Here is a 45,669-nt window from a genome sequence, read left to right on the forward strand (position 1 = left end):
AAGGTGACTGACAGTGAGAAGCAATCTTTGCTGACTCACTTGAAAAGCAGTCACAAGGCGAAAGTGGAAGAACCACGCAAGATCACGCTGCAGCGTAAAACCACCAGCACCCTGCGTGTTGCTGGCAGCAAAAGCATCAGCGTTGAAGTACGCAAGAAAAAAGTATTCGTGCAGCGCAGCCCGGAAGAAATCGAGGCCGAGCGCAAGCGCGAGCTTGATGAACGTCGCGCCGTAGAAAATGCTGCTCGTCAGAAGGCTGAAGAAGAAGCCAAGCGCCGCGCCGAAGAAGAAGCGCGTAATCAGCCTTCAGCGCCAGCACCTGCTGCCTCTGAAGCCGTAGCTGCGCCAGCTCCGGTTGCCCAGCCTGTTCAGGAAGCACCTGCTGCACCTGCTCCGGCACCGGTTGCCGAAGTGCGCAAGCGTGATGAACAGCGTCGCCCGGACAAACCGCGCAGCGATGATCGCAACGCTCGTGGTGGTGATGGCGATCGCAAGAACGCCCCGCATCGCGCCTCTGTTAAAGAGAAAGCGCCAGCGCCACGCGTTGCACCGCGTACCACTGACGAAGAAAGCGATGGCTTCCGTCGTGGTGGTCGTGGCAAGGCCAAGCTGAAGAAGCGTAACGCTCACGGCTTCCAGAGCCCAACCGGTCCTCTGGTTCGTGACGTGAAAATCGGTGAGACCATCTCTGTCGGCGACCTGGCACAACAAATGTCGGTCAAGGCAGCTGAGATCATCAAGTTCATGTTCAAGCTGGGCACCCCAGCCACCATCAACCAGGTTCTGGATCAGGAAACTGCCCAACTGGTTGCTGAAGAACTGGGCCACAAAGTGACTCTGGTCAGCGACACCGCCCTGGAAGATTCCCTGGCAGAATCGCTGAAGTTCGAAGGTGAGACGTTCTCCCGTGCTCCGGTTGTGACCGTAATGGGCCACGTTGACCACGGTAAGACTTCCCTGCTCGACTATATCCGTCGTGCCAAGGTTGCTGCTGGCGAAGCCGGTGGTATTACCCAGCACATCGGTGCTTACCACGTTGAAACCGAACGCGGCATGGTCACGTTCCTCGACACCCCGGGTCACGCTGCGTTTACCGCAATGCGTGCTCGTGGTGCCAAGGCGACTGACATCGTGATTCTGGTCGTTGCTGCTGACGACGGCGTGATGCCACAGACCATCGAAGCCGTGCAACACGCCAAGGCTGCCGGTGTTCCGCTGGTGGTTGCAGTGAACAAGATCGACAAGCCGGGCGCTGACCTGGACCGCATCCGCAGTGAACTGTCGGTTCACGGCGTGACGTCCGAAGAGTGGGGCGGTGAAACACCGTTCGTTTCGGTCTCCGCGAAGATGGGTACCGGTGTTGACGAGCTGCTCGAAGCGGTACTGCTGCAGGCTGAAGTTCTGGAACTGACTGCAACTCCGTCGGCTCCTGGCCGTGGTGTTGTTGTTGAATCGCGTCTCGACAAGGGCCGCGGTCCAGTTGCTACTGTTCTGGTTCAGGACGGTACGCTGCGTCAGGGCGACATGGTCCTGGTCGGTTCGAACTATGGCCGCGTTCGCGCCATGCTCGACGAGAACGGCAAGCCAATCAAGGAAGCAGGTCCATCCATTCCGGTCGAGATTCTCGGCCTGGACGGTACACCGGACGCTGGCGACGAGATGAGCGTAGTGGCTGACGAGAAGAAAGCCCGTGAAGTGGCTCTGTTCCGTCAAGGCAAGTTCCGCGAAGTCAAACTGGCCCGTGCTCACGCTGGCAAGCTGGAGAACATCTTCGAGAACATGGGCCAGGAAGAGAAGAAGACGCTCAATATCGTCCTCAAATCTGACGTCCGTGGTTCCCTGGAAGCTCTGCAGGGCGCATTGAACGGCCTGGGTAACGACGAAGTGCAAGTGCGCGTAGTCGGCGGCGGTGTCGGTGGTATCACCGAGAGCGACGCTAACCTGGCGCTGGCTTCCAACGCTGTACTGTTCGGTTTCAACGTGCGTGCCGATGCTGGCGCTCGCAAGATCGTCGAGCAGGAAGGTCTGGATATGCGTTACTACAACGTGATCTACGACATCATCGAAGACGTCAAGAAAGCCCTTACCGGTATGCTTGGCAGCGATGTTCGGGAAAATATCCTGGGTATTGCCGAAGTACGTGACGTGTTCCGTTCGCCGAAGTTTGGCGCGATCGCTGGTTGCATGGTCATCGAAGGCGTTGTCTTCCGTAACCGTCCGATTCGCGTACTGCGTGAAGACATCGTTATCTTCGAAGGCGAGCTGGAATCCCTGCGTCGCTTCAAGGATGACGCTTCCGAAGTTCGTGCCGGCATGGAATGCGGTATCGGCGTCAAGAGCTACAACGACGTCAAAGTCGGTGACAAGATCGAAGTCTTCGAGAAGGTCCAAGTGGCTCGCAGCCTCTAAGTCGCGAGCTATAGGAGCCATGGCAGGTCTTCGCATGCAAATGCCGCAGACCCTGTCATGGGCTCAACACGCAACGCCCGGTCCGACATCTGTCAGGCCGGGCGTTTGCCGCTTTCAGACCGCGAGGGTTTCGCCCCCGGTCAGTATCAGGTAGCAAAACATGGCAAAAGAATATAGCCGTACCCAACGCATTGGCGATCAGATGCAGCGTGAGCTGGCTCAACTGATCCGTCGCGAAATCAAGGACCCGCGTGTCGGTCTGGTCACCATCACTGCGGTTGATGTAAGCCGCGACGTGGGTCACGCCAAGATTTTCATGACCGTCATGGGTCAGGACAGCGCAGAAGAAATTTCGCAGACCATCAAGGTGCTGAACTCCGCTGCAGGCTTCCTGCGGATGCAACTGGCCCGTGAAATGAAACTGCGCAGCGTGCCTCAGTTGCACTTCCACTACGACGAAAGCGTCGTGCGTGGTGCGCACCTGTCGGCCCTGATCGAACGTGCAGTTGCCGAAGACGGCCAGCATGCCGGTGACGCGCCGCAAAGCACCAAGCCAGCAAGCAACGAGGAATAAGGCGTGGCTCAGGTCAAGCGCATTCGTCGTAACGTCAGCGGGATCATCCTGCTCGACAAACCGCTGGGCTTCACTTCCAACGCGGCTTTGCAAAAGGTGCGTTGGTTGCTCAATGCCGAGAAAGCCGGCCACACCGGCAGCCTCGACCCTTTGGCCAGTGGCGTCCTGCCATTGTGCTTTGGTGAAGCCACCAAGTTCTCGCAATACCTGCTCGATTCAGACAAGTCCTACGAAACCCTGGCGCAGTTAGGTAAAACCACGACTACCGGCGATGCCGAAGGTGATGTTTTACAGACGCGTCCGGTGACCGTTGGTCGTGCCGATATCGAGGCGGTTTTGCCGGAATTTCGCGGTGAAATCAGTCAGATACCACCCATGTACTCTGCGCTCAAGCGTGATGGGCAGCCGCTCTACAAGCTCGCTCGTGCCGGGGAAGTAGTGGAGCGCGAACCGCGTTCTGTTACTATTGCGCGCCTGGAATTGCTCGAAAGTGACGCAGATACTGCACGCTTCTCGGTCGATTGCAGCAAAGGTACATATATACGTACCCTGGTAGAAGACATTGGTGAGAAACTGGGTTGCGGTGCTTATGTCGCGCAACTGCGTCGTACACAGGCCGGACCTTTCAGCTTGGCCCAGACGGTCACCCTGGAAGAGTTGGAGCAAGTGCACGCCGACGGCGGTAACGAAGCGGTTGATCGCTTCCTGATGCCATCGGACAGCGGTTTGCAGGACTGGCCGTTATTGCAGTTTTCGGAACACAGTTCGTTTTACTGGTTGCATGGTCAGCCAGTAAGAGCACCGGACGCGCCGCAGTTCGGCATGGTTCGGGTGCAGGATCACAATGGTCGCTTCATCGGTATCGGTGAAGTGAGCGAAGACGGGCGGATCGCGCCACGTCGTTTGATTCGGTCAGAATGACCGAACCTCGGGTCATGTGAATGATCCGGGAGAGGATGGCTGTTAACAGGCACGGTCATTCCTCATCTTTTAATACAAGGGTTTGCCCTTGGCCTGTTGAAACCGCTCTTCGGAATGGTTTCCTGATAAAAGGATTGCCCACATGGCACTCAGCGTTGAAGAAAAAGCTCAGATCGTAACCGACTACCAGCAAGCTGTTGGTGATACTGGTTCGCCAGAAGTGCAAGTTGCACTGCTGACCGCCAACATCAACAAACTGCAAGGCCACTTCAAGGCCAACGGTAAAGATCACCACTCGCGTCGTGGTCTGATCCGTATGGTAAACCAGCGTCGTAAGCTGCTGGATTACCTGAAAGGTAAGGACGTTAGCCGTTACAGCGCCCTGATCGGTCGTCTGGGTCTGCGTCGCTAATAACGACTCGGATAGAGGTTGGTTGTCTGTCGTTGTCTTACCGTTTTTCGGTAAGGCTGGCAGGCTCCCAGCCTCTAGTTGTATCTGGACAGTCGTGGGGCCGATTCCCCGCACCGCCCAAGAATTCGCAAGAAACCAGTTCCCCAAGAGCCACAAAGAAGGTAGGAAACCGTGAACCCGGTAATCAAGAAATTTCAATTCGGTCAATCGACCGTAACCCTCGAGACTGGCCGTATTGCCCGTCAAGCTTCAGGTGCTGTATTGGTCACCGTTGACGACGACGTCACCGTACTTGTGACTGTGGTCGGCGCCAAGACAGCAGACCCAAGCAAAGGCTTCTTCCCACTTTCCGTGCACTACCAGGAAAAAACCTACGCTGCAGGTAAAATCCCTGGTGGCTTCTTCAAGCGTGAAGGCCGTCCTTCCGAAAAAGAAACCCTGACTTCCCGTCTGATCGACCGTCCGATCCGTCCGCTCTTCCCGGAAGGCTTCATGAACGAAGTGCAGGTTGTCTGCACCGTCGTTTCCACCAGCAAGAAAACCGATCCGGACGTCGCTGCGATGATCGGTACTTCGGCTGCTCTGGCAATCTCCGGCATTCCTTTCGATGGCCCGATCGGCGCAGCTCGCGTTGCTTTCCACGAAAGCACCGGCTACCTGCTGAACCCGACCTACGAGCAACTCAAGGCTTCGAGCCTGGACATGGTTGTAGCCGGTACCGAAGAAGCCGTTCTGATGGTTGAATCGGAAGCCAAAGAGCTGACTGAAGACCAGATGCTGGGCGCAGTACTGTTCGCCCACGACGAATTCCAGTCGGTGATCAAGGCCGTTAAAGAACTGGCCGCCGAAGCTGCCAAGCCTACCTGGGCCTGGACGCCGAAGCCTGAAGCCACTTCGCTGCTGAGCGCTATCCGCGCTGAGTTCGGCGACGCGATTTCCCAGGCTTACACCATCACTGTAAAAGCTGACCGTTACGCGCGTCTGGGCGAGCTGAAAGATCAGATCGTTGCCAAACTCGCTGTAGAAGAAGGCAGCCCGACTGCCAGCGAAGTCAAAGCAGCTTTCGGTGAAATCGAATACCGCACCGTTCGTGAGAACATCGTTAACGGCAAGCCACGTATCGACGGTCGCGACACTCGCACTGTACGTCCGCTGAACATCGAAGTCGGTGTTCTGCCGAAGACTCACGGTTCGGCTCTGTTCACCCGTGGCGAAACTCAGGCACTGGTTGTTGCCACTCTGGGTACCGCACGTGACGCGCAGTTGCTCGATACCCTGGAAGGCGAGAAAAAAGACCCGTTCATGCTGCACTACAACTTCCCTCCGTTCTCGGTGGGCGAGTGTGGTCGCATGGGTGGTGCTGGTCGTCGTGAAATCGGTCACGGTCGTCTGGCGCGTCGTTCGGTTCAGGCCATGCTGCCTGCCGCTGACGTGTTCCCGTACACCATCCGTATCGTCTCGGAAATCACCGAGTCCAACGGTTCCAGCTCCATGGCTTCCGTTTGCGGTGCTTCCTTGGCGCTGATGGACGCTGGTGTACCGATGAAGGCACCTGTTGCCGGTATCGCCATGGGTCTGGTTAAAGAAGGCGAGAAGTTCGCCATCCTGACCGACATCCTGGGTGACGAAGACCACCTGGGCGACATGGACTTCAAAGTAGCCGGTACCGCCAAAGGTGTTACCGCGCTGCAGATGGACATCAAGATCAAAGGCATTACCGAAGAAATCATGGAAATCGCTCTGGGCCAAGCCCTGGAAGCGCGCCTGAATATCCTCGGCCAGATGAACCAGATCATTGGTCAGTCGCGTACCGAGCTGTCGGAAAACGCTCCGACCATGATCGCGATGAAAATCGACACCGACAAAATCCGTGATGTTATCGGTAAAGGCGGCGCGACCATCCGTGCAATCTGTGAAGAGACCAAAGCTTCGATCGATATCGAAGACGACGGCTCAATCAAGATCTTCGGCGAAACCAAGGAAGCAGCTGAAGCAGCACGTCAGCGCGTTCTGGGTATCACTGCTGAGGCCGAGATCGGCAAGATCTATGTGGGCAAGGTTGAGCGCATCGTCGACTTCGGCGCATTCGTCAACATCCTGCCTGGCAAGGACGGTCTGGTTCACATCTCCATGCTGAGCGATGCTCGCGTTGAGAAAGTGACTGACATCCTGAAAGAAGGCGAGGAAGTCGAAGTGCTGGTACTGGACGTCGACAACCGTGGCCGCATCAAGCTGTCGATCAAAGACGTTGCTGCTGCGAAAGCATCGGGCGTCTGATCTGTCGATCAGTAAGTAACAGAAAAGGGATCCTTCGGGATCCTTTTTTTATGTGTGTAATTAAGTAGTTACGGAACTTTCTTGTGAGGCGGGCAAAGCATGCATCTTGCACGCGAAAGTAGTGGTGAGCGGGCAATCTGCACGATTCCGAAATTCAGGAGTTTTTATAAGTGTCTGAATTTATTGGCTTTTAAGGCTGTTTCATTCTTGGCACAGCGCTTGCGATATATACCAGTAACCCTGCTGCCACTTGCTGGCGCAGTTTCTGAGAAAAACAGGAGTTACTCGTATGAAGAAGTTCGCTATTGCTGCTGCCACCGCTACTGCACTGACTCTGACTATGGCCAACGCTGCCTTCGCTCAGACCGCCGCTACCCCAATGGTTGTAGCTGCTAACACCACTACTCAAGAAGTGAAAGAAGATACTTCTGACACTTGGATCACCACTAAAGTCAAAGCTGACCTGCTGACTGAAAAAGGCATCCCAGGTTCGGACATCAAGGTTGAGACCAACAAAGGTGTGGTTTCCCTGTCCTCCATGGTCAAAGTGACCGAAGCTCAGAAAAACACTGCCGTCGCTATCACCAAGAAAATCAAAGGTGTTAAAGACGTATCGGCTGCAGGCCTGAAAGCTGAGTAATCAGACATTCATCGCTGAACGAGTAAAAGGATTGGCGGGTGACCTGGATGGGTAACCGCTGATTCTGGAAAGGTTCATGCGAAGGACTACAGGGATGTGGTCATTAAAAGCCCCGGCGGAAACGTCGGGGCTTTTTCTATGGTTCTAAAATACAGCTCTGCAATTTAAATCCATTACCTGTAGGAGATCGCTCAGTGTTCCTGACACAGCGCTGTCGCGCAGCAAATGGGGACCTGTAGGAGCGCGCTTGCCCGCGATGGGATCTGGTCAGGGAGCGCATTTTTCGCTGACGCACCGCAGGCCTGCAGAAAAAAGATTTAAATTCGAGCAGTTATTTTATGGTTGGTGAGAGCTGCCGAAGGCTGCGATGCATTCATCCTGATGCAACGTCATCGCAGCCTTCGGCAGCTCCTACAGGATTAGAGGGTGTTCCCTTCAATTCCCGCGCTTGCTGTCTATCCTGACCAGCCGACCACCTTCAAAGCGCAGGTACTGATACATGCCGTGGTCCGGCCCGTAGATCCATTCTTCAATCTTCACCTCTTCGGACTGGCGGTAATTACCGCTGAAGGTCTCCTTGGTGCCGATGACTTCCTGGCTGACGGGCATACCGCATTTCTGCTGCACCTCGAACGCACGGTCACCCGCGCTAATGAGTTGGCTGCCGCAGCGCAAAGTAGAAGCCTGAGCTGAAGCCGACAGTGCCGCCAGCACTGCGAAACATGAAATCAAATAAATGCGCATAGCGTTGGGTTACTCACTGTCCAGATGCAATGGACTGATCACGCTGCCATCTTTCTCTGCCTGACCAAGCCTGGCATCGACGAAATAGACGCGCTCGTCTTCAAGCTTTCCTTTGTCCACAAGGTAATCCTTGATACTGCTGGCACGATTCTGCCCGAGCTCTCGCAACAGTACCTCGTTGCCGCTCCAGAACTGAATAATCTCCGCGCGCATCTTGTTGGAGCGCTCTTCCTTGCCCAGATCCGCCCATTGCGCTGGCGGCTGCTTCTTCAGACGGGCGCGGTAAATGCCTTCCAGCATCGGCGATTTTTCATTGTCTGGCACATTAACCATTGCGGCTCTGGCCGGAACCTTGTCGCCGCGGCGCTGCAGGATCTTGTAGTACGTGTACTGGTATTCGCGTTCAAGACGCTGCTGGGCGAGGAACGGGCCATCGCTGCTTGCTGCGCTGGTACCTTCAATCTCAAGACGCAGGGTAGGGCGCTCATTGAGCGCTGCTGCGAGCTTATCCAGCGCTTTCTGAGTATCAGGGCTGAGGTCGGTGGCCCCCGGCGCAAATCTGATGCTGCTCAGGTCCTCCGAGCCTCCGCCACTGACCAACCCGCCAATGAAGTTGAACGGTGCTGCTGCCGCGCGTACCACCAGGTTACGCAGGGTCTGCCAGACAATCGGCATGACGCTGAACTGCGGGTTGTTCAAATCGCCTGATACCGGCAGCTCAATGGATATCCGTCCATTGACGTCTTTGAGCAGCGCAACGGCCAGACGCAGGGGAAGGTCCACGGCATCCGGGCTGTCAACCTTCTCGCCCAACTCCAATTGCTCGACCACTACCTTGTTTTCAGCCTTCAGCTGGCCTTTGGTGATCTTGTAATGCAGGTCCAGATTGAGTCGGCCTTTGCGGATGCGATACCCGGCGAACTTGCCCGAGTAAGGTGTCAGTGTGGTCAGCTCAACGCGTTTGAAGCTGGTGGCGATGTCCAGCGCAGACATCGGGTCAAACGGGTTCAGGCTGCCTTTGATGGTGACTGGCGCATAACGGTCAACCTTACCGTTCACGTTTACAGTGGCAGGATTGGACTGGCGATTATCCAGCGTGCCGATGCGTCCATTGAGTTGTTGAACGGCGGTGGCGAAGTTCGGTGTCAGGCTGAAGTCGGCAAAGTTGGCCGAGCCGTCATTGATATTCACCTCACCGATACGAATGCCCAGCGGCTTTTCCTTACGGGCTGAAGCGCTGGTTTTGGCGACTGGCTTTTTGTCTGCCGGTTGCGGGATCAGCAGGTCATCGATGTTGGTCGTCCGGTCGTTGTTGATCATGAAGCGAGCGTAAGGCTGCTCCAGATTGACCTTGGCAATGTTCAGACTGTCGCCGTGCTGGTAATTGAGGCCTTCCAGCGTGAGCTTTTGCCACTTGAGGAAGTCACGTTTTTTCTGTGTATCCAGCGTGTGCAACTGTTCGACTTGCGCCTTGCCATTGATGTTGAACGCCAGTGGCTCGGTGCTTTTAAGATTGACTGCCAGATCGCTACCCAGCATACCGCTGCGAAGTTCCAGCTGAATAAACGGGCTGATATAAGCCTGAGCAATACGTAGATCGATATCTTTAGCAGTGACCTGCAGCTTTGCGCTGACCGGGTTCAGATTTACGTCGCCCGCAGCGGTAAGCTTGCCCTGCTTGCCGACGCCGGTATCGAGCTTCAGGGTAAACGGTGATTTGTTCAGGCTGTCGAAGTTCTGCATGTCCAGATTGAGCGGACCCACGTCCAGAGCGACCGGTTCTTTCTGGCTACGGTCTGCAAGGTGAACCTGATAGTCACGCAGTTGCACGTCTTTGAGCAGTACTTGCCACGGCTTGGAAGGCGCAGCGGGTTTGGCAGTCGGTGGTTGAGCGTCGGCTGTAGCCGGTGCCGGTGCAGCCTTGTCGTCCACCGCAACTTTCTGTGCAGACGAGGCTGTTGATTTGGCAGCAGGTTTGGCGGGCTGGCTGGCGAATAGCTTTTGCCAGTCCAGTTGACCATCAGCCTCCAGCGCTGCCCAGGTTTCCAGTCGGGTGCTGCGGATCTTTCCGACAGTGACCAATTGTTTAGCCAGGTCGACGGAGCTCTCGGTTACGTCAAGCCGCTGCAAGCGCGCCAGTGGGCGTCCATCCGGAGCGTCAATGCTGAGCGGCGCAATGCTGAGCGCAGTATCAGTCAGCTTGAGTTCGGTTTCTTTCGAAAGATTGAGCGAATAGGCCGTGCTGAAATTGAGTACGCCGTCTTTCAATACCAGCGGCAGGGCGTCACGTACATAAGGCCACCAAAGCTTCATCTTGCTGTCAGTGACTTTCAAAGTGCCTTCGGAAGTAATTGGAATCAGGCTTATACGTCCGACCCAATCAATCTGGCCGCCATCCGGGCCTGCGGCGACCAGTGTCATATCCGCATTGTCTTCAGGCAATGTGCTGAGGTTTTTCAGCTCAAAATTCAGTTTGTCGTAAAGGAACTCAATCGGTTCGCTGGGGCGCATGTCTTGAAAACGCACGTAACCGTCGGCCAGTTTGATCTGGTCGATGCGCAGCGGGAAGGGCTTGCTGGCGGGTTCCTCGGCAGCAGCAGGGTCGCTCGGCGGCAGCTTGAATAGCTGAGTCAGGTTCAGCGCGCCGTCTTTATCGAATAACAGCTCTGTCTTGGGCTTGATCAACTCAATAGCCTGCAAGTGCAGGGCGCGGGTCCACAGACTATCGATCTGCAGATCGGCGTAAAGCTTTTCAAAACCAACCTGTTCTTTGCCCGGTGCGCCGATATTCAGGCCCCACAGGGTCAGTTCCAGGCTGTAGGGGTTGAATTCAATGCGCTCCAGGCGTGCCGGAACGGTGGAATAGTTCTCCAGTTGCTGGTTGGCAATGCGCAAACCAACACCGGGCAAAATCAGAAAGCCCAGAATGCTATAGAGTCCGAAAACGACCAGAAGGGTACCAATCGCGCGTATCAATCCTTTGGACATGTGAGGCGTCGTCTCTCTTTATCGGACTTTATGGGAGCTCCTTGGAGTATGGCATGCCAATCTGGTTCCGAAGGCACCGCCTCTCCATGTTGTGGGATATTTCCCTAAACTCTGTACGGCAATCAGAGATGCAAGATCAGGGTCTTCAGCGGTGGCTGATTGTCCATTGAAGGGAAGTCTGCAGCGGGCGGCATGACCTGCCAATCGCGGACCGGGCGCCCGATCTTGGTTGCGCAGCGCAATACCTGCTCGCGCCAATCATCCATGCTGACTTTTGCCAGATTGTTGCAGCAGATCAATACGCCATTGTCGGCGGTGGTCAGCAGCGCAGGCTTGAGCAGGCTTTGATAATCGCGCAGCAAGTCCACTGTGCCGAAAGCGCTTTTCGCCCATGCAGGTGGGTCGAGCAGCACCAGATCGTACTGACGCTGTTCAAGCTTCATGTAATCGGGCAGTTTGTGACCGCGTCGCTGAGTGATGGGCAAGCCTGCCAATTGACGGATCGCCGGAAAGTAATCGGATTGAATGAACGACATGCCAGGCAGTTGCGGATTAAGTGCACCGTTTTCACGACCCACTGCCAGGTTGCCTTCGGCGAAATCCAGATTACACACCTCACTGGCACCGCCCGCCGCAGCGCTCAGGCCAACACCACAGGTGTAAGCGAACAGGTTGAGTACGCTTTTGCCTTTACTGTGCTGCTTGACCCAGCCCCGGGTGTTTCGCAGGTCGAGAAACAACAGCGGATCCTGCCCGGCATGCCGCCCGCGCACACGGTAATTGAGACCCCATTCGTGGCCAATCAGGTCTTCCAGTGCTGCGGGTTCGGCCTTGTAGACGGCATCTTCGCGATCAATCCGCGAGTTGCCTTGGGAGCGGTCGTTGTAAACCAGCAGTAAATCCAGGCCAAGCCGGGCGTTTACGGCGGCATGCAGCTCAAGCAAGGCATCGCGCTCCAGACGTGTATGGAAGCTTTGCACCAGCAGTTGCGGGCCGTAACGGTCGAGGGTCAGACCGCTCGCGCCTTCCTGGCTGCCGTGGAACAGCCGGTAACAGTCCGTACCTTGCTGATGCAGCTCAGCAAGCAGCGGTTGACGGTTATCGAGGGCGACGCTGAGCGCCTGAATCAAGGAAGACATGCAAAGCGCCTAGGCAGGATGTAGGCGCGGCAGTTTATCAGGTCAGGCTGGTATCTACTGCGGTGTCGGCCTGTGAATCCATTCCTGTGGGAGCGGTGCTTGCCCGCGATGCATGTGTCGCAGTTCGAAGGCAGGCCGGGTTTTCGTTTATCGTCGGAAATGCCGCCCAGACCAAGCTCTGCTCCCAAAATTCGTATTCCAGGTCAGAGGTTTTGATTACCGCGCCAACGCCAGCGACACGCCCTGACCACCGCCGATACACAGCGTCGCAAGGCCCAGGATGTAGGCGCGACAGTTTCAGGTAAGGCCTGATTTCAGGTTGTGAATGCAATCCTTGTGGGAGCAGGGCTTGCCCGCGATGCATGTGTCGCAGTTCGAAGGCAGGCCGGGTTTTCGTTTATCGTCGGAAATGCCGCCCAGACCAAGCTCTGCTCCAAAAATTCGTATTCCAGGTCAGAGGTTTTGATTACCGCGCCAAAGCCAGCGCCACGCCCTGACCACCGCCAATACACAGCGTCGCCAGACCTTTTTTGGCATCGCGCTTGATCATCTCGTGCAGCAGAGTAACCAGCACCCGGCAGCCTGATGCGCCAATCGGGTGGCCCAAAGCAATGGCTCCGCCGTTGACGTTGACCTTCGCCATGTCCCAACCCAGCTCTTTACCGACAGACAACGCCTGCGCGGCGAAGGCTTCGTTGGCTTCGATCAGCTCCAGTTGCTCAATCGACCAACCGGCTTTATCCAGGCAGCGACGCGTCGCGCTGACCGGGCCGATGCCCATGATTGCAGGGTCAACACCGGCATTGGCATACCCGGCAATACGCGCCAGCACAGGCAAGCCCAACTCAGCCGCCTTGGACGCACTCATCAGGATCACAGCCGCTGCGCCATCGTTGAGCGAAGAGGCGTTACCGGCCGTTACCGAACCATCCTTCTTAAACGCCGGTTTGAGTTTGCCCAGTGTTTCAGCGGTGGTACCAGCACGCGGTTGCTCGTCGGTGGCGAAAGCTACAGGGTCGCCTTTGCGCTGCGGGATCAGAATCGGCGTGATCTCATCCACGAAGCGTCCGCTTTCAATCGCAGCAACGGCTTTCTGCTGGGAGGATGCAGCGAACGCATCCTGAGCTTCGCGGTTGATTTCGTACTTGTCAGCAAGATTTTCCGCCGTGATGCCCATGTGATAGTCGTTGAATGCATCCCACAAACCATCGCTGATCATGGTATCCACCAGCGTGCTGTGGCCCATGCGCAGACCGGTTCGTGCGCCCGGCATAACGTAGTTGGACAGGCTCATGTTTTCCTGGCCGCCTGCAATGATCACTTCGGCGTCGCCACAGCGAATGGCTTGAGTGGCCAGGTGCAGAGCCTTGAGGCCCGAGCCGCAGACTTTATTGAGGGTCATTGCCGGAACTGCAAACGGCAGGCCTGCCTTGATTGCTGCCTGACGCGCCGGGTTCTGACCGGCACCGGCCGTGAGCACCTGCCCCATGATGACTTCATCGACCTGCGCACCCTCAAGTCCGGTCTGCGCCAGGAGTTGGCGAATAACCGCTGCGCCCAGATCGACTGCGGAGACATTCGCCAGTGAACCCTGGAAACTTCCGACAGCGGTACGAGTGGCGGCAACGATAACGACGTCTTGCATGGCGCGGATCCTCATTCTTATTGGGTTTTACGTCAGGCACATAGCAGACGGCCTGATTCGTTTTGATCAGAAGACATGTTGGCACAGAAGGCGGGAGAGCTTCCAACCGAGAACTGGGCAGTCTTGGTTTTGGCGATCAGAGGCCCATCCGCCGCTGCGCCCGATGAATCGACCCGTTGCGAACAGCCCAGCGCAACACCGGCGCGCTGCGCTTTACGCTTGCGCGGATCATGCGGCGCTGGAGTGCGGTCTGCTGCACGTCCAACATCTCGCTTGCCCAGTCCGGTAGCAGATCAATACCCGCCTGCATCATCAGTGCGCCCATGGGTTTGGCCAGCAGGCTTGGTGCGGGTGCGTTGAGCAGGATGCGCAGCACTTCCCGGCTGCGCTCGTCGCACAGTAATTGAGGGCGTATCTGTTTCAGGTACTCGGCAACTGCCCGGGCAGTGCGGGGCACGTTCCGGGCGCCGAGACGCTCTGCGATCACGGCGGTTTCGTCGTAGTACTTATCCTGATCTGCCAATGAAAGTTCAGGATTCAGGTAGCGAAGGTGCGCCGCGAGGAAGTTGCTGACTTCGGCTACGTGCACCCATGTCAGCAAATCCGGGTCGCTTGCGGCATAAGGTCGGCCATCCGGCGCGGTGCCGGTGACTTGCAAATGGATGGTCCTGACTTTATCGATCAACCAGTTGGCGTCGTGGGTAGAGCCGAACGTCGTGCCCGAAATGAACTGTCCGGTGCGCCGCAACCGGCCGAGCATGTCCTGACGAAAGTTGGAGTGATCCCACACGCCCGCCAGCGCCAGTGGGTGCAAGGCCTGCAGCATCAGAGCGCTGATGCCGCCAATCAACATGGAGGGGAAGTCCCCGTGTACTCGCCAGCAGACGGCGTCTGGCCCGAACAGACCCGGATCGCCCTTGGGATTTTCCAGATCGAGTTGGCCGAGAGATAAGCCCGTCAGGCTCATGACCTGGGTTTCGATACGACTGCGGATGAATTCCATTAGGGCTCTTTAACAACGCTTTCAGGAGTGGGTACACGCGTCAGCAGGGTGTGGGGCCGAATTTATTCGGGAAGGTGGTATTTCTGATCACGCAAATTCTTTGGATGTGCCGTCCCCATTCGCGAATGAATTCGCTCCCACATGAGATTCCATTTCAATTCGTGACGATGGTCGTGGTTGGACTCTTTAGCAGACCATGCCTCGCTTCGCTCTCTGGTTCAAGTTTTGTCGGCAATGCCGTAGATATCTGTTACCTGCGGTCACTAAATCCTTCAAATATAGGCCTGTTCCGACAGACTTCTCTCTTTCCTGTGAGTGAAGTTTCCTAGAAAATCCTGACCTCTTGCGTGGGTGGATTTTGCTCTCTAGGCTGCGCCGGTCACTGCTCATCAGTGATCGGGTTTAGCAGCCTGTTTCGCAATTTCTACGACGCGCTTTACCGCTTATGGCGGCTTTGCGTGGGGCACTTTCGAGTGCGCCGGTTTTGTAGGTTGCGCCGGTCTGCTAACCCGCGACAAAGCTGCCACCTCTTGTCTGTTTAGCAGCGAACATCCGGTGGCCCTAACGGGAGCAACCTGCATGAAAAAAGTAACACCGGATCCACCCAACATCTCTCTGGAAGAATCCCTGCTGCACGTCAGCGAACTCCTGCGTTGCGCTGCCGCGACGGCTTACGAGTCTGGTGACAGCCTCAATGGTCCGAAACGTGACCTGGCGTTTTCGGTGGTGCACTTGATCGGCATGGCCAGAACCGAACTGGATCGCTCGTTGGCGCGGGTTGAGTCAAGCTGAGTCTGGCCTGAAATGCTATTCCCTGTGGGAGCTGAGCTTCGTCTGGGCGGCATTCCGCGTGTACCTGATCAACCGAAGTGGCTGTTATCGCGGGCAAGCGCGCTCCTACAAGTGCTTAAAACACAAAACCCGCCGTCTCTTGCGAGAGCAGCGGGTCTGGGATGTCGCTTGAGGTCGATCAGCCGCGGTGGCGGCCGCGGAAGTAGTTGATCAGACCTTGAGTCGAAGCATCATCGGCTGGCGTTTCGGTGCCGCCGGTCAGGCGTTGGTAAACGGCTTTACCCATCTCCTTGCCCAGCTCCACGCCCCACTGGTCAAAGGCATTGATGCCCCAGACCACGCTTTGCACGAACACCTTGTGTTCATACATCGCCACCAGCGCACCCAGGCGACGAGGGCTGATGCGCTCGACCACCAAGGTGTTACTCGGACGGTTACCCGGAATGACCTTGTGCGGTGCAAGCTTTTGCACGTCTTCTTCGCTCAGGCCTTTGTCGCGCAATTCGGTTTCGGCTTCGGCGCGGGTCTTGCCAATCATCAGGGCCTGGCTCTGGGACAGGCAGTTGGCGTACAGCCACTGATGGTGATCGGACACCGGATTGAAGCTGACAATCGGTACGATGAAATCAGCCGGAATCAGTTGGGTGCCTTGATGCAGCAACTGGTGATAAGCATGCTGGCCATTGCAACCTACGCCGCCCCAGATTACCGGGCCAGTGTCGGTCAGCGCAGGCGTGCCGTCCTGACGAACGCTTTTGCCGTTGGACTCCATGTCCAACTGTTGCAAGTGCTTGGTGATGTTACGCAGGTAGTGATCGTACGGCAGGATCGCGTGGCTCTGCGCACCCCAGAAATTACCGTACCAGACGCCCAGCAAGCCCAGCAGCACCGGCATGTTCTGTTCGAACGGTGCGGTCAGGAAGTGCTGATCCATGGAATACGCGCCGGACAACAGCTCCTTGAAGTTGGACATGCCGATGGCCAGCGCAATAGGCAGACCAATGGCCGACCACAGCGAGTAACGACCGCCGACCCAGTCCCACATCGGGAAGATGTTCTCTTCGCGGATGCCAAACGCCACGGCTGCGGCGTTGTTGCTGGAAACAGCGATGAAGTGGCGATACAACTCGGCCTCGGAACCGCCTTGTGCCAGATACCAGGCACGCGCCGCGGTGGCGTTCTTGAGCGTTTCCAGGGTAGTGAAGGTCTTCGACGAAACGATGAACAGCGTCGTTTCAGCTCGAAGCTTCATGGTCAGTTCATGGAATTCACTGCCGTCGATGTTAGCCAGATAATGACAGCGCACGCCTTTCTGCGCGTAGGAAAGCAGCGCTTCAGACACCAGCTCAGGGCCGAGGAACGAGCCACCGATGCCGATGTTCACCACGTCGGTGATCGGCTTTTCGCTGTAACCGCGCCACAGACCATCGTGAATGCGGCCGACCAGATCGGTCATCTGGTTCAGCACTTTGTGCACATCCGGCATCACGTTGACGCCATTGACGTTCAGCTTGTCGCCCACCGGGCGGCGCAGCGCGGTGTGCAGCGCAGGGCGACCTTCGGAAGAGTTGACCAGTTCGCCGTCATATTGCGCCTTGATGGCGTCTTTGAGGCCTACTTCGTTGGCCAGCTTGACCAGCAGGTCACGTGTTTCGGCGTTGATCAGGTTTTTCGAGTAATCGAGAAACAGTCCGCAGCTGCTGAGGGTGAACTGGTCGAAACGCTGCGGATCAGCATTGAAGGCTTCGCGCATGCTGAAATCCTGCATGGCTTGGCGGTGTTGGTTGAGCGCTTGCCATGCAGGCAGAGCGGTCACGTCAGAAGGGGTGCGGTAGTACGCCATCGCTGCGGGTTTCCTTGTACTTGGAACTGGCTAAACACTGAAAGCGAAGATAAGCAGACTTTTTAATCGTGACACCAAGACTAAACATTATGTGCGGCTGTGTCTGCGCCTGAACTGCTCGGTGCCCGGTACTATTTCACATGTTGCTGTCTGTTGGATGAACAGACGATGAAACCGTTACGAATAGGGCATTGCGGGTGTGGCTAAGTTCATTGCCTGATTGCAGGCACCACCATTGTAGGAGCTGGCGAAGGCTTCGATTGCATTCAACCTGACACACCGCCATCGCAGACTTCGGCAGCTCCTACAAGAGAGCCTTCAAATCGTTGGCTTCAATGCTGCTCGCGGTTCAGATGCAGATTATCGATCAAACGGGTCTTGCCCAGAAAAGCCGCTGCCAGAATAACCAGATCGTCGTCCTGAGCCGTTGCAGGGCGCAGGCTGGTAGCTTCGCGGATTTCCAGATAGTCCGGGCGCAACCCTGCTGCTTCGAGCTGGCGCTTGCCGGCGTCCAGCAAGGTGACGAAATTTTTGTCGCCACTATCAACCGCTGCACCGATCTGCTGGATGACCTTGTAGAGCACAGGCGCAGTCGCGCGCTGTTCTTCATTGAGGTAACCGTTACGCGAGGACAGCGCCAGGCCATCGTCGGCGCGCACGGTCGGCTCACCAATGATCTGGATCGGCATGTTCAGGTCGCGAACCAGCGCACGAATGACCGCCAGTTGCTGAAAGTCTTTTTCACCGAACACCGCCAGATCAGGCTGGACCATGTTGAACAGCTTGCTGACCACCGTTGACACGCCATCGAAATGGCCGGGACGACTGGCGCCGCACAGACCTTCAGAGATAACCGGCACGCTGACCACGGTCTGATCCTTCATGCCATGGGGATACATCTCTTCGACGTTGGGCGTAAACAGCAAATGACAGCCAGCCTCAAGCAGCTTTTCCTGATCGGCAGCCAGGGTGCGAGGGTAGGTCGCCAGGTCTTCGTTGGGGCCGAACTGCATGGGGTTGACGAAAATAGTCGCTACCACGAAGTCCGCGCGCTGCGCTGCTTTGGTGACCAGGGCCGCATGGCCGCTGTGCAGGTTGCCCATGGTCGGCACCAGGCCGATCCGCTTGCCTTCACTGCGGGCGCGAGCGATGGCAGCGCGTAATTCGCGTACGGTTTTTACTGTGTTCATGCCGAGAATCCGTGTTCAGTGCCGGGGAAGCTGACGTCTTTGACGGCGCCGACATAAGCGCGCAATGCCGCCTGGATGTCAGGCTGGCCGACCATGAAGTTCTTCACGAACTTGGGCACGCGTCCGGTAATGGAAAGGCCAAGCATGTCGTGCATGACAAGCACCTGGCCGTCAGTGGCGCTGCCCGCACCAATGCCGATGACCGGGATTTTCACGGCATGGCTGATTTCCTGAGCCAGTTCGCTCGGCACGCATTCCAGCAAGAGCATTGCCGCACCGGACTGTTCCAGAGTGATGGCGTCTGCACGCATTTGCCGCGCCTGGGTTTCCAGACGACCCTGAACCTTGTAACCGCCCAGCACATTGACCGATTGCGGAGTCAGGCCCATGTGCGCACAGACCGGGATACCGCGGTCTGCCAACAGACGAATCGACTCCGCTAGCCATGCTGCGCCTTCAATCTTGACCATGTGCGCACCGGCCTGCATCAGCGCAGCGCTGTTGGCGTAGGTTTGCTCAAGGGTGGCGTAGGACATGAAAGGCAGATCGGCCATGATCAGCGCGCCCTGATTACCGCGTTTCACGCTCGCGACGTGATAGGTCATGTCAGCGGTGGTCACGGGCAGTGTGCTGTCATGCCCTTGCAGGACCATGCCCAACGAGTCGCCGACCAGCAGCACTTCGACGCCTGCTTCGCTGGCGGCATGGGCAAAGGTCGCGTCATAGCACGTCAGCATGGTGATCTTTTCACCTTTCTGCTTGAGAGCCTGCAACGACGTTACGGTGATATCTGGCATGGAAAAGTCCTCTGTCAGGCGCGGTGAACACTACGGCGAGCGGCTCGTGAATTCATCCGTTTCAGGCAGGCACACCGTCATGTGCGGTGTTTAAAAGCAGCCGGCTTGCGCCCATAAGCCAGCGAACAGGCTGGCGGGACGCCTATCTTCGTGACGAGGGGGGATTAAGTCAATTGCCTGTGTTACCGGTGAGTTACCGGTTGAGCACTGTGTTACCGGGCATCTGGCTATTACGCCTGTGGCACTAAACGCTCAATGCCTTCAAACGGGCAGCGGGTCAGCAATTTGCTCAGGGAGCGACCATCGGCCAGTTGCAGATCCGGCGCAAGTTCGGCCAGTGGGTAGAGCACGAAAGCCCGGGCCTGCATGTGGTAATGCGGCACTTTGAGACGGGGTTCGTCGATCAATCGCTCACCGAATACCAGAATGTCGAGGTCCAGTGTGCGTGGGCCCCAACGCTCGGTGCGTTCACGGCCTTGATCCAGCTCGATAGCCTGTAGCGCGTCGAGCAGGGCAAGCGGTTCGAGGGTGGTGTCCAGCGCTGCAACGGCGTTGGTGTAACGCGGCTGATTGGGCAGCAGCGAGTCACTTACATAGAAGGAAGAGACACCGACCCACTGGCTCTGCGGCAACCTGGCCAATGCCCTGATGGCATGACGCAGTTGCTCGGCGGGGGCAGCCAGATTACTGCCCATGCCTATATAGACGCGTTCCACGTGTTACTCGCCCGATGCGGCCGGTTCGCCACCGGCACGTTTGCGTTTGGCGCCACTGCTGCGGCGACGTTTGCGCGGGGCACCCGCTTCGGGCTTGCTGCCGAGCTCGCTGATCATCGTGCGACGTTCGCTGTCGTTGGCGTCCTGGTAATCAGTCCACCATTCGCCCAGGCCATCGGTTTCTTCGCCCGCGCTTTCACGCAGCAGCAGGAAGTCGTAACCGGCCCGGAAGCGTGGATTGTCGAGCAACAGGTCGGCGCGCTTGCCGGAGCGGCGCGGCAGACGTTCCTGCATGTCCCAGATTTCCCGAATCGGCATGGTGAAGCGCTTCGGAATCGCAATACGCTGGCACTGCTCGATGATCAGCTCGTTGGCCGCTTCCTGCATGGCAGGGATCGGCGGCATGCCGCGTTCCTGCAGGCGCAGCACTTTGGCTGGCAGCGCAGGCCACAGCAAGGCTGCGAACAAGAATGCCGGCGTTACCGGCTTGTTCTGCTTGATACGCAGGTCAGTGTTGCGCAACGCCTGGCTGATCAGCGTGTGGGTGTAGGTCGGACGGTATTCCAGAGACTGGGAGCTGGCCGGGAACAACGGGTCGAACAGTTCCAGGTCCACCAGCATTTCGAAGGTGGGTTCGGCGTAGCCGGACAGGAACAGTTTGAGCACTTCTTCGAATAGACGTGCCGACGGAATATCACGCAGCATCGGTGCCAGCGGACGAATCGGCGTGGCGCTGTGCTTCTCGATGCCGAAGTCCAGCTTGGCGGCGAAACGCACGGCGCGCAGCATGCGGACCGGGTCTTCCTTGTAACGCTGCTCCGGATCGCCAATCAGGCGGATCAGGCGATTGCGAATGTCGTGCACGCCGTTGGCGTAATCGAGGATGCGCTCGCTGACCGGGTCGTAATACAGGGCGTTGATCGTGAAATCGCGGCGCTGGGCATCGTCTTCAAGGGTGCCGTAAACGTTGTCACGCAGAATCCGGCCGCTTTCGTTACGCGAAGACTGGTTGCTGTCCTCTTCTTCATCATCTTGGGGATGATTGGCGCGGAACGTCGCCACCTCGATGATTTCACGACCGAAGTGGATGTGAACCAGCTTGAAACGACGGCCGATGATACGGGCGTTACGGAACTCAGCACGGACCTGCTCCGGCGTGGCGCTGGTGGCGACGTCGAAATCCTTGGGCGTGATGTTCAGCATCAGGTCGCGAACGCAGCCGCCGACGAGATAAGCCTGATAGCCCGCATTTTGCAGACGCTCAACGATATTCACCGCATAACGGCTGAATTGGCCGCGTTGCAGCGAGTGTTGGCTGCTGTTGAGCACTTCAGGCGTGCTGCGGATATGTTGCTGCGGTTTACGCAGTGGAGTACGAAATGACTGGAACAGCTTCTTCAGCATGGGATGCACTGTTTGAAGGAATATTCGGCCATAAATGAGGAATGACCGCATGATGGGCGGGGATTCTAGCATTTAGTCAGGGGATGGTGTAGGAAGCTGCGCGTTCAGCAAACAGAACCCCAACAGGAGGGCGCTTGCCCGCGATGAACGATGACTCGGTGTGCCTGCGAGACCGCGGCGCCTGAATCGCGGGCAAGCGCGCTCCTACAGATGAGATATCTCGTTTCAATCAGGGGGGAGTGAGGAAGTTTTCTTCAGAAGCTACTGGGGGAGCCGAAGCTCCCCCAAAGTGTGTGCTCTTATTTTTATTTTGACTGTGGGCTTCTTGTTTTTGTTGAGTGCCCATTCACGAGACTTTCGTCTGTGAAACCTCCCAATCGGGAGTCAAGAGCAAACGGATTGCTTTGGTCGCTGTGTTGCAATGATCATTCGATCCAACCAGTTCAGGCGCTACCTAAGGGTAGTTTTTGTTGTTCTCGGCCTGGTTGCGGGGCAAGCCCCAAATACAACGCCTCTCCAAAAGAATCAGTTAGCTGCGCCTCCGCCGTGTTGTTCTTGTTATGCGTGAGTCGATTCGTATTGTTTTTATTATGGTGTTTAGCACTGCGTGTTTTTGTTGTTCTTGTACTGGATATATAGCAGGAGCTGTGCCAACTTTTGAAAACCCTTTAAAACCGGGGGCTGTAGCGGTTTGGCTGTTTTGCCGACACAAAAAAGCCGGGGTTTTCGTTACCGTAAACCCCGGCTTTTGTTACGTGCATCGTGTGAAGGTAACAGTTTCTGGCCTGACCGGAAGGCGCAGGCCAGAGCCTTGTGGTCAGGTTTCGCTGGCAACGCCCTTGCGGCGAGGAATGCCCAGGCGCTGACGGCGTTCCCACAGGCATTTACGACTCACGCCCAGTTTGCGCGCCAGCTCGGTCTCGGTCATGTGGTCCTGATGCTCAAGAACGAAGTGCTGGAAGTAATCTTCCAGAGACAGGTCTTCCGTGGGCTCATGGCTGGTGGAGCTGGACGAGCCTTGCTGCGGGGCGAGGCCGATGAAGTCGTCGTCCAGATCGCTCAACTCGATGTCGATGCCCAGCAATTCGGCAGAGATTTCCGGGCTTTCACACAGAATGACCGCTCGCTCCACGGCGTTTTCAAGCTCACGCACGTTACCGGGCCAGGTGTACTGGCGAATGGCGAGCTCTGCGTCGGGGGCGAATCGCAGGTCGTTACGACCGGCTTTCAGGCTTTGACGGGTCAGGAAGGCGCGGGCGATATCCAGTACGTCGTTACCGCGCTCGCGCAATGCCGGGAGCTTCAAGGCAATGACATGCAGACGGTAATAAAGGTCTTCGCGGAACTGGCCGACTTTGGCCAGGCTTTTCAGGTCCCGGTGGGTTGCCGCGATCAGGCGGACATCCACTTTCTGTGATTGCACGGAGCCCACGCGACGAATTTCGCCTTCCTGCAGCACGCGCAACAGGCGCGCCTGGGCTTCCAGCGGCAGTTCGCCGATTTCGTCGAGGAACAGTGTGCCGCCATCTGCCGCTTCCACAAGTCCGGCACGACCGGCGCTTGCGCCAGTGAACGCGCCTTTTTCGTGGCCGAACAGTTCGGACTCGATCAGGGTTTCCGGAATCGCCGCGCAGTTGACCGAAATCATCGGTGCCTTGGCGCGACGCGACAGGTTGTGCAGGGCACGCGCCACCAACTCTTTACCCGTTCCTGATTCACCCTGAATCAGCACGTTCGAATCGGTAGGGGCGACCTTACGAATTTTGCTGTAGAGATCCTGCATGGGGCCGCAGGAGCCGATGATGCCGATTTCGCCGTTGCTGTTATCCGCGCCCGCTTTATCCGGGCTTGCCGCTTTGGCCGCGGTGCGATCAGCCTGAATGCTTTGCACGGTCTGGCGATCACGCAGTATGCGCGCAACCGCTTGGAGCATTTCGTCGTGATCGAACGGCTTGGCGATGTAATCGACAGCGCCCATTTTCATGGAGTCGACAGCCGAGCGCAGACTCGCATAGCTGGTCATGATCAGCACCGGTTTGCCCTCGCCAAGCTTTATCAGCTCAGTACCGGGAGCCCCGGGCAAGCGCAAATCGCTGACGATCAGATCGAACGAGGGAATGCTGAAACGTTCCTGGGCTTCCTGCACCGAACCTGCTTCGCTGACCTGATACTGGTTACGTTCCAGCAGGCGACGCAGGGCGGAGCGGATTATGGTTTCGTCTTCGACGATCAGAATATGGGGCATTTATTCAATTCTCTCGACGGGCTCAGTTCACGGCGGACGTCGCTTCGACATGGCGCGGAAGTGTTACCCGAATACGGGTACCGCGCTCGTGCTCGGTATCAACCGGGCTGTCGATGGTGATCTGTCCATAATGCTCTTCAACGATGGAATAGACCAGCGCGAGGCCCAGTCCGGTCCCTTCACCCGGGTCCTTGGTGGTGAAGAACGGTTCAAACAATCGATCCATGATTGCCTTGGGAATTCCACTGCCTTCGTCTTCTACGATCAGATCGACAGTGTGTTCGGATGCTTCGCTCCTGACCCTGACTGCGCTGCCTGCCGGCGAGGCGTCACGGGCGTTGGAGAGCAGGTTGATCAGTACCTGAGCAAGCCGTTGCGGGTCGCCATCGACCCAGTGCTCGGGGTTGCACAGATTATAGAACTGGACTTCGAAATTACGTCGGTTCAGGGCAAGCAAACCAATAGCGTCCTGTGCCACTTCAGCCAGACAGACAGCTTCGTCCGAGTGCTGATGGCTGCCTGCGTGGGCGAAACTCATCAGCGATTGCACGATGCGTGAAACGCGTTTGGTCTGTTCGAGAATCTGGCTGCTGATTTCCTTCAACTCGCCATCTTCTTCGCGCTCTTCGCGCAGGTTTTGCGCAAGGCAGGCAATGCCGGTGATCGGGTTGCCGATTTCGTGAGCCACACCGGCGGCCAGGCGACCGATGCTCGCAAGGCGTTCGGAATGCACCAGCTTGTCCTCGAGCATCTGCGTTTCAGTCAGGTCCTCAACCAGCAACACCAGCCCGCTGTTACCCGGTGCCAATGGTTCGTCGATCGCAGCTTTGTGCAGGTTCAGCCAGCGGATTTGGCCATCCAGTGGCAGGCGTTGTTTGTGCAAGTGTTCGTCGGGCAAATTAATGAAGCCGCTCAATAATTCTTTCCAGGGTTCACCGATGGTCTCGAGCCGTGAGCCAACGACGCGCTTGGCAGCAATCCCGGTGAGCTCTTCCATGGCCTTGTTCCACATCAGGATCTCCTGATCCTTGGCCAGCGAGCACACACCCATCGGCAATTCCTGAAGCGTTTGCCGGTGATAGCGGCGCAGGGCATCCAGTTCGGCTGCCAGACCGGTGAGGCGCGAGTGGTAATCCTCAAGCCGGCTTTCAATAAAGTGAATGTCTTCGGTGACATAGTTTTCGCCGCTGGACTTATAGGGCAGGAATGTTTCAACCATGTCCTGCGCCACGCTGGGGCCCATCAAGCCGGAAAGATTGGCCTCGATTCTGTCCCTTAAACGCCGCAAGGCGTAAGGCCGACGTTCGTCGAATGGCAGGTAGAGATCGCGCAGGGCCTGTTCGACTTCCTTCTGCGCGGCCTTCGCACCCAAAGGTTTGGCCAGTTGCGTGGCGAATTCCTGAGGGGATACGGCGTGCAGCTCGCGGCGCTGCGGGCGACGAACGTTATCCACCGCACAGGCCTCGGCAGCACTGGCTTCTTCGGGGCTCGGGTTGCTGAACAGTGAGATCAGGGTGAACACCAGTACGTTGGCGGCCAGCGAAGCAATGGCCGCCATGTGCCAGCTGGTGTCGTCCAGCACGTAAATCATGTTCAGCAGCGGAATGTAGAAGCCCCGGAAGTCACCAATCAGTGGCAACAACATGCTGACGATCCAGACGCTGATACCCGCCAGCAATCCGGCGATAAACCCTCTGCGATTGGCGGCGGGCCAATACAGCACGGACAGCACGCCCGGCAGGAATTGCAGAGTCGCGACAAAAGCAACGATGCCCAGATTGGCCAGATCCTGTTGCGCGCCCAGCAGCAGATAGAAGCCGTAACCGGCCATGATGATCGCCACAATCAGCGCGCGGCGGGTCCACTTCAGCCAGCGATAGATATTGCCTTCGGCTGGCGGTTGATAAAGCGGCAGCACCAGGTGGTTCAGCGCCATGCCGGACAGCGCCAGTGTCGTCACGATGATCAAACCGCTGGCGGCAGACAAACCACCGACATAGGCCAGCAACGCCAGTGACTTGCTGTTGACCGCGATGCCAATGCCCAGGGTGAAGAACTCGGGGCTGGTGGTAGCGCCCAGTTTGAGCCCCGCCCACAGAATCAGCGGCACCGCCAGGCTCATCAACAATAGAAACAGCGGCAGGCCCCAGCTGGCGCTGACCAGTGCGCGCGGGTTGAGGTTCTCGGTAAAGGTCATGTGGTACATGTGCGGCATGACGATGGCTGACGCGAAGAACACCAGCAGCAACGTGCGCCACGGACCTTCCTGCAAAGGCGTATGCAAGGCGGCGAGGGCGGTCTGGTTTTGCAGCAGCCACAGCTCAAGTTGCTGCGGACCGTCGAACACGCCATACAGGGCATATAGACCGATACTGCCAATGGCCACGAGTTTGATCACCGACTCGAAGGCAATCGCGAATACCAGACCCTCATGTTTTTCGCGGGTGGCGATATGACGCGAACCGAAGAAAATCGTGAACAGGGTAATCAGCGCACAAAACGCGATAGCGACGCGATCCTGCACGGGCTCGCGGGTCAGGATGCCAATCGAGTCGGCCACCGCCTGGATTTGCAGCGCCAGGAGCGGTAGCACCCCAATCAACATGAAGATCGTGGTCAGCGCGCCTGCCCAGGTGCTGCGAAAGCGGAACGCGAACAGATCCGCCAGAGACGACAGTTGGTAGGTGCGAGTGATGCGCAGGATCGGATAGAGCAAAACGGGGGCCAGCAGAAAGGCGCCGGATACGCCGAGATAACTGGAAAGGAAGCCGTAACCGTACTGGTACGCCAGGCCGACCGTGCCGTAGAAGGCCCAAGCGCTGGCGTAAACACCCAGAGACAAGGTGTATGTCAGCGGGTGACGGATGATCCAGCGCGGGATGACGCCGCGTTCGCTGATCCACGCGACGCCAAACAGCACAAGCAGATAAGCGGCGCTGACCAGAATCATCTGGGTCAGGCTAAAGCTCATCGGCATCTTTTTGACTCTGCAGAATGAAGGTCACCACGATCAGGATCAGCCATAGCAGGTAAGGCCGATACCACGCGCCGGTGGCGTCGATCCACCAATCCATGATGGCCGGCGAAAACAGATAAATGCCGACTACCAGCAACAGGACCAAGCGGTAAATATACATTTGGCCTCCTTCACGATTCATTCGCGTTGCGGCAGTTGAGGAGCGGCATGGTAACGGATGGCGGGCAACCTGCAAGTGTCGCGTAAGCTGCCATCCATGCCAGTTTGCGGCGAGCGCTCTATCTCAGTCTATCCGGGCTTCTTCAAGGTTCCGTACGCGCGGAATGGCGGAAACGTTCCAGCGCTCGATTGCCCATTTCAGAACCTCCTGGGGCGTGCCGTAAGCGAGCGCCGATTCTGGTTCCTGGCCGAGTGCGCGCAAGGCTCGCAACAACAGTGGAATTGCCTGATCGGCCTCCAGTGGCGGCGAGCGGTAGCTTTTCCCCAGCTTGTTACCGTCGGGCTGGGTGATGAGTGGCACATGCAGATAACGTGGCTGTGGTACGCCGAGCAATTCCTGGAGGTACAGCTGGCGCGGCGTGGAGTCGAGCAGGTCGGCACCTCGGACAATATCGGTCACACCCTGCAGGGCGTCGTCGATGACGACCGCCAGTTGATACGCGTAAAACCCGTCGCGACGACGGATCACAAAGTCTCCCACCTCACGGCCAAGGTGTTGCTGAAACTGGCCTTGCACACGGTCCTCAAACCGGTACAGCAGTTCGGGTACGCGAATGCGGATGGCTGCGTTATCGGGGGAGTGTCCGGCATTTCTGCAGGTGCCCGGGTAAACACCCTGAAAGGGTTCGAGCTGTTTGCGCGAGCAGGTACACGCATAAGCAAGACCGTGACTGAACCAGCGATTGATGATTTCCTGATAGGCATCGTGGCGATGACTTTGGGTAACCAGTTGTCCATCCCATTCAAAGCCATAGCGTTCGAGCGTTTCAAGAATTGCCCGTTGTGCGCCCGCGACTTCCCGCGGTGGATCGAGGTCTTCCATGCGCATCAACCACTGCCCACCCACTGAGCGCGCGTCGAGATAAGACGCCAGCGCCGCGACCAGTGAGCCGAAGTGCAGATAACCGCTGGGCGTTGGCGCAAAGCGCCCGATGTAGGAGGGGGATTTCATGGGGCGGATGTTACTGGAGATTGGGGTTTGCTTCGAGACTGAAAAGACGCCAAACCTTCAGGAGACTTTATATATGCCTGCGTCCGTTCACCTGTTGGAGCGAGGCTTGCCCGCGAATCAGGCGCTGCGGTGTATCAGCTTTACCGAGTAATCGTTCTTCGCGGGCAAGCCTCGCTCCAACAGAAGAGCGCAACCCCAGAGGGTGAGCATTCCAATTCAATCGATGTGGTGGTGGGGGGACCTCAAAAACAACAAAGGACGCCGAAGCGTCCTTTGTGTCTGCAAGGTTGCGGGTCGTGTTACTTGCCGACCTGCTTTTCCTTGATTTCTGCCAATGTCTTGCAGTCGACGCACTGGTCGGCTGTCGGACGGGCTTCGAGGCGGCGGATGCCGATCTCTACGCCGCAGGATTCGCACCAGCCGTATTCTTCGTCTTCGATCAGTTGCAGCGTCTTGTCGATCTTTTTGATCAGTTTGCGTTCGCGATCACGAGCACGCAGTTCAAGGCTGAACTCTTCTTCCTGGCTGGCACGGTCGGCCGGATCAGGAAAGTTCGCAGCTTCGTCCTTCATGTGAGTCATGGTGCGATCAACTTCCTTCATCAACTGCTGTTTCCAGTTGGTGAGGATTTTTGTGAAGTGTTCGCGCATGGGCTTGCCCATGTACTCCTCACCCTTACTGCTTTCGTAAGGCTTGAAGTCACCGTCCAGCTGGTTGGTCTGCTGCTTTTCTTGGGTGGGCATGAATGGACCGCCTCTCACTCTTTAATCCATTGCGCAGGAAAATATCCATCACCGGCACCTGCCGGCCCTGCGGCTGCAAGCGGGCGAACTTACCAGATCGAATCGGAGCGCGCTACTCCCGGTTGTCGAGCGTGCATTCGAGCTGGGCGGTGAATGGCCGTTGCTACAGACGCAAGGCTGATTAAAACGTTCAACGCCTTGAGAGGATCACACTCTTTTCAATGGCTTATTGCTCACCATCCATTGTTTTTCGGGGTTTATTAACTTTCCTGTAGGGGCGGGTGCTTGGGTAGAATCGCTCATCACTTTTCGCATGCCTGACAGGCATCCGACCTCGATCAGATTTAAAGGAAGGTCAATGGCTCAGCCCTACAGCGCGCGCAGTCGCGCCATCGAACCCTTTCATGTCATGGCGCTGCTGGCGCGTGCCAACGAGCTGCAGGCCGCCGGGCATGACGTGATTCATCTGGAGATTGGCGAGCCCGACTTCACGACGGCCGAGCCCATTATTGCGGCTGGACAGGCTGCGTTGGCGGCCGGTAAAACCCGTTACACCGCAGCTCGCGGCCTGCCTGAATTGCGCGAAGCCATTGCCGGGTTTTATGCCCGGCGTTATGGCGTGACCGTCGACCCTGGCCGGATTCTGGTCACGCCTGGCGGTTCCGGCGCGCTGCTGCTTGCCAGCAGTTTGTTGGTCGACCCCGGTAAGCACTGGCTGCTGGCGGACCCCGGTTACCCGTGTAACCGGCATTTTCTGCGCCTTGTAGAAGGCGCGGCGCAATTGGTGCCGGTCGGTCCTCAGGAGCGTTATCAACTTACCCCGGATCTGGTGGCAAGGCATTGGGATAAAGACAGTGTCGGCGCGTTGGTAGCATCGCCTGCAAACCCGACGGGTACATTGTTGAGTCGCGATGAATTGGCCGGGCTTTCCTCGGCGCTCAAGGCGCGGAACGGTCATCTGGTAGTGGACGAGATTTACCACGGCCTGACGTACGGCACCGATGCAGCCAGCGTGCTGGAAGTCGACGATGACGCATTCGTACTGAATAGTTTTTCGAAATATTTCGGCATGACCGGATGGCGTCTTGGGTGGCTGGTCGCGCCTCACGATGCGGTCGCTGATCTGGAAAAGCTGGCTCAGAATCTTTACATCAGTGCGCCAAGCATGGCGCAGTACGCTGCGCTTGCCTGCTTCGAGCCGCAGACGCTGGAAATCCTTGAGCAGCGCCGTACCGAGTTTGGCTTGCGCCGGGATTACCTGTTACCGGCTTTGCGCGAGTTGGGCTTCGGTATCGCGGTTGAGCCAGAAGGCGCGTTCTATCTGTATGCCGACATCGCCGCGTTCGGGGGCGATGCCTACTCGTTTTGCCAGCACTTCCTTGAAACCGAGCACGTTGCAATCACGCCGGGACTGGACTTCGGGCGCTTCCAGGCGGGGCACCATGTGCGTTTCGCCTACACCCAGAGCCTGCCGCGTTTGCAGGAGGCGGTTGAGCGAATTGCTCGCGGGCTAAGGAGCTGGCAAGGCTGATGCATTTTTCTCCGAAGCTTGAACAAGGTGTGCTGTTGCTGCGCTACAAGCGCTTTCTCGCGGACATTCAAACCGACAGCGGTGAGCTGCTGACCATCCATTGCCCCAATACCGGCTCGATGTTCAATTGCATGATGCCGGGCGGGCGTGTGTGGTTCAGCCGCTCCAATGACCCAAAGCGCAAGTTGCCGGGCACCTGGGAAATCAGCGAAACCCCACAGGGACGCCTGGCGTGTGTCAACACCGGACGTGCCAACACCCTGGTAGAAGAAGCGTTGCGCGCCGGGGTGATCACCGAGTTGAACGGCTTTACCGCTCTCAAGCGCGAAGTAGCCTATGGTCAGGAAAAAAGCCGGGTGGATTTCCGCCTTGATTACCCTCAGGGGCCGGCTTACGTAGAGGTCAAAAGTGTCACCCTGGGTTTTGACGGCTCTGCGGTGGCGGCGTTTCCGGATGCGGTCACCCTGCGTGGCGCACGACACTTGCGGGAATTGGCGAACCTGGCGCGTGAGGGGGTACGTGCCGTGTTGTTGTATTGCGTGAACCTGACCGACATCGAAGCCGTGCGGCCTGCGGAGGAAGTAGACCCAGGCTACGCTGCTGCATTGCGCGAGGCGGTTGCGGCGGGTGTTGAGGTCTTGGCGTATGGCGTGCAGTTGACGCCTGAAGAAATCTTCATTGATCGGCCCTTGCAGCTTCGCTGGGCAAAAGAGCCTGATCAGTTGCCGCCGGGTATGTCGATCCAGATGCCTTGATGGTCTTCGTGGCTGGTAATTCCGGTCAGAGATCTTCCTTCACAGGGGCCTGCGACGCATTCGCCGCTTTCAATCAGGAACAAGGCTCCATGAGTGGCGCAGTGAATCAGGCTTGCGCTGGGGTCCAGAAACTGGTCCGGCTGCCATTCCAGCGGTACGCCACGATGCGGGCAGCGGTTGTCATAGACGAACACCTGCCCGTTACGCCTTGTGGCAAACAGCTTGCGACCATTGATTTCAAAACCGCGGCTTTGGGCTTCCGGCAGCTGATCTCCGGTGCAGAGCAATTTCACCTGGGCCTCCGTTGGGGCTCGTGACGTTGGTTCTCAGGTGGCAAATTGTGGCAGTTCTTTCCGGGGTTGGGGGATATCTTTAGATGCTGCGCAAGCGGTGCTTGGTCCGGGCGGCATTTCGACGATACGGCTGGATGCGATCTAAAGTGAATTGCGTCCAGCCTTATCGCGAGCAGCCCCCCCCCCCACAGGTGCCGCATTTCAATCAAGACTCCTGATGCTGTGTTCCAGACTCAGACACCGACTTTTACTTCGGAAATTTCCTGTAATCACGTAGTACTCCTCTCTCTGTGCCTTGTCGGGCACCTGCATGCCTCTCGCTCCTATATGTTCTCGCTTTCATTTTGAAGCGTTCGAGGACGGCACATGAGCATGGACATCTCCACTGAAGATGAGCAATTGGCACGCCAGGCAATCAGCCTGTTTGATTTGATGGCGCTGGATGTTGACGACACTGAGTCGCGCATCGTTGGCCTGTGTCATCGGGCAATGACACCGTTGGGACCGATCGCGGCAATTTGTGTGTATCCGCGATTCGTGTTGCTGGCTCGCACGACCCTGGATCGACTTCAGCATCGCGATATTCGCGTGGTCGCCGTGGTCAATTTCCCTTACGGCTCCGCGAATGAAGAAGCTGTGATGTCGGAAACGCGCGCCGCAGTCATGTCCGGGGCCGACGAGATCGACCTGGTGTACCCGTTCCGCACTTTACTGTCAGGCGATCAGCAGACCGGGGCAAATATGGTTGCTTCATGTCGTGCGGCGTGCGGGCCGGACATGGTGCTCACGGTAACTCTGGAGGTTGGCGATCTGCGCGATCCGCAGATCATTCGTGACGCCTGTCTGGCGGCAATCATTGCGGGTGCCAACTTTATCAAGACCAGCACCGGCAAGCTGGTGACGCCTCCCACTACACAGGCTGTGCGAGTCATGCTTGAAAGCCTTGTTGAAGTGGGTGGGCAGGTAGGGCTCAAGTTCTGTGGCGGTTTGCGGACCCTCGATGACGCCAGACAGTTTATCGAAATGGCTCGCGCGCGCTTCGGTCCGCAGTGGGTCAGTGATGAGCGCGTCAGGTTGGTGGGGTCGAGCCTGCTGGACGACATCCTGTCAAAGCTCGGGGTTGTTGAATCGGTTTCCCGTGGTGACGGCTACTGATAAATGGTTTGCTTTTTTTGCCCGTCGAGAAGAAATCGCGGGCAAAAAAAGACCCGGCAAAAAGCCGGGTCAAAAACCGTGATTAGCCTGATGAGGAGATAATCTGAAAGTCCGAACCAAGGTCTTTCAGTTATCGGCCAGTCTCGCGACCGGTTGTGATAATCATATCGATTCTCATTTGCAAGTCAATGACTTCTTTTCATCTATTTTCTGAGGGGGCTCAATCAGTCCCTTTCCAAGACCTCTGCGGTGGTTGACCTGTCTGTTCAAAGCGTTCTTGCGATCTATGGGCAGGTCAATCCAGTGAATATCCATCAACGCTGCCTCAATCGCATACAACAACACTCTGGTCGCTCGAAATCCCCTATTCCGTACTGCCTGATAAGCATCTACAGCGCCCATACGACGTAAATCAGAAGCGCTGTGTATGCCCACGGCGTGCAACCATTGGGCTGAAGTCTTGCCGACGTTTTTCAGGTGTTGCAGTTCATCGTTCATCATGCCTCCGTGCGATGCTGAGCTCTGACTGTGGTGAAAACCTGGCAAGTCATAAAGAATTGTAGCTTTTAGGGGAGAGGGCGCAGGGCAGGTGATCGGGTAGATAGCGTCAGGTGATCAGTGGGCGGGAGGCTGTAGAGAGTCAGCCCGGCATGCATTGCGCATGCGGGCGTGATCCAGGCGGAACGTGCGCTGAAATCAGTGCGTGCGGTAGCGCAGGCGCGTACCGAAGTTGACCGACATCAGAATTTCGTCAGCACTCAGTTCGCGGGGGAAGAATGTCCCCGAGATCTGTGCGTGGGCGATGCTTGCGCCTTCCAGTGGGGTGCTGCTCAGGTCAAGGCCGCGCAAGTCAGCGGATCGGAAATAGGCATTGGTGAAGTCGATGCCGTCTGTGTCGAGATTGCGCAAGTCCAGCCCGCGGAAGTCGCCACCTTGGAAATCAATGGTGCCTGACTTGGGTTTCTCTTGGTTGAACCCCGCAACGTCATCATTGCGCAGCATCGCGTACAGTGGGGAATCCAGTACTTTGGGCTGACTCATAAGCGCCTCGCTTTTCCGTTCCGTTAGAATTGTGACGCCAGTATATCGCCACTATTTTGAAGCCGTGAAGCACTAACTGCTAAACGGCTCAAAACATTGTTTTAGAGCGCGGGAAGGCGCTGACGAAGGTTTTCGATCAGGTTGTCGAGGTCGCTGCTTTTGTTGGTTTCGACGCGCTTGCTGTGCAGGGTTTCTTCCGCAGTCAGCGGTTCACGACTAGCCTGCTGTGCCCGGATAACTTCCAGCGTTGCGTCGGAAGGGTCTGTGTTTTCTGCCTGACGCTGGGCGAGCCAGCCTGCAATGACTGCTTCGGGGGCATCACAGTCGAGGATCAGGAACGGCACGCCAGTGGTTTCGGCAACTTTTGCCGCCGACTCGCGCTGAGCCTGTTTCAGGTACGTTGCATCTATAACCACCGGGAACCCGGCACGCAGGACGACTGCGGCTAATTCATGCAGACGTGCATAAGTCGCCTGGCTTGCGTCAGCGTCATAAAGGTTGGCGTCCTGCCCGGCAAACAGGCGTTTACGTTCTACGTCCGAACGCAGGCGTACGGCGCCCAGGGAATCCACAAGACGTTTGGCAACATGGCTCTTGCCCACAGCAGATACGCCGTGAGTGATAACCAGGAAGCGCGAAGGAATAGCGCTGTAACTTTCTGCCAGGTTTGCGTAATTGCGATATTGACGCAGGGTCGCGCCGCGCTGAACCGCATCGGCGCCTGCTGGCATGCTGAAAAGCGCAACCTTGGCGCGAACCAGCGCACGGTAGGCTTTATAGAAGTTCAGCAGCTCAAGCCCCTGATAGTCTCCGGTCAGTTCCAGATACTGGCTGATGAGACGACGAGCCAGGGATTTCAGACCGCGATCTTCCAGGTCCATAGCCAGGAAGCCGATATCGGCATAGACGTCGGTCATGCGGAACGGTTCGTTGAACTCGATGCAGTCGAAGATCACGACCTTGTTATCGATCAGGGTCATATTGCCCAGATGAATGTCGCCGTGGCACTCACGGATAAAACCGTCGGCTTTACGCTGCGCGAGCAGGGGCTTGAGCCTTTCGAAACTCGATTCAGCCCATGCTTGCAGGGCATCGAGTTGCTGCAGGTCTGATTTTTCGCTGATCAGGGGGCGAATCTGCTCGAAGTTCTGGAGGACCGGGGCCATGACGGTATCAGGCGACCCCAGCTCATTTTCAGCACCCACCTTTGGCGCATCAATGTGGAACTGGCCGATCTGCGTGGCGATGTTGTCGATGTGCGTCGACGTCAACTCGCCATTGGCCTGCAACGTACTCAACAAACCGTCTTGCGAGAACTGGCGCATTTTCAGCGCATATTCGATGACTTCGCCTTCGCCACCCAGTTGCGGTGCCTCGGCACTGCCGGTCACCGGGATGACTTCCAGATACAGGTCGTCGGTCAGGCGCTGGTTGAGACGCAGCTCTTCCTTGCAGAAGTGTTCACGCGCTGAAAGCGTCGTGAAGTCCAGAAAACCGAAGTTGACCGGCTTCTTGAATTTGTAAACGAATGGACCGGTGAGCAGTACCCACGAAATGTGCGTTTCGATGAGCTGAAAGCCCTCGACCGGATGCGGAAACAGCGCGGGGTTCTGCAGGGCTGCAATCAGTGACTGGCTCACGGACGATCCTTCAATAGTGATGTTTCATTAAGTGCGTCAAGGTGGGCATTATGGCCGCTTGGCGCGAGGCTGCAAACCTCCGGTAAGGGTGTCTTTCGAACCCCGGCAAAGTGCGTATAATCCGCCGCCATGACTCGTACTCGATCCTCTCGCAAAGCAAAAAAACCTGCCTCTGGCGGACTTCGTACCTGGTTGGGCTGGGGATTGAAGCTCGGCATTGTCGGGCTCGTGGTGCTGGCTGGCTTCGCCATTTACCTTGATGCCATCGTTCAAGAGAAGTTTTCCGGCAAGCGCTGGATGATTCCGGCCAAAGTATATGCGCGGCCTCTGGAGCTGTTTGTCGGGCAGAAGCTGAGCAAGGATGACTTCCTGATTGAGCTTGATGCGCTGGGTTATCGGCGCGAAAGCGTTGCCAATGGTCCGGGCGCAGCTGCTGTGAGCGGCAATACCGTAGACCTTAATACCCGGGGTTTTCAGTTCTATGAAGGCACCGATCCTGCCCAGCAGATCCGTGTCCGTTTCTCCGGCGACTATGTTGCGGACCTTTCTTCGGCCAATGGCGCCAAGCTGGCAGTTGCCCGTCTGGAACCGCTGATGATCGGTGGGCTGTACCCGAAGAATCTCGAAGACCGGATCCTGATCAAGCTCGATCAGGCTCCACCGTATCTGCTTGATACACTTGTAACCGTTGAAGATCGCGATTTCTACCATCACTTTGGCGTGTCGCCCAAGTCGATCGCCCGTGCATTCTGGATCAATGCCTCTGCCGGGCAGATGCGTCAGGGCGGGAGTACGCTGACGCAACAGTTGGTCAAGAACTTCTACCTGACCAATGAGCGCAGCCTGACCCGCAAACTGACCGAAGCCATGATGGCTGTGTTGCTGGAGATCCACTACAGCAAGCAGGAAATCCTTGAGGCTTATCTCAACGAGGTGTTCGTCGGTCAGGACGGTCAGCGCGCGGTGCACGGCTTTGGCCTTGCCAGTCAATATTTCTTCAGTCAGCCGTTGTCAGAGCTCAAGTTGCATCAGGTCGCGTTGTTGGTCGGTCTGGTCAAAGGGCCTTCCTATTACAACCCGCGTCGTAACCCGGAACGTGCCCTTGAGCGACGTAATCTGGTGCTCGATTTGCTTGAACAACAGGGCGTGGCCACGGCTGAAGTAGTAGCCGCAGCCAAGAAGATGCCGTTGGGCGTGACCAAGACCGGTAGCCTGGCCGACAGCTCCTTTCCGGGCTTCCTTGATCTGGTCAAACGCCAACTGCGCGAAGACTATCGCGACGAAGACTTGACTGAAGAAGGTCTGCGCATCTTCACCAGCTTTGATCCAATCCTGCAGATGAAGTCCGAGTCGGCCATGAGCGAGACGTTCAAGCGTCTGTCGGGCCGCAAGGGTGTCGATGACGTTGAAGCGGCCATGGTCGTGACCAACCCGGAAACCGGTGAGGTCCAGGCGCTGATCGGTAGCCGCAAGGCAGGTTATGCCGGTTTCAACCGGGCCATCGACGCAGTGCGACCGATTGGCTCATTGGTGAAGCCGTCCATTTATCTCACCGCACTTGAGCGTCCGAGCAAGTACACGTTGACCAGTTGGGTGGCCGATGAGCCATTCCAGGTCAAAGGTGCCGACGGCCAGATCTGGAAGCCGCAAAACTTCGATCACAAGGCTCACGGTAATATTTTCCTGTATCAGGGCCTGGCGCATTCCTACAACCTGTCCAGCGCTAAAATCGGCCTGGAAGTTGGTGTGCCGAACGTATTCAAAACCATCGGCAAACTGGGTGTTGACGTTGATTGGCCTGCGTATCCATCGATGTTGCTGGGTGCCGGTGCATTGAGTCCGATTCAGGTTGCAACGATGTTCCAGACCATCGCGAACGGCGGTTTCAACACGCCAATGCGCGGTATCCGCAGCGTGCTGACTGCTGAAGGTGAGCCGCTCAAGCGTTACCCGTTCCAGATTCAGCAGCGCTTCGATCCGGGCTCGATCTATCTTCTGCAGAATGCGATGCAGCGGGTGATGCGCGAAGGTACCGGTCGCTCTGTCTACAACGTATTGCCAAGCTCGCTGAATCTTGCGGGTAAGTCCGGTACGACCAACGACTCCCGGGACAGCTGGTTTGCCGGTTTCAGTCAGGACCTGCTGGCGGTGGTGTGGCTGGGTCGCGATGACAACGGCAAAACGCCGTTTACCGGTGCAACCGGTGCGTTGCAGGTCTGGACCAGTTTCATGAGCAAGGCGGATCCGCTGCCGCTGGACATGGCGCAACCTGATAACGTCGTGCAGGTGTGGGTCAATGCCGCGACAGGCGAGGGATCTGATGCCGGTTGCCCGAACGCCGTGCAGATGCCGTATATTCGCGGCAGTGAACCTGCCCCCGGCGCTGCTTGTGGTGGGCCTGCGGCTCCGGCCCAGGAAGTGATGGATTGGGTCAAGGGTTGGCTGAACTAGATTAATTGAGCGCCCCAAAGAGGATCTAAAGTGAACAAGTGGTTAATACCAGCGTTGACAGCTGTTGCTCTGCTCAATGGTTGTGCCAGCGTGGAACGTGGCTCGATTCCTGTGGTGGATTCGGGTTCGAAGGTTTCCAACAGCGAGCGCGTGTCGCGCAATGGCGCTTCTCGGGCAAGCGTTGCTCAGGCGCCTGCGCAAGCTCAGTCCGTGCCGCAGGATTCTGGTGTCGTGGTCATGATTCCGGGTGGCGGTGGCGGTAGTTCTGCACCTATCGATACCTATGCTGCCCCGGCTGGGCAGGCTCCGATCAGCGTCAGTCCGCCGATTGACACGTCGTCGGTCAGCGCACCCGTTACCGGCAACACTTACAACATGCCTGCGTCCAGTGCGCCAAGTGGCATCCCGTCTTCCGGTAGCGGGTTGTCTGCCGATGAACAACTCGATGGCCCGGTCCTGGCTCTGTTGACCACCGCTCAGCAGCAGCAGAACGGCGGTGATCTCAATGGCGCTTCTTCGAGCCTTGAGCGTGCGCAACGTGTTGCTCCCCGGGAGCCGCAGGTCATCTATCGGCTGGCACAAGTTCGACTGGCTCAGGGCGATTCCGCTCAGGCCGAGCAACTGGCGCGTCGTGGTCTGACTTACGCGAATGGGCGCCCAAGTCTGCAGGCCAGCCTGTGGGAGATCATCGCCCAGGCACGTGAGAAGCAGGGTGATGCGTCCGGTGCAGCGCTGGCTCGTCAGAAAGCCAAGGTCGGCGCTTGATGGATCAGCGCTTTCCTGAAGTGGCCGAGCATTTGCTGCTGATCGAGCGCGAGTTGCGGGCATTGGGTTGGTGGAGTGATCTACCGCCCAGTGAAGAGGCGCTCTCCAGTGGCGAACCGTTTTGTGTCGATACGCTGGAGTTCGAGCAATGGCTGCAATGGATTTTCCTGCCAAGAATGAAGCTCATTCTTGAGAATGATCTGCCGCTGCCGAATGCCTCGGGCATCCTGGAAATGGCCGAGATGGTCTATGCCACTCGCCAGCGCGAAACCCGGCCATTGCAGCAGTTGCTTGCGCAGTTTGATCAGTTGATCAGTCAGACCCGGTAATTCATGCCTGCATCAGGGCCCGCAGGTTTAAAGGCAATAATCTTTAATCGCCTGCTGGGTCTCGGTAATGCGGCCCTGCCGCTCCTCTTCCGAAAGACGTTTCAGCCCGCCCTCAACCTGTTCCCGCACGCGAGGGTTGTTCTGTAGCTGGGCAAGATTGGTCCTTAGAATCTTGCAGTCCTCGGCGCGTCGGGTCTCTTCCTGAGTGATTTTCTTCTTGACCACGTCATCTACAGCCCGCTGCTCTGCCTCTTCGTCAATGGCTGCCTTTGAGTTGCCGGTTGCGGGCACGGCGGGCGGTTTCTGGGTATCGATCTGCTGGGTTTGTCGCCCTGCGGGGGGCTGAGCATCGAAATGGGTCACGCCCTGGTCGTCGACCCATTTATAAATCTGAGCCGCTTGGGCGGTTGTGCCGAGAGCCAGCGCCACCATGGCGGCGATAATCATGCAACGCATGCTGCTTCCTTCCAGGTACGTTTGTCCTGAAAACTATCACAAGGCCGCCTTCATGACCTTATCCGGCGCACTTTGGTGCGGTTAATTGGAAGAAAGCTCACGGATGACTTGACTTGGGGCAGGCGAATCACAACAATCCAAAGTTCGCTGTGAAGGGACTGCCAGAAGCAGACCATCTCGGTAGATCATGAGGCGCATACCCGCGCCGACCTGTAACACCCGCAACGCGTTACCTCGCGCTGGGTGGGAACGCCCCGAAACACTCAGGGGTTACCCAATACTTGCTCAGTCAGTGCTGACGTAGTCGGCGACCACCGTCGCTCATGCTCTGCTTGGCAGTAAAACCTATTAAGACCCGTCCTCGTTTGTGGACGGTATTCTGGCGTTTTAGAGGTGAACAACGTGGAGCTCTTATCCGGCGCTGAAATGGTCGTCCGCTTTTTGCGTGACGAAGGCGTTAAGCATATCTACGGGTACCCAGGCGGTGCCCTCCTGCACATTTACGACGCCCTGTTCAAAGAGCCTGCCGTGAACCACATTCTTGTTCGTCACGAACAAGCGGCGACGCACATGGCTGACGGTTATGCGCGCGCTACCGGCAAGGCCGGTGTGGTACTGGTCACTTCAGGCCCAGGTGCTACCAACGCAATCACCGGCATCGCCACGGCTTATATGGACTCGATTCCAATGGTCGTGCTGTCGGGTCAGGTCGCTAGCACGCTGGTCGGCACTGATGCATTCCAGGAAACCGACATGATCGGTATTTCCCGGCCGATCGTGAAGCACAGCTTCATGATCAAGCATCCGTCGGAAATCCCTGAAGTGCTGAAAAAGGCTTTCTACCTGGCGCAGTCCGGTCGTCCCGGTCCCGTGGTTGTCGATATTCCGAAGGATATGACCAACCCGGCCGAGAAGTTCGAATACGTATTCCCCAAGAAAGCCAAGCTGCGCTCTTACAGCCCGGCTGTTCGTGGTCACTCAGGCCAGATCCGCAAGGCAGTCGAAATGCTGCTGGCGGCCAAGCGTCCGATCATTTATGCCGGTGGCGGCGTGATCATGGGCAATGGCTCCGAGCCGCTGACCGAGTTGGCGCAAAAGCTCAACGCTCCCGTGACCAACACCCTGATGGGCCTTGGATGTTATCCAGGCATGGATCGTCAGTTTGTCGGCATGCTGGGTATGCACGGCAGCTACACCGCCAACCTGGCGATGCACCACGCTGACGTGATCCTGGCTGTTGGCGCGCGTTTCGATGACCGTGTGATCAACGGCGCGGCGAAGTTCTGCCCGAATGCCAAGATCATTCACATCGATATCGACCCGGCTTCCATCTCCAAAACCATCAAGGCTGATGTGCCTATCGTGGGGCCGGTTGAGAGCGTTCTGACTGAAATGGTCGCGACCCTCAAGGAAATCGGCGAGCTGCCAGACAAAGCGCTGGTTGCCAGCTGGTGGAAGCAGATTGACGAATGGCGTGGTGATCGTGATCTGTTCCCGTACAACCCGGGCGACGGCAGCGTCATCAAGCCGCAGAAAGTCATCGAGACCCTTTGCGAAGTCACCAATGGCGATGCCTTTGTGACGTCCGATGTTGGTCAGCACCAGATGTTTGCTGCGCAGTACTACCGCTTCAACAAGCCTAATCGCTGGATCAACTCTGGCGGTCTGGGCACCATGGGCTTTGGCTTCCCGGCTGCGATGGGTGTCAAGCTGAGCTTCCCCGAAGCGCATGTTGCGTGTGTAACGGGTGAAGGCAGTATCCAGATGAATATCCAGGAGCTGTCGACCTGCTTGCAGTACGGTCTGCCTGTGAAAATCATCCTGCTTAACAACGGCGTGCTCGGCATGGTCCGTCAGTGGCAGGACATGAGCTACAGCGGTCGTCACTCGCATTCCTACATGGAGTCGCTGCCTGACTTCGTGAAACTGGTCGAAGCTTATGGCCATGTCGGTATGAAGATCACTGATCTGAAAGATTTGAAGCCGAAGATGGAAGAAGCGTTCGCCATGACGGACCGTCTGGTGTTCATCGATATCCAGGTTGACGTCACCGAGCACGTTTACCCGATGCAGATCAAAGACGGCTCCATGCGCGATATGTGGCTCAGCAAGACGGAGCGGACTTAATCATGCGGCACATCATTTCCCTTTTGCTGGAAAACGAACCGGGTGCATTGTCTCGCGTCGTCGGCCTGTTTTCGCAGCGCAACTACAACATCGAAAGCCTGACCGTGGCGCCGACTGAAGACCCGACCCTGTCGCGTCTGACGCTGACCACTGTCGGCCAGGATGAGGTGATCGAGCAGATCACCAAAAACCTCAACAAGCTGGTCGAAGTAGTCAAACTGGTTGATCTGTCGGAGAGCGCTCACATCGAGCGTGAACTGATGCTCATCAAGGTCAAGGCTACGGGCGCCCAGCGCGCCGAGATCAAGCGCACCACGGATATCTTCCGCGGGCAAATCGTTGACGTTTCAGCCAGCGTTTATACCGTGCAATTGACCGGTACGAGCGACAAGCTGGACAGCTTCATTCAGGCCATCGGCACTGCCGCAATCCTGGAAACAGTACGCAGCGGCGTGACGGGCATTGCCCGTGGCGACAAAGTGCTGAGCATCTAATCTCATTTTGCAAAATGGCCTGAAGGCCACGATAACAGGGGAATTCCATGAAAGTTTATTACGACAAAGACTGCGACCTTTCGATCATCCAGGGCAAGAAAGTTGCCATCATCGGTTACGGTTCCCAAGGCCACGCGCAAGCGTGCAACCTGAAAGACTCCGGCGTTGATGTCACTGTTGGTCTGCGTAAAGGTTCGGCTACTGTCGCCAAGGCTGAAGCCCATGGCCTGAAAGTGACTGACGTTGCTTCGGCTGTTGCTGCTGCTGACCTGGTCATGATCCTGACCCCGGACGAATTCCAGTCCGCGCTGTACAAGAACGAAGTTGAGCCGAACATCAAGAAGGGCGCTACCCTGGCCTTCTCCCATGGCTTCGCGATTCACTACAATCAGGTTGTGCCACGCGCCGATCTGGACGTGATCATGATCGCGCCAAAAGCGCCAGGTCACACTGTTCGCACTGAATTCGTCAAAGGCGGCGGTATCCCTGACCTGATCGCTGTTTACCAGGACGCTTCGGGCAACGCCAAAAACGTCGCACTGTCTTACGCTTCGGGCGTGGGTGGCGGCCGTACCGGTATCATCGAAACCACATTCAAGGACGAGACTGAAACCGACCTGTTCGGCGAGCAGGCTGTTCTGTGTGGCGGTACTGTTGAGCTGGTTAAAGCTGGTTTCGAGACGCTGGTTGAAGCTGGCTACGCTCCAGAAATGGCGTACTTCGAGTGCTTGCACGAACTGAAGCTGATCGTTGACCTCATGTACGAAGGCGGTATCGCCAACATGAACTACTCGATCTCCAACAACGCCGAATACGGCGAGTACGTGACTGGTCCTGAAGTGATCAACGCTGAATCCCGTCAGGCCATGCGCAACGCTCTGAAGCGCATTCAGGACGGTGAATACGCGAAGATGTTCATCAGCGAAGGCGCTACCGGCTACCCATCGATGACCGCCAAGCGTCGTAACAACGCCGCTCACGGTATCGAAATCATCGGCGAGCAACTGCGCTCGATGATGCCGTGGATCGGTGCCAACAAAATCGTCGACAAAGCCAAGAACTAAGTCCCCCGCGACATAGCTCTGCGCTAGAAAAACGCGGCCAATCGGCCGCGTTTTTTCGTTATGCGCAGACGCTTCTGGTATAAAGCTGCATCGTTTGCAGGCGAACACTCGTCGCAAGCATCTGTCGAAACTTTCCACACCGTTGCAAGGTAAAGTCTATGAGCGAACGTCCTGAAGAGCCAAACAAGGCCTCTGACGCCGAAAGTCTGCTACCGATCGATGAGCATATTGAAGAAGGGCATGACGACGAAGGCCGTAAGGTCCGGCATCGCGGTATCTATCTGCTGCCCAATCTGTTCACCACTGCGAACCTGTTCGCCGGCTTTTATTCCATCATCAGTTCCATGAGCGCACAGAGCGCTCTGGCTGCTGGGGACAGCGCCGGGGCGAGCAAGTATTTTGCTTTTGCCGCAATCGCCATTTTCGTCGCCATGGTGCTCGACGGCCTGGATGGCCGCGTGGCACGCATGACCAACACCCAGAGTGCGTTCGGCGCGGAGTACGACTCTCTGTCCGACATGGTCGCATTTGGTGTCGCTCCGGCGCTCCTGGCTTTTGGCTGGGCATTGGGGGACATGGGCAAGGTCGGCTGGATGGTCGCCTTCATCTATGTGGCCGGTGCAGCGTTGCGTCTGGCGCGTTTCAATACCATGGTTGGCAAGGCTGACAAACGCTATTTCATCGGTCTGGCGAGTCCTGCTGCGGCGGGCGTTGTTGCCGGTACGGTCTGGGCGTTCAGCGATTACGGCATCCAGGGCTCCAAGCTGTCATTTCTGGTGGCCTTGCTGGTCGCCGCGGCGGGCATGCTGATGGTCAGCAATATCAAGTACAACAGCTTTAAAGAGCTGGACCTGAAAGGGCGCGTGCCGTTTGTCGCGATTTTGGCAGTTGTGCTGGTCTTCGCTGTCGTGTTCAGCGACCCACCGCGCATCTTGCTACTGATTTTCCTCGCTTATGCGGCATCCGGCCCGATTCAGTATTTGTTACGTCTGCGTCGTCACAAAACGGGCGAATGATGTAATTTCCCCCATACTCCACAGTCTATTGGTGCATTAGTTCCTCTGGATTGTGGAGTCATCATGCTAATCAAAATTCCAACAGCGTCCGCTTGCAAAGAGTCGGACGTTACCCCTGAATCTATTTACCTCTCTCGTCGTGCCCTCCTGGGGGCTTCGCTTACCGGGTTGGCTGTCAGTGCCATGCCGCGTTGGGCGAGTGCTGCCGATCCTTCTCTTTACCCGGATGTTGAGCCTGGCAAGGCGCCTGGCTGGTTTGCCGAGAAGCTTCCCGACACCAAGTGGCAGGCGGTCAACGTAAAGGGGGAAGCGATTACCCCTTTCAAGGACGCGACGCACTACAACAACTTCTATGAGTTTGGCACCGACAAGGGAGATCCTGCGCAGAATGCCGGGTCGCTGAAAACCGAGCCGTGGACCGTCGTCATCGATGGCGAAGTCGCCAAGCCGGGTCGTTACGCGCTCGAAGACTTCATGAAGCCCTATCAGTTGGAAGAGCGCATTTATCGGCTGCGTTGCGTAGAAGCCTGGTCGATGGTCATTCCCTGGATTGGTTTTCCAATCTCTGCTTTGCTCAAACAGGTCGAACCTACTGCCAAGGCGAAGTACATCCGTTTTGAAACGCTGCAGGACCCAAAGACCATGCCGGGGCAACGTTCGGGTTTTGCATTGATCGACTGGCCTTATGTTGAAGGGCTGAGACTGGACGAAGCAATGAATCCTCTGGCGATTCTTGCAGTTGGCATGTATGGGCGTGAGCTGCCTAACCAGAACGGTGCGCCGCTGCGTTTGGTCGTGCCATGGAAGTACGGTTTTAAAAGCGTGAAGTCCATTGTGAGAATCAGTCTGGTCAGTGAGCAGCCCAAGACGACCTGGCAAAGTATCGCGGCTAACGAATATGGCTTTTATGCCAACGTGAACCCGACCGTCGACCATCCTCGTTGGACGCAGGCACATGAGCGCAGGTTGCCGAGCGGCTTGTTCAGTCCGAATGTGCGACAGACCGAAATGTTCAATGGGTACGGGGAGGAGGTTGCCTCCTTATATACAGGCCTGGATTTGCGGAAGAATTATTGATGCGTTACCCGTTCTGGCGCTTCGGCGTTTTTTTGGCTGCATGTGTTGCGCCGGTGCTCTGGCTTTATCAGGCCTGGATCTTTGCGTTGGGGCCTGATCCCGGGAAGGTGCTTGTCGACAGGCTCGGCCTGGGCACTCTCATACTGCTACTGATTACGCTGGCAATGACGCCACTGCAAAAACTGACGGGGTGGGCAGGCTGGATTGCTGTCAGGCGTCAGCTTGGGCTTTGGTGTTTTGCTTACGTATTCATGCACATGAGCGCGTACGCCGTTTTCATATTGGGACTGGACTGGTCGCAGTTGGGTGTCGAATTGGTGAAGCGTCCGTACATTATTGTCGGCAGCCTTGCCTTTGTATGCCTGCTGGCCTTGGCCGTGACTTCCAATCGCTACAGTCAGAGGCGGCTAGGGAGTCGCTGGAAAAAACTTCATCGGCTTATCTATGTAATTTTGGGGTTGGGCCTGCTGCATATGTTCTGGATTGTCAGGGCTGATCTGAAGGAATGGTCTTTATATGCGGTGATCGGTGTGCTGTTGCTGAGTCTCCGGATCCCAATGATTGCGAGGCGAATCCCGCGTGTAATGGGGGCGAAGGCAAAAGTTCCAACAAAAGCGTGAATTAGGGGTTGACGGGCTCTCTAATCTCTCTATAATTCGCACCTCTTCTGGCGCAGACAGAACGAAAAACTCCTTGATAATCAATGAGTTGGACAGTTCGGTTGGCTCGGAAGAGGCTTCGATGAAGTTGATCGAAAGCGGTGAAAAAAGGCAGTTGACAGCAGGTTGTAACGCTGTAGAATTCGCCTCCCGCTAACGAGCAACGTGATGTTGATCGAAGCGCAA

Annotated in this window: 39 protein-coding genes (1 of these 39 only partly in view); 19 read left to right on the forward strand and 20 right to left on the reverse strand. The window is 57.0% G+C overall.

Features of this window, described 5'->3' with window-relative positions; all coding sequences use genetic code 11:
• The 6 genes from infB to KDX30_RS12355 form a co-directional block, all read left to right on the forward strand.
• On the forward strand, window positions 1-2,409 hold the 3' portion of the coding sequence (gene infB, locus KDX30_RS12330; RefSeq protein WP_027900326.1) for a translation initiation factor IF-2. Its footprint begins 108 nt before the window's first position; the window shows 2,409 of its 2,517 coding nt (coding positions 109-2,517); its start codon lies beyond the left edge, outside the window; its stop codon occupies window positions 2,407-2,409.
• Window positions 2,410-2,569: 160 nt separating this feature from the next.
• Window positions 2,570-2,983, forward strand: coding sequence for a 30S ribosome-binding factor RbfA (rbfA, locus tag KDX30_RS12335; RefSeq protein WP_027900327.1), 414 nt, complete (start codon window positions 2,570-2,572; stop codon window positions 2,981-2,983).
• Between the two features lie 3 nt (window positions 2,984-2,986).
• Window positions 2,987-3,904 (forward strand): tRNA pseudouridine(55) synthase TruB, encoded by a 918-nt coding sequence (gene truB, locus KDX30_RS12340; RefSeq protein ID WP_122396377.1) that lies wholly within the window; start codon window positions 2,987-2,989, stop codon window positions 3,902-3,904.
• 142 nt (window positions 3,905-4,046) lie between these two features.
• On the forward strand, window positions 4,047-4,316 hold the full coding sequence (gene rpsO, locus KDX30_RS12345; RefSeq protein ID WP_002555121.1) for a 30S ribosomal protein S15: 270 nt from the start codon (window positions 4,047-4,049) through the stop codon (window positions 4,314-4,316).
• Between the two features lie 171 nt (window positions 4,317-4,487).
• Complete coding sequence (gene pnp, locus KDX30_RS12350) at window positions 4,488-6,593, forward strand: polyribonucleotide nucleotidyltransferase (RefSeq protein WP_231675974.1); 2,106 nt, start codon at window positions 4,488-4,490, stop codon at window positions 6,591-6,593.
• Window positions 6,594-6,882: 289 nt separating this feature from the next.
• The gene (locus KDX30_RS12355) at window positions 6,883-7,233 is read left to right on the forward strand and encodes a BON domain-containing protein (protein ID WP_099268112.1); all 351 of its coding nucleotides are present in this window, start codon (window positions 6,883-6,885) and stop codon (window positions 7,231-7,233) included.
• Window positions 7,234-7,668: 435 nt separating this feature from the next.
• On the opposite strand, the gene KDX30_RS12360 is transcribed toward KDX30_RS12355, so the two are convergent.
• The 5 genes from KDX30_RS12360 to KDX30_RS12380 form a co-directional block, all read right to left on the reverse strand.
• Window positions 7,669-7,977 (reverse strand): DUF2845 domain-containing protein, encoded by a 309-nt coding sequence (locus KDX30_RS12360; RefSeq protein ID WP_099268111.1) that lies wholly within the window; start codon window positions 7,975-7,977, stop codon window positions 7,669-7,671.
• Between the two features lie 9 nt (window positions 7,978-7,986).
• Window positions 7,987-10,965, reverse strand: a complete 2,979-nt coding sequence (locus KDX30_RS12365; protein ID WP_231675975.1) for a DUF748 domain-containing protein — start codon at window positions 10,963-10,965, stop codon at window positions 7,987-7,989.
• Between the two features lie 122 nt (window positions 10,966-11,087).
• A complete protein-coding gene (locus KDX30_RS12370; protein WP_231675976.1) occupies window positions 11,088-12,104 on the reverse strand; it encodes a class I SAM-dependent rRNA methyltransferase in 1,017 nt (338 codons plus the stop codon).
• Between the two features lie 466 nt (window positions 12,105-12,570).
• Window positions 12,571-13,749 carry an acetyl-CoA C-acetyltransferase gene (locus KDX30_RS12375; RefSeq protein ID WP_231675977.1) on the reverse strand — a complete coding sequence of 393 codons (1,179 nt, stop codon included), beginning with the start codon at window positions 13,747-13,749 and terminating at the stop codon, window positions 12,571-12,573.
• Between the two features lie 136 nt (window positions 13,750-13,885).
• A complete protein-coding gene (locus KDX30_RS12380) occupies window positions 13,886-14,752 on the reverse strand; it encodes an oxygenase MpaB family protein (RefSeq protein ID WP_122396782.1) in 867 nt (288 codons plus the stop codon).
• Window positions 14,753-15,331: 579 nt separating this feature from the next.
• On the opposite strand from KDX30_RS12380, the gene KDX30_RS12385 reads away from it, so the two are divergent.
• Window positions 15,332-15,544 carry a DUF6124 family protein gene (locus KDX30_RS12385; protein ID WP_122397528.1) on the forward strand — a complete coding sequence of 71 codons (213 nt, stop codon included), beginning with the start codon at window positions 15,332-15,334 and terminating at the stop codon, window positions 15,542-15,544.
• A 178-nt stretch (window positions 15,545-15,722) separates the two neighbouring features.
• On the opposite strand, the gene pgi is transcribed toward KDX30_RS12385, so the two are convergent.
• From pgi to dksA, 10 genes are all read right to left on the reverse strand, one after another.
• Window positions 15,723-17,387, reverse strand: a complete 1,665-nt coding sequence (pgi, locus tag KDX30_RS12390) for a glucose-6-phosphate isomerase (RefSeq protein WP_027900338.1) — start codon at window positions 17,385-17,387, stop codon at window positions 15,723-15,725.
• Between the two features lie 332 nt (window positions 17,388-17,719).
• A complete protein-coding gene (panC, locus tag KDX30_RS12395) occupies window positions 17,720-18,577 on the reverse strand; it encodes a pantoate--beta-alanine ligase (protein ID WP_122705465.1) in 858 nt (285 codons plus the stop codon).
• Window positions 18,574-19,374: a 3-methyl-2-oxobutanoate hydroxymethyltransferase gene (gene panB / locus KDX30_RS12400; protein ID WP_231675987.1), complete on the reverse strand. Its 801-nt coding sequence runs from the start codon at window positions 19,372-19,374 to the stop codon at window positions 18,574-18,576. Before panB ends, panC begins: the two co-directional genes overlap by 4 nt.
• Window positions 19,375-19,604: 230 nt before the next feature.
• Window positions 19,605-20,069 carry a 2-amino-4-hydroxy-6-hydroxymethyldihydropteridine diphosphokinase gene (gene folK, locus KDX30_RS12405; protein ID WP_080238132.1) on the reverse strand — a complete coding sequence of 155 codons (465 nt, stop codon included), beginning with the start codon at window positions 20,067-20,069 and terminating at the stop codon, window positions 19,605-19,607.
• A gap of 24 nt (window positions 20,070-20,093) precedes the next feature.
• Entirely contained in the window at window positions 20,094-21,494 is a 1,401-nt protein-coding gene (locus tag KDX30_RS12410) for a polynucleotide adenylyltransferase PcnB (protein ID WP_099268103.1), read from the reverse strand.
• An 817-nt stretch (window positions 21,495-22,311) separates the two neighbouring features.
• Complete coding sequence (locus tag KDX30_RS12415) at window positions 22,312-23,739, reverse strand: sigma-54-dependent transcriptional regulator (RefSeq protein WP_099268102.1); 1,428 nt, start codon at window positions 23,737-23,739, stop codon at window positions 22,312-22,314.
• Between the two features lie 22 nt (window positions 23,740-23,761).
• Window positions 23,762-26,716 (reverse strand): sensor histidine kinase, encoded by a 2,955-nt coding sequence (locus KDX30_RS12420; protein ID WP_027900344.1) that lies wholly within the window; start codon window positions 26,714-26,716, stop codon window positions 23,762-23,764.
• Window positions 26,700-26,876 (reverse strand): hypothetical protein, encoded by a 177-nt coding sequence (locus tag KDX30_RS12425; RefSeq protein ID WP_003176118.1) that lies wholly within the window; start codon window positions 26,874-26,876, stop codon window positions 26,700-26,702. The genes KDX30_RS12420 and KDX30_RS12425 overlap by 17 nt, the downstream gene beginning before the upstream one ends.
• Window positions 26,877-26,999: 123 nt before the next feature.
• The gene (gluQRS, locus tag KDX30_RS12430; RefSeq protein WP_231675989.1) at window positions 27,000-27,887 is read right to left on the reverse strand and encodes a tRNA glutamyl-Q(34) synthetase GluQRS; all 888 of its coding nucleotides are present in this window, start codon (window positions 27,885-27,887) and stop codon (window positions 27,000-27,002) included.
• A gap of 299 nt (window positions 27,888-28,186) precedes the next feature.
• Window positions 28,187-28,630, reverse strand: coding sequence for an RNA polymerase-binding protein DksA (gene dksA, locus KDX30_RS12435; RefSeq protein ID WP_027900346.1), 444 nt, complete (start codon window positions 28,628-28,630; stop codon window positions 28,187-28,189).
• A gap of 358 nt (window positions 28,631-28,988) precedes the next feature.
• Between dksA and KDX30_RS12440 the strand changes: the two genes are divergently transcribed.
• Together KDX30_RS12440 and sfsA are read left to right on the forward strand one after the other, a co-directional pair.
• Window positions 28,989-30,161, forward strand: coding sequence for a pyridoxal phosphate-dependent aminotransferase (locus KDX30_RS12440; protein WP_231675992.1), 1,173 nt, complete (start codon window positions 28,989-28,991; stop codon window positions 30,159-30,161).
• Window positions 30,161-30,916, forward strand: coding sequence for a DNA/RNA nuclease SfsA (gene sfsA / locus KDX30_RS12445; protein ID WP_122397521.1), 756 nt, complete (start codon window positions 30,161-30,163; stop codon window positions 30,914-30,916). The genes KDX30_RS12440 and sfsA overlap by 1 nt, the downstream gene beginning before the upstream one ends.
• Here sfsA and KDX30_RS12450 read toward each other — a convergent pair.
• Window positions 30,880-31,209 carry a Rieske (2Fe-2S) protein gene (locus KDX30_RS12450; protein ID WP_049826942.1) on the reverse strand — a complete coding sequence of 110 codons (330 nt, stop codon included), beginning with the start codon at window positions 31,207-31,209 and terminating at the stop codon, window positions 30,880-30,882. The genes sfsA and KDX30_RS12450 overlap by 37 nt on opposite strands.
• A 366-nt stretch (window positions 31,210-31,575) precedes the next feature.
• Here KDX30_RS12450 and deoC point away from each other — a divergent pair, with 366 nt between their 5' ends.
• Window positions 31,576-32,364, forward strand: a complete 789-nt coding sequence (deoC, locus tag KDX30_RS12455; RefSeq protein ID WP_122705457.1) for a deoxyribose-phosphate aldolase — start codon at window positions 31,576-31,578, stop codon at window positions 32,362-32,364.
• A gap of 174 nt (window positions 32,365-32,538) precedes the next feature.
• On the opposite strand, the gene KDX30_RS12460 is transcribed toward deoC, so the two are convergent.
• From KDX30_RS12460 to KDX30_RS12470, 3 genes are all read right to left on the reverse strand, one after another.
• Complete coding sequence (locus KDX30_RS12460) at window positions 32,539-32,862, reverse strand: TfoX/Sxy family protein (protein WP_231675994.1); 324 nt, start codon at window positions 32,860-32,862, stop codon at window positions 32,539-32,541.
• Window positions 32,863-33,060: 198 nt separating this feature from the next.
• Window positions 33,061-33,405, reverse strand: a complete 345-nt coding sequence (locus KDX30_RS12465; RefSeq protein WP_027900351.1) for a pentapeptide repeat-containing protein — start codon at window positions 33,403-33,405, stop codon at window positions 33,061-33,063.
• A 101-nt stretch (window positions 33,406-33,506) separates the two neighbouring features.
• On the reverse strand, window positions 33,507-35,045 hold the full coding sequence (locus tag KDX30_RS12470) for a bifunctional aminoglycoside phosphotransferase/ATP-binding protein (RefSeq protein WP_231675995.1): 1,539 nt from the start codon (window positions 35,043-35,045) through the stop codon (window positions 33,507-33,509).
• A gap of 129 nt (window positions 35,046-35,174) precedes the next feature.
• Between KDX30_RS12470 and mrcB the strand changes: the two genes are divergently transcribed.
• The 3 genes from mrcB to KDX30_RS12485 are packed head-to-tail and all read left to right on the forward strand — an operon-like array spanning window position 35,175 to window position 38,590.
• The gene (mrcB, locus tag KDX30_RS12475; RefSeq protein WP_027900353.1) at window positions 35,175-37,496 is read left to right on the forward strand and encodes a penicillin-binding protein 1B; all 2,322 of its coding nucleotides are present in this window, start codon (window positions 35,175-35,177) and stop codon (window positions 37,494-37,496) included.
• A gap of 30 nt (window positions 37,497-37,526) precedes the next feature.
• Entirely contained in the window at window positions 37,527-38,261 is a 735-nt protein-coding gene (locus KDX30_RS12480; protein WP_122705443.1) for a tetratricopeptide repeat protein, read from the forward strand.
• Window positions 38,261-38,590, forward strand: a complete 330-nt coding sequence (locus tag KDX30_RS12485) for a YqcC family protein (RefSeq protein ID WP_122705441.1) — start codon at window positions 38,261-38,263, stop codon at window positions 38,588-38,590. Before KDX30_RS12480 ends, KDX30_RS12485 begins: the two co-directional genes overlap by 1 nt.
• Window positions 38,591-38,617: 27 nt before the next feature.
• Here KDX30_RS12485 and KDX30_RS12490 read toward each other — a convergent pair whose 3' ends face one another.
• A complete protein-coding gene (locus KDX30_RS12490) occupies window positions 38,618-39,046 on the reverse strand; it encodes a DUF4124 domain-containing protein (protein WP_231675998.1) in 429 nt (142 codons plus the stop codon).
• A 402-nt stretch (window positions 39,047-39,448) separates the two neighbouring features.
• Between KDX30_RS12490 and KDX30_RS12495 the strand changes: the two genes are divergently transcribed.
• The 6 genes from KDX30_RS12495 to msrQ all read left to right on the forward strand — a co-directional run bounded on the left by KDX30_RS12495 (window position 39,449) and on the right by msrQ (window position 45,444).
• Window positions 39,449-41,173, forward strand: a complete 1,725-nt coding sequence (locus tag KDX30_RS12495) for an acetolactate synthase 3 large subunit (protein ID WP_095098655.1) — start codon at window positions 39,449-39,451, stop codon at window positions 41,171-41,173.
• A gap of 2 nt (window positions 41,174-41,175) precedes the next feature.
• Window positions 41,176-41,667: an acetolactate synthase small subunit gene (gene ilvN, locus KDX30_RS12500; protein WP_020293234.1), complete on the forward strand. Its 492-nt coding sequence runs from the start codon at window positions 41,176-41,178 to the stop codon at window positions 41,665-41,667.
• Between the two features lie 47 nt (window positions 41,668-41,714).
• Window positions 41,715-42,731 carry a ketol-acid reductoisomerase gene (gene ilvC, locus KDX30_RS12505; RefSeq protein WP_027900358.1) on the forward strand — a complete coding sequence of 339 codons (1,017 nt, stop codon included), beginning with the start codon at window positions 41,715-41,717 and terminating at the stop codon, window positions 42,729-42,731.
• Window positions 42,732-42,889: 158 nt separating this feature from the next.
• Window positions 42,890-43,747 (forward strand): CDP-diacylglycerol--serine O-phosphatidyltransferase, encoded by an 858-nt coding sequence (pssA, locus tag KDX30_RS12510; RefSeq protein WP_122705437.1) that lies wholly within the window; start codon window positions 42,890-42,892, stop codon window positions 43,745-43,747.
• 63 nt (window positions 43,748-43,810) lie between these two features.
• The gene (gene msrP / locus KDX30_RS12515) at window positions 43,811-44,824 is read left to right on the forward strand and encodes a protein-methionine-sulfoxide reductase catalytic subunit MsrP (RefSeq protein WP_122398032.1); all 1,014 of its coding nucleotides are present in this window, start codon (window positions 43,811-43,813) and stop codon (window positions 44,822-44,824) included.
• Window positions 44,824-45,444 (forward strand): protein-methionine-sulfoxide reductase heme-binding subunit MsrQ, encoded by a 621-nt coding sequence (gene msrQ, locus KDX30_RS12520; protein WP_027897874.1) that lies wholly within the window; start codon window positions 44,824-44,826, stop codon window positions 45,442-45,444. Before msrP ends, msrQ begins: the two co-directional genes overlap by 1 nt.
• The last annotated feature ends 225 nt before the right edge of the window (window positions 45,445-45,669 follow it).

The organism is Pseudomonas quasicaspiana (assembly GCF_021147825.1).
GTDB classification, from domain to species: Bacteria; Pseudomonadota; Gammaproteobacteria; order Pseudomonadales; family Pseudomonadaceae; genus Aquipseudomonas; species Aquipseudomonas quasicaspiana.

Coding starts and splice junctions, on each gene's coding strand:
- panB (WP_231675987.1), bottom strand. CDS start 19,374: ATGCCAGATATCACCGTAACGTCGTTGCAGGCTCTCAAGCAGAAAGGT.
- KDX30_RS12490 (WP_231675998.1), bottom strand. CDS start 39,046: ATGCGTTGCATGATTATCGCCGCCATGGTGGCGCTGGCTCTCGGCACA.
- KDX30_RS12425 (WP_003176118.1), bottom strand. CDS start 26,876: ATGTATATTTACCGCTTGGTCCTGTTGCTGGTAGTCGGCATTTATCTG.
- KDX30_RS12365 (WP_231675975.1), bottom strand. CDS start 10,965: ATGTCCAAAGGATTGATACGCGCGATTGGTACCCTTCTGGTCGTTTTC.
- deoC (WP_122705457.1), top strand. CDS start 31,576: ATGAGCATGGACATCTCCACTGAAGATGAGCAATTGGCACGCCAGGCA.
- KDX30_RS12415 (WP_099268102.1), bottom strand. CDS start 23,739: ATGCCCCATATTCTGATCGTCGAAGACGAAACCATAATCCGCTCCGCC.
- msrP (WP_122398032.1), top strand. CDS start 43,811: ATGCTAATCAAAATTCCAACAGCGTCCGCTTGCAAAGAGTCGGACGTT.
- KDX30_RS12375 (WP_231675977.1), bottom strand. CDS start 13,749: ATGCAAGACGTCGTTATCGTTGCCGCCACTCGTACCGCTGTCGGAAGT.
- panC (WP_122705465.1), bottom strand. CDS start 18,577: ATGAACACAGTAAAAACCGTACGCGAATTACGCGCTGCCATCGCTCGC.
- KDX30_RS12370 (WP_231675976.1), bottom strand. CDS start 12,104: ATGTCTTCCTTGATTCAGGCGCTCAGCGTCGCCCTCGATAACCGTCAA.
- pgi (WP_027900338.1), bottom strand. CDS start 17,387: ATGGCGTACTACCGCACCCCTTCTGACGTGACCGCTCTGCCTGCATGG.
- KDX30_RS12420 (WP_027900344.1), bottom strand. CDS start 26,716: ATGCCGATGAGCTTTAGCCTGACCCAGATGATTCTGGTCAGCGCCGCT.
- ilvC (WP_027900358.1), top strand. CDS start 41,715: ATGAAAGTTTATTACGACAAAGACTGCGACCTTTCGATCATCCAGGGC.
- KDX30_RS12410 (WP_099268103.1), bottom strand. CDS start 21,494: ATGCTGAAGAAGCTGTTCCAGTCATTTCGTACTCCACTGCGTAAACCG.
- KDX30_RS12360 (WP_099268111.1), bottom strand. CDS start 7,977: ATGCGCATTTATTTGATTTCATGTTTCGCAGTGCTGGCGGCACTGTCG.
- ilvN (WP_020293234.1), top strand. CDS start 41,176: ATGCGGCACATCATTTCCCTTTTGCTGGAAAACGAACCGGGTGCATTG.
- pssA (WP_122705437.1), top strand. CDS start 42,890: ATGAGCGAACGTCCTGAAGAGCCAAACAAGGCCTCTGACGCCGAAAGT.
- gluQRS (WP_231675989.1), bottom strand. CDS start 27,887: ATGAAATCCCCCTCCTACATCGGGCGCTTTGCGCCAACGCCCAGCGGT.
- KDX30_RS12485 (WP_122705441.1), top strand. CDS start 38,261: ATGGATCAGCGCTTTCCTGAAGTGGCCGAGCATTTGCTGCTGATCGAG.
- KDX30_RS12465 (WP_027900351.1), bottom strand. CDS start 33,405: ATGAGTCAGCCCAAAGTACTGGATTCCCCACTGTACGCGATGCTGCGC.
- KDX30_RS12440 (WP_231675992.1), top strand. CDS start 28,989: ATGGCTCAGCCCTACAGCGCGCGCAGTCGCGCCATCGAACCCTTTCAT.
- KDX30_RS12380 (WP_122396782.1), bottom strand. CDS start 14,752: ATGGAATTCATCCGCAGTCGTATCGAAACCCAGGTCATGAGCCTGACG.
- KDX30_RS12355 (WP_099268112.1), top strand. CDS start 6,883: ATGAAGAAGTTCGCTATTGCTGCTGCCACCGCTACTGCACTGACTCTG.
- sfsA (WP_122397521.1), top strand. CDS start 30,161: ATGCATTTTTCTCCGAAGCTTGAACAAGGTGTGCTGTTGCTGCGCTAC.
- dksA (WP_027900346.1), bottom strand. CDS start 28,630: ATGCCCACCCAAGAAAAGCAGCAGACCAACCAGCTGGACGGTGACTTC.
- KDX30_RS12460 (WP_231675994.1), bottom strand. CDS start 32,862: ATGAACGATGAACTGCAACACCTGAAAAACGTCGGCAAGACTTCAGCC.
- KDX30_RS12385 (WP_122397528.1), top strand. CDS start 15,332: ATGAAAAAAGTAACACCGGATCCACCCAACATCTCTCTGGAAGAATCC.
- folK (WP_080238132.1), bottom strand. CDS start 20,069: ATGGGCAGTAATCTGGCTGCCCCCGCCGAGCAACTGCGTCATGCCATC.
- mrcB (WP_027900353.1), top strand. CDS start 35,175: ATGACTCGTACTCGATCCTCTCGCAAAGCAAAAAAACCTGCCTCTGGC.
- rpsO (WP_002555121.1), top strand. CDS start 4,047: ATGGCACTCAGCGTTGAAGAAAAAGCTCAGATCGTAACCGACTACCAG.
- msrQ (WP_027897874.1), top strand. CDS start 44,824: ATGCGTTACCCGTTCTGGCGCTTCGGCGTTTTTTTGGCTGCATGTGTT.
- rbfA (WP_027900327.1), top strand. CDS start 2,570: ATGGCAAAAGAATATAGCCGTACCCAACGCATTGGCGATCAGATGCAG.